Below are 52942 nucleotides of genomic sequence, written 5' to 3'. Positions count from 1 at the left end.
GCGGCCGTCCCGAGTCGAAGGCCTGCGGCTGCCCGTCCTCGCCGAGCACGGCTTGGACCTATCTGGATGACAAAATCATGATCGGAGTCATCCAGATAGGCCAACGTCAATGCCAAAACGGGCCGCCGCACGCTGCGCCCCGGGTCGCGGCTCAGTACGTGTAGAAGCCCTTGCCGCTCTTGCGGCCCAGCTCACCCGCGGTGACCATGCGCTGGAGCAGCTCCGGCGGGAAGAACTTCGGGTCGGCGGTGTCGGTGTAGATGTTGCGCGCGGCGTGCGCCAGGATGTCCACCCCGGTCAGGTCGGTCGTGGCCAGCGGGCCCATCGCGTGCCCGAAGCCCAGCTTGCACGCCGTGTCCAGGTCCTCCGGGCTGACCACGCCGGACTCGACGAGCTTGACCGCCTCGACGACCAGCGCCGCGATCAGGCGGGTGGTCACGAACCCCGCGATGTCGCGGTTGACCACGATGCAGGTCTTGCCGATGCCCTCGGCGAACGACCGCGCGGTGGCCAGCGTCTCGTCGCTGGTGCGGTGGCCGCGGACCAGCTCACACAGCTTCATCATCGGCACCGGCGAGAAGAAGTGGGTGCCCACGACCATCTCCGGCCGCTGCGTGGCGGCGGCGATCTGGGTGATCGGGATGGCCGAAGTGTTGGTGCCGAGCACCGCGTCCGGCTTGCAGATGCGGTCCAGCGCCCGGAACACCTCCTGCTTGATCTCGAGCTTCTCGAAGACCGCCTCGATCACGATGTCGGCCTCGGCGGCGGCCTCCAGGTCGGTGGTGGTGGTGATCCGGCCCAGGGCGTCCTGCGCGTCCTGCTCGCTGATGGTGCCCTTGACGGCGAACCGGCCCAGCGAGGTGCGGATGCCGTCCAGGCCGCGCGTGGTGGCCGCGTCGTCGAGGTCGCGCAGCGTCACCTGCCAGCCGGCCTGCGCCGCCACCTGGGCGATGCCGGCGCCCATGAGTCCCGCTCCGATGACCGCGAGCTTCCCTGCCATTGCCCTGCCTCCCGCTTGACCAGCACTACGGTGTCATATGTCCGGTGATGCGCCGCTCCGCGCGGCCCGCTCCGGCCGTCCCGGCCTTCGCTGCGTCCGGCCGTACGCCGAGCGGCCGCTCCCACGGCTCACGTGGCCGGCGCGCGGTGACGCGGCGGGCCGCAGTCGAGCCTAAACGATCGCTCAGGGCCCCGCGAACGGCCTCGCGGCGGCGGCTCGCGGGTGCAGACTTAGGTCATGCCTGCTAGTGCCTATCTCGCCGGCCCGATGGTCGCGATGCTCACCATTGCGGTCCTCGTCGTGGTGCTGCACCGCGGCCTGCAGCGCGACGTGGAGACACCGGCCCCGATCGCGCCGACCCCTGACGACTACGGCCTGCTGGCCAGCGCCGCCGTGGTCCGTACGCTCGCCGACGCCGCGCTGATCCGCGAGCACCTGCACAGCGCCGGCATCCGTGCCACGCTCGCCACCGCGCCCGACGGGCGCATCCGCGTCCTGGTCTTCACCGACGAGGTGAACCGCGCCCGCAGGGTCGTCGGGGAGACCCGCTAGGCCCCGGATGCCGTCAACGCCGCCGGCACCCGGCTGAAAGCTCGCGGCTCCGCCCTCAGGGCGGAGCCGCGATCGTCATCGGTACGGGTGGGTCCGGCGGCTCAGAAGCCGTACTCCGGGTCGGCGGGGGCCTCGGCGCGCTCGACCTCCACGCCCAGCGAGCGCAGGTCGGCGACGAAGTCCGGGTAGCCGCGGTCGATGTGGTGCACGGCGCGCACGGTGGTCACCCCGTCGCCGCACAGGCCCGCGATGACCAGGCCGGCCCCGGCCCGGATGTCGCTGGCGCTGACCTCGGCGCAGGACAGGCTGTCCCGGCCGCGCACCATGGCGTGGTGCCCCTCGATGCGGATGTCCGCCCCCAGCCGCTTGAGCTCCTCGGCGAACATGAACCGCCCGTCGAAGATGTTCTCGGTGATCAGCGACACGCCCTCGGCGACCGAGGCCATGCCGATCGCCATGGGCAGCAGGTCGGTGGCGAAGCCCGGGAAGGGCAGCGTGCGTACGTCGACCGCGTTCGGCCGGTCGGCCATGCGGACGCGGAACCAGTCCGGGCCGTAGTCGACCGAGCCGCCCGCCTGCTGGATCTTGTCCAGGGCTATCTCCAGGCAGCGCGGGTCGATGCCGCGCACGGTGACGTCGCCGCGGGTCATCGCGGACCCGAAGGCCCAGGTGCCGGCCACGATGCGGTCGCCGATGGTGGCGTGCCGGACCGGCCGGAGCGCCTCGACGCCCTGCACGGTCAGCTCGGAGGTGCCGGCCCCGGAGATGCGGGCGCCCATCGCGGTCAGCATCTGGCAGATGTCGACGATCTCGGGCTCGCGGGCCACGTTGTCGATGACCGTGGTGCCGCGGGCCAGCACCGCCGCCATGAGCAGGTTCTCGGTGGCGCCGACGCTGGGGAAGTCCAGGCTGATCTTCGCGCCGTGCAGGCCCGACGGGGCCTCGGCGACCACGAAGCCGTGCTCGCCGGTGATGTCGGCGCCCATCTTGGCCAGGCCCGAGACGTGCATGTCCAGGCCGCGCGAGCCGATCGCGTCGCCGCCGGGATGGGCCACCCGCACCCGGCCACACCGCGCCAGCAGGGGCCCGAGCACGCAGATCGACGCCCGCAGGCGGCGCACCAGCTCGTAGTCGGCCTCGGGGTGCAGCGCGGCGGGCACGTTGATGCGCACCTCATCCGCCTCGAACGCGACATCGGCGCCCAGACGCCGCAGCACCTCCCCCATCAGCGCGATGTCGGTGATACGCGGCACGTTGGTGATCACGCTCTCGCCCTCGGCCAGCAACGCTGCCGCCATGAGCTTGAGCGCGCTGTTCTTCGCGCCGACCACGCCGACCTCGCCGGCCAGCCGTACGCCGCCCTTGACCCGGATCACATCCACGTCGGCCATCGTAGAAGGCGGACCTGCCGCCCGGACGCCGGACAGCACCACGCCTGCGCCATCCCCACCGCCGGCCACCATTAGGCTCGTCGACATGGCTGTTCACCTCACCCGCATCTACACCAGGACCGGCGACGCCGGCACCACCGCGCTCGGCAACGGCGAGCGGGTGGCCAAGACCGATCCGCGCATCACCGCGTACGCCGATGTGGACGAGTGCAACGCCGCGCTGGGTGTGGCGCTCGCCCTGGGCGACCTGGCCGGCGACGTGCGCGCCGTGCTCACGCTGATCCAGAACGATCTGTTCGACGTCGGCGCCGACCTGTGCAACCCGATCACCCCCGACCCGAAGTACCCACCGCTGCGTGTCACCGAGGACTACGTCACCCGCCTGGAGGGCTGGTGCGATGAGTTCAACGCGCGTCTGGCCAAACTGGATTCTTTTATCCTGCCGGGAGGGAGTCCGGGCGCGGCGCTGCTGCACGTAGCCCGTACCGTCGCCCGGCGGGCGGAGCGATCGGTGTTCGCGCTGCTGGCCGAGGATGCGGCACGCACCGGCCCGCTGAGCGCACAGTACCTCAACCGGCTCTCCGATCTGCTGTTTATCCTCGCCAGAGTCGCTAATTCGGATGGCGCCGCCGACGTGAAGTGGGTGCCCGGGGCCAACCGCTGAGCCGGGCGGCCCGCCGCGCCGCCGTCGGCGATGTCGACGCCGGCGGCGACGGCCGGGCCGGCGCGGAATCGGCGGATCCGGCGGATCCGGCGCGCGTGGGCGCACGCGCGCCTACCGTGTGTCCATGGCCGCTGCGATCGTCGCGGAAGGGCTGGTCAAGCGGTTCGGCTCGGTGACCGCGCTGGCCGGCCTGTCGCTGAGCGTGCCGGAGGGCGGCGCGCTGGGCCTGCTCGGCCCCGACCGGGCGGGCAAGACCACCGCGGTGCGCATCCTGGCCACCCTGCTGCGGCCCGACGCGGGCAGCTGCCTCATCCACGGGCTGGACGTGCTGAAGCAGCCCGCGCTGGTGCGCCGGGAGATCGGGCTGAGCAGCCGGCAGCCGGCCGTCGACGGGTTCCTCACCGGGTTCGAGAACCTGGAGCTGCTGGGCCGGCTGCACCGGCTCGGCCGCCGCCGGGCCCGGTCGCGCGCCGAGGAGCTGCTCGAACGCTTCCATCTCAGCGAGGCGGCGCACCGCCCGGCACGCACGTACCCGGCCGGGATGCGCCGCCGGCTCGACCTGGCCGGGGCGCTGGTGGCCACGCCGTCGGTGGTGTTCCTGGACGAGCCCACGGCGGGCCTCGACCAGCGCAGCCGGCTGGGCATCTGGGACGTGATCGGCGAGCGGGTCCGCGACGGCGCGACCCTGCTGCTGGCCACCCGGCACCTGGACGAGGCCGACGAGCTCGCCGACGAGATCGTCGTGCTCGACCGCGGCCACACCCTGGCCCGGGGCACGCCCGAGCAGCTCACCCGGCACATCGGCGGCGAGCGCCTGCAGGTGGTGCTGGGCAACCGGGCCGAGACCCAGGTCGCCGAGGACATCCTGAACCGGGTCTGCGGCGGCCAGGCGGTGGTCGAGCTGGAGCAGCACCTGGTCCAGGCCCCCGTGACGTCCGGCGCGCAGGCCCTGGTGGAGCTGGTGCGCAGGCTCGACGCGGCCGGCATCGAACCGGTCGACATCGGCATCCACCGCGCCAGCCTCGACGACGTGTTCCGCAAGCTCACCGGCCAGTCGGTCACCCCCACCCTGGCCGAGGAGGAGGCGCACCGATGAGCGGGCGCGGCGTGGGCGGGGAGCGGCCGTGACCGCGGGCGCCGTGACCGGCCTGCGGGACGCGGGCGAGCTGGCCCGGCGCAGCCTGCTGCGGGCCCGGCGGGCGCCGCGCACGCTGGTCCTGGCGGCGCTGCTGCCGCTGCTGCTGCTCCTGGTGTTCGGGTACGTGCTGGGCGGGTCGGTCACCGTGCCGGGCGGCGGCTATCCCACGTTCCTGGTGCCGGGCGTGCTGGTGCAGGCAGTGGCGCTGGTCGCCGGGCTGGGCGCGGCGAGCGTGGCGGGCGACGTGCGGCGCGGCATGGTCGACCGGTTCCGCGGGCTGCCCGTCACCTCCGCCGCGGTGCTGTTCGGCGCCACCGCGGCCGACCTGGTCCGGATCGCGGTGACGGTCGCGGTGGCCGCCGCCGCGGGCGTGGTCGCCGGCTGGCGGGTGCACACCGGTGCGGCCGCGGCCGCCGCCGGCTTCGGCCTGCTCCTGCTGTTCGGGTACGCCGTGACCTGGGCGGCGCTGCTGACCGGCCTGTACGCGCGCTCGCCGGGCGCGGCCCGCCGGACGGTGTACGCGTGCCTGGTGCCGCTGACCTTCGTGTCCGGCGCGCTCGCCCCGACCGGCACGATGCCGCCGTGGCTGCGCCCGCTCGCGGAGGCCAACCCGGTGACCGCCGTGGTCACGGCGCTGCGCACGCTCTGGGGCGACCCGACCGCGGGCACCGTGCTGCCGGCGTACCCCCTGGCCCTGCTCTGGCCCCTGGCCGTGCTCCTGGTGACGATCCCCCTCGCCCGCCGCCGCTACCGCCGCACCGCTCCCTAGCTCACCCGACTTGCCTGGCAGGTGGGCGTATGACGGCGCGGCTTCCGCCCACCTGCCAGGCAAAACGGACGATCAAGGCTCAGGTGGAGTACGGGGCCGCGGCTTCGAGCCAGGACAGGAAGCCGGTGACGGTGTGCAGCGGCATCGCGATCTCGACCTCGGCGCGGGAGTCGGCGCAGTGCAGCACGACCCACTCGGCGGGCACCAGCACCGCCTCGTCCGTGGTGGGCGCTCGCCTGCTGACCACGCGCAGGTCGCGGCGGTCGAGCTTGCGGCGCGGGCGCGGCGAGAGGCTGAACATCCGGTACCACCGCAGCTCGTCGCCGCGGAACTGGGCGAAGCCGGGCGCCCAGCCACGGCCGCCGGCCGTCTGGCGCAGCCGGAGGTAGAGCTCCACGGTGCCGTGCCCGCGCGCGAACAGCTCGCGGCGCACGAACAGGCCCGCCAGCAGGGCGAGCAGGACGACGAGGCCGATGGCGATTGCTTCGAGCAGCGGCCTCATCGTCGTGGCTGGCGCTGGTCGCTCAGTGGCGGGCGGCCGGAGCGACCGGGCTGGCGGTCTCCGCCAGCACCGTCACGCCCTCGGTCGTGACGGAGAGGAAGCCACCGGACACCTCGTAGGCGACCTCCTCGCCGCCCGGGAGGATGATCCGTACGCCACCCGGGTTCGCGAGCTGGCCGAGCAGCGGCGCGTGGCTGGGCAGCACGCCCAGCTCGCCCTCGGTGGTGCGGGCGATGACCATCTCGGCCTGCCCGGACCAGACCTTCTCCTCGACGGCGACGAGCTCGACCTGGAGCAGCTTGGCCACGATGTCTCCTCGGATGCGGAAGATTTGTGCAGCGAGTCTAACCGCCGGTGATCGGCGGCACCCACCAGGACCGGGTCAGTGTGATCTGCGGGCCACTTTAGTTGTTGATCAACTGGGGATGGAAGGCGAGGTAGTTCTCGACCGAGCCCGCGGCCACCGCGCCCAGGAACTGCTTGGCGTCCAGGTCGAGCTGCTCACCGAGGTACTGGTACTTCATCTTGGGCTTGGACTTCTTCTTCTTGTCGCTCTTCTTGTCGTCGTCGCCGTCGTCGTCACCACCGTCGTCGCCGTCGTCCCCGCCGCCGCCGTCGTCACCGTCGTCGTCCTTGCCCTTGTCGACGACGTAGTGGCCCACCCCGCCGCCGGTCAGCTTGACCATGGCGACGCGGCTGGGCCGGATGTCCTGCAGCGCGAACGCCCAGTCGATCACCGTGTGCCCGCGCCCGCTGAAGGTCAGCGACTCACCCGCCGCCCGCAGCACCTGGTCCATCCGCAGCGGGTCGCGCAGCACGTCACCGCTGAACGCCCTGGAGATCATCGCCCGGACCAACTGCTGCTGGTGGCGCTGGCGGGCGTAGTCCCCGCCGCTCACGTAGCGCTGGCGGGCGTAGTCCAGCGCCTGCCAGCCCTTGAAGTGGCGCAGGCCGGGCTCGTACACCATCTGCTCGCCGACGTACGAGTCGCCGACGCGGTCGCGGGGGTCGCCGTCCGGCTCCAGGTGGATCGAGGCGACCCGCTCGTCGACCTCCATGTCGATGCCGCCCAGCGCGTCGATGACGTCCTTGAAGCCGCTGAAGTCGATGATCGCCCCGGCGTCGAACCGGGCGATGCCGGTGTACTGGCTCACCGTCGCGGCCAGCAGCTCGAAGCCCTGGGCGTGGTTGGCCCGGCGGTCGCCCGGCACCATCGAGCCGAAGTACATCGCGTGCGCGAGCTTGTCCTGCGGGTTGCCGGCGTAGCCCGCCTTCGGGAACGGGGGGATCGCCACCAGCAGGTCACGGGGCAGCGAGAACAGGTAGCCGCGGTCCAGGCCCGCGGGGATGTGCATGACCAGCACCGAGTCCGCGCGCGGGATCCAGAACGGGTCGCCGCGCCGCGGGTCGATGCCGGCCAGCAGCACGTTCAGCGGCCCCTTGATGTCCTCCGGCCGCGGCGGGAGCGCCCCACCGGACCCGTCGCCGAACAGGTCCTCCTTGTGGATGGCGCTCTCGTAGCGGGCCAGCACCCGGTCCACCGTGACCAGCGAGGCGCCGCTCAGCAGCATCAGCGCCGTGCCCGTCAGCACGCTCCACCGCGCCCAGCGCGCCGCCGTCCGCCACCGTTTCGCCACCATGAAGTGCACAACGAGGCAGATGCGGCATTAGCTCCTGGCATCGCCACCCGGGGGACACGGCAGCGGCCCCTCCCGCCGGGGCGGAAGGGGCCGCGGTGATGCCGAACCTGACCTACTTGGTCAGCTCGCGGTAGTTCTTCTCGAGGTCGTCGAGGCCACCGCACATGAAGAAGGCCTGCTCCGGGACGTGGTCGTACTCGCCCTGGGAGATCTTCTTGAACGCCTCCACGGTCTCCTTCACCGGCACGGTCGAACCCTCGACACCGGTGAACTGCTTGGCCGCGTAGGTGTTCTGCGACAGGAACCGCTCGATCCGGCGGGCCCGCGCCACGGTGATCTTGTCTTCCTCGGAGAGCTCGTCCATACCGAGGATGGCGATGATGTCCTGCAGGTCGTTGTACTTCTGCAGGATCCGCTTCACCTCGGAGGCGACGGCGTAGTGCTCCGCACCGACGTACTCCGGCGCCAGGATTCGCGAGGACGAGGCCAGCGGGTCCACGGCGGGGTAGATGCCCTTGTCGGACACCTTGCGCTCGAGGTTCGTGGTCGCGTCCAGGTGGGCGAAGGTGGTCGCCGGCGCCGGGTCGGTGTAGTCGTCCGCGGGCACGTAGATGGCCTGCAGCGAGGTGATGGCCTGGCCACGCACCGAGGTGATGCGCTCCTGGAGCTCACCCATCTCGTCGGCGAGGGTCGGCTGGTAACCCACGGCGCTCGGCATACGGCCGAGCAGGGTGGACACCTCGGAACCGGCCTGCGTGAAGCGGAAGATGTTGTCGATGAAGAGCAGCACCTCCTGCTTCTGCACGTCGCGGAAGTACTCGGCCATGGTCAGCGCGGACAGCGCGACCCGCAGACGGGTGCCCGGGGGCTCGTCCATCTGGCCGAAGACCAGCGCGGTGTCGCCGAGCACGTTGGCCTCGGCCATCTCGTTGATGAGGTCGTTGCCCTCACGGGTGCGCTCACCGACGCCCGCGAAGACGGACGTACCACCGAAGTTACGGGCAACGCGGATGATCATCTCCTGGATGAGCACCGTCTTGCCCACGCCCGCGCCGCCGAACAGACCGATCTTGCCACCCTTGACGTACGGGGCCAGCAGGTCGATCACCTTGACGCCGGTCTCCAGCATCTCGGTCTTCGGCTCCAGCTCGGCGAACGCCGGAGGCTTGCGGTGGATCGGCCAGCGCTCGCTGACCTCGAGCTTCTGCCCCGGCTCCAGGTTGAGGCAGTCACCGAGGACGTTGAACACCTTGCCCTTGGTCTCGTTGCCGACCGGGACGCTGATCGGGTCGCCGGTGTCACGGACCTCGGCACCACGGACCATGCCGTCGGTGGGCTGCATCGAGATGGCCCGGACCACGTTGTCGCCGAGGTGGTTGGCGACCTCGAGGGTCAGGGTCCGCTCGCCCTCGCTCAGGGTCACGTCGACCTTGAGCGCGTTGAACAGAGCGGGCATCGCGTCGCGCGGGAACTCGACGTCGACGACCGGGCCGATGACCCGGACGACTCGACCGACGCCCGCCTTGGTGTCAGTAGCAGTGGTCATCATTCACTCCCCGCCGCCGCCAGCGCGTCCACGCCGCCGACGATCTCACTGATTTCCTGGGTGATCGCGGCCTGGCGGGCAGAGTTCATCTCCCGCGTCAGCGACTTGATCATGGTTTCCGCATTGTCGGTCGCGCTCTTCATCGCCCGCCGACGGGAGGCCGACTCGCTGGCCGCCGAGTCCAGCAACGCCGCGTAGATCCGCGTGTTGATGTACTTCGGCAGCAGCGCGTCCAGCAGCTCCTCGGCGTTGGGCTCGAAGTCGTACGCCGGCAGCAGCTCGCCCTTGTTGCCCGCACGCTCTTCGACCTGCATCGGCGCGAAGATCTTCGTGGAGGCGTTCTGGGTCATGAGCGACTTGAACTCGGTGTAGACGATGTGCAGCTCGTCCACGCCCAGCACGCCGTCGACGCCCGCGTGGTCCACGCTGTCGTCCGCCCCGTGCACGAACGCCTGGATCAGCGTCTCGCCGACCCGGCGCGCGTCCTCGAAGCGCGGCTGCTCGGAGAAGCCGCTCCAGCTCCCGGCGAGCTCGCGCCCGCGGAAGGTGTAGTAGCTGACCCCCTTGCGGCCGATCACGTACAGCGCGACCTGCTTGCCCTGGGCCTTCAGCCGCGCGATCAGCTGCTCGGCGAGCCGGATCGCGTTGGCGTTGTAACCGCCGCACAGGCCGCGGTCGCTCGTGATGAGCAGCACGCCGGCCCGGTGCTCCGGGTCCCGCGGCACCAGCAGCGGGTGCTGGGCGTTGGTGTTCGACGCCAGCGCGGTGAGCACGCCGGTGATCGCGTTGGCGTACGGCAGCGACGCGTCGACGCGAGCCTGAGCCTTGGCGATACGGCTGGTCGCGACCAGCTCCATGGCCTTGGTGATCTTCTTCGTCGAGCGGGTCGCCTTGATCCGCCGACGGAGAACTCGTACCGAACCGGCCATGACTACTTCTTCTCGTCCACGATGCGGGTGACGGTCTCGGTGACCTCATCGCCCTCAAGCGCGGTCGGCTCGGCCTCGTTGATCACCACGTTGTCCTCGGCGGGCAGGAAGCCCTTCTTGAACTCCGCGATCACCGAGTCGAGACGCGCCACGACGTCGTCGCCCCAGGTGCCGCCCGCGATGGTCTTCAGCACGTCGCTGTGCGAGGCCCGCAGGTGCTGCAGGAACTCGCCCTCGAACCGGCGGATGTCCTTGACCGGGATGTCGTCGAGCTTGCCCTCGGTGCCGGCCCAGACGGAGACGACCTGCTCCTCGACCGGGTACGGCGAGTAGTTCTGCTGCTTGAGCAGCTCGACCAGGCGGGAGCCCTTCTCCAGCTGGGCGCGCGAGGCGCGGTCCAGGTCCGAGGCGAAGGCGGCGAACGCCTCCAGCTCACGGAACTGGGCCAGGTCCAGCCGCAGGCGGCCGGCGACCTTGCGCATCGGCTTGCCCTGCGCCGAGCCACCGACCCGGGAGACCGAGGTGCCGACGTTGATCGCCGGACGCACGCCCGAGTTGAACAGGTTCTCCTCGAGGAAGATCTGCCCGTCGGTGATGGAGATGACGTTGGTCGGGATGAACGCCGAGATGTCGCCGGCCTTCGTCTCGATGATCGGCAGACCGGTCATCGAGCCCGCGCCCAGCTCGTCCGACAGCTTCGCGCAGCGCTCCAGCAGGCGGGAGTGCAGGTAGAAGACGTCACCCGGGTACGCCTCACGGCCCGGCGGGCGGCGCAGCAGCAGCGACACGGCACGGTACGCCTCGGCCTGCTTGCTCAGGTCGTCGAAGACGATCAGAACGTGCTTGCCGGCGTACATCCAGTGCTGGCCGATGGCCGAACCGGCGTACGGCGCCAGGTACTTGAAGCCGGCCGGGTCCGACGCGGGCGACGCGACGATGGTGGTGTACTCCATCGCGCCCGCCGCCTCCAGCGTGCCCTTGACGGACGCGATGGTGGACGCCTTCTGGCCGATGGCGACGTAGATGCAGCGGACCTGCTTCTTCGGGTCGCCGGACTTCCAGTTGTCACGCTGGTTGATGATCGCGTCCAGCGCCACCGACGTCTTGCCGGTCTTGCGGTCGCCGATGATCAGCTGGCGCTGGCCGCGGCCGATCGGGGTCATCGCGTCGATGGCCTTGATGCCGGTCTCGAGCGACTCGTGCACCGACTTGCGGACCATCACGTTCGGAGCCTGCAGCTCCAGCTCGCGGAAGCCCTCGTTGTCGATCTCACCCAGACCGTCGATCGGCGCACCCAGCGGGTTCACCACGCGGCCCAGGAACTTGTCGCCCACCGGCACGGAGAGCACGCGGCCGGTGCGCTTGACCGGCTGCCCCTCCTCGATGCCCTCGAAGGCACCCAGGACGACGACACCGATCTCGCGGACGTCGAGGTTCAGCGCGACACCCAGGGTGCCGTCGGCGAACTCCAGCAGCTCGTTGGCCATGGTGGAGGGGAGACCCTCGACCTTGGCAATACCGTCACCGGCCTCGGTGACGATGCCGACCTCCTCGCGGGAGATCTCGGGCGCGTACGAGGAGACGAAACGCTCAAGCGCTCCACGGATCTCCTCGGACGAGATGGTCAGCTCGGCCATCCTCAGCTTCCTATCGGTGTCGTGACTGTCAAGTCAGGTTCGGTGTGGATCAGGCGCTCACTTGCCGGCGAGCGCGTTGCGGACTGCGGCCAGCCGCCGTGCGATGGTGCCGTCGTAGAGGTCGCTGCCGACCTTCACGCTCAGCCCACCCAGCACCGCGGGGTCGACGGTTACCTTCACCGAGACCTGACGGCCGTATACGGCGGACAGCGACGACGCCAGGCGCGCCTCCTCCGCCTCGGTCAGCGACTGCGCGACCGTGACGTACGCGACCTGCGCCTCGCGGCGCTCGGCGGCCAGCTCCACCAGTCGGGTGAGGCCGTTGCCGAAGGACCGGCCGCCGAAGCCGCGCACGGCCAGCTCGGCCAGGCTCACGGTCACCGGCTTGGCCTTGCCCTGCAGCAGACCGCGCACCAGCTCGGCCCGCTTCGCCACGGGGACGGTGAAGTCGCCGATGGTGTTGGTCAGGGCCGGGTCGCCGGCGACGATCTGCCCGAAGCGGAACAGCTCGTCCTCGACCTCGGTGAGGTCGCCGGCCTGCTCGGCCGAGGCCAGCAGCGCGTCGGCGCCCAGCCGCTCGGCGGCGTCCAGCAGCTCCGACGCGGCCGACCAGCGGCCCGAAGCCAGCACCTTGACCAGCTCGAGCGTACCCTCGCTGATCTTGCCGGCCAGCAGCGTGCCGACGAGCCCGGCCCGCTGCTCACCGGGACGGGACGGGTCCGACAGCGCGCGGCGCAGCCGCGGCTCGCGGCCCAGCAGCTCCGCGAAGGCCAGCAGCTCCTCCGCGGTGACCGCCGTGGCGGCGGCACCCGCGGTCCGGGCGGAAGCCTCCAGCGCCGCCCGGGCCGCGGTGTACGACTCTCGGCTTGCCGCCTGCATCAACGTGCTCCGGCGGTCTCGAGCTCGGCCAGCGCCCGCTCGACGGTGCCACGGCGACGGGCCTCGTCCTCCAGCGACTCGCCGACGATCTTGCCGGCCAGGCTGACCGCCAGCGCGCCCATCTCGCCGCGCAGCTCGCGGACGATGCTCGCCCGCTCGCCGGCCAGCTGCTCGCGACCGGCCGCGATGATGCGGTCGGACTCCTCGCGGGCCTTGGCCAGCACGTCGGCACGGATGCCCTCGGCGTCGGCGCGGGCCTCGTCACGGATGCGCGCGGCCTCCGTCCGGGCCTCGGCCAGCTGCGCCTTGTACTGCGACAGCAGAGCGGCGGCCTCGGCCTGGGCCTTCTCCGCCTTCACGAGACCACCCTCGATGGCCTCGACGCGCTGCTGGAACATGCTCTCCATACGCGGGAACACGAACTTCGTCAGCACGAACAGCAGGACACCGAAGGCGATGAGGCCGACGATCACCTCAGCCAGCGGCACACCGAGCACGTTGTAGGCGTGCCCCTCCTGTGCGATGTTCATTGGTCACTCCCCTTCGGCGGTGACCGGCCCTGTGGGACCGGTCACCGGATCAGCCAGCGGTTGGAAGCGGCCTCAGGCACCCGCGGGCTGCAGGGCGAAGGCGAGCACCAGGCCCAGCAGAGCGAGCGCCTCGACGACGGCGAAGCCCATGAACATGTAGGTCCGGGTCAGGCCGGCGCTCTCGGGCTGGCGGGCGGTCGCCTGGATGTAGGCGGCGAAGACCAGACCCACGCCGATACCCGGGCCGAGGGCGGCGATGCCGTAGCCGATGACGTTAAGGCTGCCGGTCATGTTGGATTCCTCCTGAGTTCGACGCGTGCCAGTCACGCGCACGTTTTTGGTTACAGGTACGAGCGATCTTCAGTTGTTGATCGGTGAGTCGAGAGGTGTCGCGCCGGGCGGCGCGGGTCAACCGGTGCTGTCTCAGTGCTCTTCGGAGATCGAGCTCTGGAAGTAGGTCGCCGACAGCAGCGTGAAGACGTAGGCCTGCAGGCTCAGGATGAACAGCTCGAACAGGGTCATCACGATGGCGAACGCCCAGCTGCCCAGCGCGGCGGGCTTGAGCAGCAGCGGGCCCGAGTTCCACAGGGCCACGCCGCCGAGGGTGAACACCAGCAGGATCATGTGGCCCGCGAACATGTTCGCGAAGAGACGGACCGACAGCGTGATCGGGCGCAGGATCAGGTTCGAGATGAACTCGATCGGCACCAGGATCGGGTGCACCCACCACGGCACGCCCGGCTGCACGGTGGAGTGCTTGAGGTAGCCCAGGAAGCCGTGCTTCTTCACGCCGAGGCCGATGTAGAGCAGCCAGGTCAGCACCGCGAGCACCGCGGGGAACGCCAGGTGCGAGTTCGGGGAGATCTGCGCGAACGGCACGATGCTCCACAGGTTCGTCACGAAGACGAAGACGAAGATCGTGGCCAGGTAGGGGGCGAAGCGCACGCCCTGCGGCCCGATGATGTCGGTGGCGATGTTGTTACGGACCACGCCGTACACCGACTCGGCCAGCCACTGCTTCTTGTTCGGCACGAGGGTGGGGTTGCGGTACGTGACCAGGAAGAAAATGATCACGATGGCGACGGCCAGCCAGACCAGCAGGGTCAGCTTGGTGAAGGCGGGGCCCCAGGTGGTGCCGTCGAGGGACGGGATCAGGCTCTTGTAGTCGAAGCTCTCCACGCCGGGAGGGAACTCCGAGGCAAGGAAACCCGGCTGCGTAATCAACCTGTCATCCTCCGTCGATGGGGCACGGTCACCCGTCCAGTCGCTTAATGATCAGATAGACCCCGGCGGCCCCGCCGCCGATCAACCCGATCAACAGCCCGACGTTCGGAAGTCCCAGCCACTTATCGATGAGCCACCCGGCCCCTCCCCAGACGATCATGCCGCTGAGGAGATAACCGAGAGCCGCCCAACCCGCATCGGCGCCCTGCTGTTGAGGGCGCTTAGGAGGCTGGTCATCGGCCATGACGCGGCGAACAATATCAGCCACCCCTTGCAGCGGGCGACGCACCCCCCGTACGCGAGCGATGTTCATCACCTGGTCGGCGGTGCGTCTTCTTCCGTAAGGGTGAGATCGATGTTGATTTAACCGCGCCGAACCGCTGTGATGGAGCAGTCACCCTTCGTTCTCCCCCACGGCGGTGCGACCATGCGCAAGGCCACGATACCGGTAATTTTCGTGCTGCTCACAGCGATGAGCGCTGGTTGTGAGCCGCGCGGCAACGACGACGGGGAATCGTCCAAGCCAGTGCACTGCACGGTCATCGTCGATGGACCGAAGGCCGACGACAAGCGGGTCAACTTTGCCGGCCGCGTCCGCTATCGATGCTCGACCCCCGGCGCCGAGAAGCTCACCCTCAAGATCCGGCTGGAGCGCCAGGACGGCGAGAAGTGGCGCAGCGTGGCCACCGTCACACACACCCTCAAGGGCAGGCAGACCTACGCCGCCGAGCTCAAGTACCAGTCCAAGAACGTGACCCTCAAGTGCCGCACCGGCACCTTCCGCACCGTCGTCGACTGGTCCCGCACCTCCCGCAAGGACACCGAGGGCGACAACCTCATCTCCGGCTCCGTCAAAGACCCCTGCCGCCCACCCCTGTTCGGCTGACCCCGCCCTGGAGGCGTTGATCATGAACTTACGGGCGTGCTCGGCGGCGTGTCACCACCCTGCGGCCGTGATCACGGGTGCGTCGGGAGCGGGGGGCTACTTCTGCTCGGGGTCGTCGATGTAGGGGATGCGGGCGTGCCAGAGCCACCAGGCGTGGCCCACGGTCCAGGCGATGGCGGCGATGCCGATGCCGATCGCCATGGGCTTGAGGCCCGCCCACCCGGTCTGCGCGATCACCGCGAGCACCAGGAACAGCACGGTGAACTTGACGCCGTACATCAGCAGCCCGACGCTGAGCACCATCTTCGGGTTGATCGAGTCCGCCCAGGCGATGACCAGGCTGGACAGCAGGTAGCTCACCACCACCAGGCCCACGCCGGCCAGCACGCCCAGCGCCGCGGCCGGGCTGACCGTGAAGTACGCCACCAGCGGCGCCACCACGGCCACCACCGCGGAAACCCCCAGCATGAACGGCACGAACGTCAGCCGCTTAGCAAGCATCACGCCGTCTTTCTTCGATGATCACGGTGCCAGGGTAGCGACACGCCGTCGAACACGCCCTCGAGTTCATGATCAACCACGCGGGGTGGGGGTGGGGGTCAGCGTGGGAGGAGGGCTGTGGTGAGGGGGATCACGGTGGCTTGGATCTCGTCGCCGATGCGGGCGAAGACCTGGTCGCCGCGGCCCCAGGGGTCGTCGAGGTCGTCCTTGGGTTCGGCGGGGTCGCCGTTGCGGGCGGCGGCGACGGCGGCGACCAGGGCGACGCCGCGCTCGTACACCGCGTCCGGCGTGCGGTCGGCGGGGGGCAGCGCGGCCAGGTCGATCGTCGGCAGCAGGCGGCCGAACTCGCCGAGCACGAAGGTGCGCTCGGCGGCGTCGGGGCGCAGCGCGGTGACGTAGTCGTACTGGTCGGCGGTGGCGGTGAGGATCAGGTCGGCCGCCTCGATGTGCTCGGCGCGCAGCTTGCGGGCGGCGAACTCGTCCGGCGAGCCGCCGCGCGAGCGCACCTGGCGGGCCGCGGGCGGGTTCATCTCCTCGCCCTCGTGCCAGCCGCCGGTGCCCGCCGAGTGCGACAGCACCAGGTCGGCACCGGCCGGGCCGGCCTGCTCGGTGACGGCCAGGGCGAGCAGGCGCTCGGCCATCGGCGAGCGGCAGATGTTGCCCATGCACACGTGCAGGACCGTGAACGGGGCCATCACGCCTCCTCCGGAGCCGTGGTGTCGGGGGCGACCTCGCGCAGCTGGTCGAGGCTGATCGCACCGGCCCGCAGCACGCGCGGGCGCTCGCCGGTCACGTCCACGATCGTCGACGGCACCGGGCTGGGGCACTCCCCCGCCTCCAGGTACACGCTGACCTTGTAGCTGAGCTGGTCGCGGGCCTGCTCGGCGGTGAGCGCCGCGGGCTGGCCGGTGAGGTTGGCCGAGGAGACCGCCATCGGGCCGGTCTTGCGCAGCACCTCCAGCGCGACCGGGTGCAGCGGCATGCGTACGGCGACCGTGCCGCCCGTCTCGCCCAGGTCCCACTGCAGGCTCGGCGCCTGCTCGACGACGATGGTCAGCGCGCCCGGCCAGAAGGCCTCGACCAGGTCGCGGGCCACCGACGGCAGCCGCATGACGAGCCCGTCGAGGGTGTGCCGGGAGCCGACGAGCACCGGCGGCGGCATGTGCCGACCCCGGCCCTTCGCGCTGAGCAGGTTCGTCACCGCCCACGGCTTGAAGGCGTCGGCACCGATGCCGTACACCGTGTCGGTCGGCAGGACCACCAGGTCACCGCTGGAAACGGCGTCGATCGCGGCCTGGATTCCCCGGTCGCGTTCGACCACGTTGCGGCAGTCGTAGAGCCTCACGGTGAGCCAGTCTGTCATGCGCTGTTCGCATTCGGCACGCACGGCTCCCTCCCTGGGACGCGAGCGCGTCGAGGGGGTTACGAAGGCGCCCTTCCGTGCCACACGGCGGTGGTGAAGCGGGGGCGGCCCGCCAGGTCGCGGTGGGTGGCGACGTCGGTCCAGCCGTCGGCCAGCAGGGCGGACATGGCTTCGGTATGCGTGTCGTCGTGCTCGACGCCGAGGCGGCCGCCGTCACGCAGCACCTCGGCGGCGCGCCGGATGAGGTCGGGGATGAGGTCGAGACCCTCGTCACCGGCGAAGACGGCTTCGGCGGGATCGTGCGCAACCTCGGGCGACACGGCCGCTGCGAGCGGGACATAGGGCGGGTTGCTCAGGACCAGGTCGACGGGGGCGGGCAGGGCGACGGACCGGACGTCGCCGGGCAGCACCGACACCCGCGTGCCGGTGATGTTGCGGCGCAGCCAGGGCAGGGCGTCCTCGCTGCGCTCGACGGCGTGCACGCGCGCGTCGGGGCGGGCGTCGGCTATCGCGATCGCCAGCGCGCCGGAGCCGCTGCACAGGTCGAGCACCACCGGGTCGGCCGTGCCGCGCAGCGCCTCGATCCCCCACCGGGCCAGCAGCTCGGTCTCCGGGCGCGGGATGAACACGCCGGGGCCGACCAGCAGCTCGCGGTCGAGGAACGGCGCGGTGCCGGTCAGGTGCTGCAACGGGATCCGCTCGCCGCGCCGCCGCACCAGGTCGGCGAGCTGCCCGGCCTGCGCGTCGGTGACCGTGTCGATCAGCAGCAGGCGGCCGCGGGCCGTGCCGAGCACGTGTGCCGCGAGCAGCTCCGCCTCCACGCGCGGCGCGTCCAGCCCGGCGGCGGCGAGGTCGGCGGCGGCCTGCCGGAGCTGGGCGGAGAGCAGAGGCATCCGCCCACCGTAACCGCCTGCCGGCCGGCCACGGCCCCCGGTCCGCGCCACGCCGCGCGTCCCGGGCGATCTTCGCGGCGGCGGCGGGCGGCCGGGAATCCGGTTGACCCCCGGCGGGGGCGCTGGTTGGGTCGGCGGCATGTCATTGGTGGAGGCCCGAGGGCTGACGAAGATCTTCCGTCGGCCGCAGAAGGATCCGGGTCTACGGGGCGCCCTGAAACATCTGTACCAGCGAAGATTCAAGGACTTCCGGGCGGTCGACGGCATCGACCTGTCCATCGAGGCCGGCGAGTCGGTCGCCTACGTGGGACCCAACGGCGCCGGCAAGTCGACGACGATCAAGTTGCTCACCGGCATCCTGGTGCCGACGGCGGGCACGGTCCGGGTGGCCGGGCTCAACCCGCACGCCGACCGGGTCGCCAACGCGCGCAACATCGGCGTGCTGTTCGGCCAGCGTACGCAGCTGTGGTGGGATCTGCCGGTGCGCGAGTCGCTGGCCCTGCTGCGCGACATGTACGACCTCAGCCCCGCGTTCTACCAGCAGCGCCTGGAACGCCTGGACGCCGTGCTGGACCTGTCCGACCTGCTGCCGGTGGTCGCCCGCAAGCTGTCGCTGGGCCAGCGCATGCGGGCCGACATGGCGGCGGCCCTGCTGCACCAGCCGAAGATCGTCTACCTGGACGAGCCGACCATCGGCCTCGACATCGCGGTCAAGGACCGGGTGCGCGAGTTCCTGCGCGAGATGCGCGCCGACGGCACCACGCTCATGCTGACCACGCACGACCTCGGCGACATCGAGGACGTCTGCGAGCGGATCGTCATCATCGACGAGGGCCGCAAGATCTTCGACGGCCCGCTGGCCGAGATGAAGGACCGCTTCGCCCGGGTGCGCCGGATGCACCTGCAACTGGCCGAGGCGGTCCCACTGGAGAAGCTCGCCGAGCGGCTGCCCGAGGTCGAGGTCACCGCCGGGGACGGCGCGAGCGAGGTGACCATCACGTTCGACCGGTTCACGCACACCGCCGGGCAGGTCATCGCCGCGGTGCTGGACGTGGTCGAGGTCGGCGAGCTGCACCTGGACGAGCCGGCGATCGAGGACGTGGTGCGCAAGGTGTACGCCGGGGAGCTGCTGCGATGAAGCCGTATCTCGGGCTGCTGCGGATGTCGACGCGCCGGATCCTGGCGTACCGGATGAGCTCGGTGATCCTGTGGCTCGGCGGGGCGACGTTCCTCGCGGGCTCGCTCGCGGTGTGGCACGCGCTGCTGTCCGACGGCGCGATCGGCGGCTACGACTGGGACCAGATGAAGGCGTACCTGCTGGTGGGCTGGGCGACCGGCGCGCTGGGCTCGGCGTACGGCGACTGGTGGATGGCCAACCGCATCCTCGACGGGCACGTCGCCACCGACCTGACCAAGCCGCTGGACTACCAGTGGGCCCGGTTCAGCGAGCACATGGGCGGGCTGGTCACGGAGTTCACGGCGATCGGGGTGGCCACCCTCGCGGTGATCTCGCTCACCGGCGGGCTGGCCGTGCCCGGACCGGGCCAGGCGCTGCTGTTCGTGGTGAGCTTCCTGCTGGTGGCGCCGCTGAAGTTCGCCATCGCGTACATCACCACGATGGCCTGCTTCTGGACGCAGAACTTCATGGGCCTGTCCTGGGCCAAGGACGCGATCGTGACCCTGTTCTCCGGCGCGCTGATCCCGCTGGCGCTGCTGCCCGCGTGGCTGGCCGGGCCGGCCGCGGTGCTGCCGTTCGCCAGCATCACCGCCACCCCCGCCGCGATCTTCCTGGAGCAGGCCACCGGCTGGGCGGCGCTGCGGCTGCTGGCCGTGCAGGCGGCCTGGGTGCTGGCGCTGTGGTGGGGCGCCCGGCTCATCTGGCGGCGCGCGCTGCGCGCCCTGACCGTCCACGGAGGCTGACGTGCGCCGGGTATTGCGGATCTACCGGCGCAGCCTGGGCGCGCACCTGCGCGCGGTGCTGGAGTACGAGGCCGACTTCTGGATCATGGTCGTGGCCGGGGTGCTGTTCCAGGTGCTCAACCTGATCTTCCTGAGCGCCGTGTTCGCGCACGTGCCCGCGCTCAACGGCTGGTCCTACCCGGAGGCGGTGCTGCTGGCCGGGACGTACGGCTTCGTCAACGGCCTCGGCCCGCTGTTCTTCGAGGGCACCTGGCGGCTGGCCGGGAAGATCAACCATGGCGAGCTGGACTACCCCCTGGTGCGCCCGGTCAACGTGCCGGTCCAGGTCATCAGCGGCGGCATCGGCATGCACGGCCTGGGCGACATCATCGCCGGCGGCGCGATGATCGGCTGGGGCCTGGCCAACGCCGGCATCGAGTGGACCCCCGCCAAGGTCGCGGGCGGCCTGGTGCTGCTGCTCAGCTCGGCCGCGATCCTGCTCTCGCTGATCGTGATCGGCAACGCGGCCTCGTTCTGGATCAGCGGCCCGCACCCGTTCTTCGCGATGACCCTGATCCGCACCGGCGACATGGCCAAGTACCCGATCACCATCTACGGCGTCGCCGTGCGCGCGGCGTTCACGGTGCTGGTCCCGTACGCCTTCATCAGCTTCTTCCCCGCGTCCTGGGTCCTCGACAAGGAGGCCTCCTGGCTCGGCCTGCTCACCCCGCTCGTCGCGGTCTACTCCGTCTGGCTCGCCCGCACCGTCTTCCGCGCCGGTCTACGCCGCTACGACTCCGCCGGCCACTGAAGATCGCGTCGATCTTGCGCGAACTGTGGGTGCGACACACCCCAACCGGGCAGATCCCCAACAGTTCGCGCAAGATCGACGAGGCAGGCGGGCGGCGGCGGGCGGCTCAGCGCACCGCGGTGAGGGCGCGCTCGGCGAGGTCCACGGCCAGGGCGCGCAGGTCGCCGCCGCGCAGGTTCTTGTCGGAGACGCCGAGGTTGACGATCAGCAGATCCTGGTCGACGGCGACCATGAGCTTCGCGCCGCGCTCGTACCACTTGGCACGCAGGCCCGCGATCCGCGTCTGCTCGCCGCTGTTGGTGAAGTCCAGGTTGCCGGCCGCACCGGTCTGGTACTGCACATGGATCGCGGGCGTGGCGTCGTTGCCGCCGAGGTGGTAGGCGCAGCTGATGATGCCCGGTCCGGGTTCGGCCCGGTGGAACGGGATGTCCACCCCCGCCGCGTCGGCGACCGCACCGGCGGACAGCAGCGCACACAGATCGGGCAGGACGGCGGACGGGGAGGCCGCCGGGGTGCCCGCCTCGGTGGCGGACGCGGCGGGCGGGTTCGCCGCCGGACCGCCGCCGGCCGGCCCGCACGCCGCCAGGGCGAGCGAGCCGAGCAGGGCGAGCACCGCGAGCGGGCGGGACGGGCGCAGAGCGTGGGTCATGCGTACATGACAGGAGACGATCTCCGCCGCGGCAACGCTGAGTCGATCACCAGACATCAGCGCTGCCGGATCGGCCGCGGCCGGTCCTACTGACGGCTGAGCTCCGTGTCACCGGCCAGGCGGGCGGCGCGGTCGGCGGCGGTGAGGGCTTCGAGCACCCCGTCCATGTCGCCCGCGACGGCGAGGTCGAGGTTGTACGCCGTGTAGCCGATGCGGTGGTCGGTGATGCGGTTCTGGGGGTAGTTGTAGGTGCGGATGCGCTCGCTGCGGTCGACCGTGCGGATCTGGGCCTTGCGGGCGTCGGCGGCGGCGGCCATGGCCTGCTCCTCGGCGAGCTGGGCCAGCTTGGCGCGCAGCATGCGCATCGCCTTGTCCTTGTTCTGCAGCTGGGAGCGCTCGTTCTGGCAGGTCACGACGGTGCCGGTGGGGATGTGCGTGATGCGCACAGCCGAGTCGGTGGTGTTGACGGACTGGCCGCCCGCGCCCTGCGAGCGGTAGACGTCGATGCGCAGGTCGCTCTGGTCGATCTCGATCTCGGTCTCCTCGGCCTCGGGCATGACCAGCACGCCCGCGGCGGAGGTGTGGATGCGGCCCTGCGACTCGGTGGCAGGCACGCGCTGCACCCGGTGCACGCCGCCCTCCCACTTCAGCCGCGACCAGACGCCGTTGCCGCCGTCGGGCACGCCGCGGGTCTTGATGGCGACCGAGACGTCCTTGACCCCGCCCAGGTCCGACTCCTGCGAGTCGAGCACCTCGGTGACCCAGCCGCGCCGCTCGGCGTAGCGCAGGTACATCCGCAGCAGGTCGCCCGCGAACAGCGCCGACTCCTCGCCGCCCTCGCCGGACTTGATCTCGAGGATCACGTCCTTGGCGTCGTTGGGGTCGCGCGGCGCGAGCAGCTCGGCGAGCTTCTCCTCCAGGTCGGGCAGCCGCTGCTCCAGGCTGACCGCCTCGGTGGCGAAGTCCGGGTCGATCGCGGCCAGCTCGCGCGCCGCCTCCAGGTCCGCGCGGGCGGAGTCCAGCTCGGCGGCGGTCTTGTGGATCGGGGTGAGCGCGGCGAAGCGCCGCCCCACCCTGCGGGCCTCCGCCTGGTCGGCGTGGATCGCCGGGTCGGCCAGCCGCGCCTCGAGTTCCGCGTACTCGGCCAGCAGGGCGGTGAGTCGCTCGTTGCTCATGTCCGAATCCTCACTCGACAGCGGTACGACCTGCAACAGCACAACGCCCGCCCCGTCGATGACGGAGCGGGCGCGGGCACGACTGCTACTTGGCGTCCTTCTTCTGGACCTTGGCGTACTTGGCCTGGAACTTGGCCACCCGGCCGGCCGTGTCCAGCACACGCTGCTTGCCCGTGTAGAACGGGTGGCACGCGCTGCAGGTCTCGGCGTGGATCTGACCGCCCTTGGCGGTGCTGCGGGTGGTGAAGGTGTTGCCGCAGGAGCAGGTGACGGTGGTCACGTCGTACTGCGGGTGGATACCGGACTTCATAGCCGCGGTCCTTTCGTTTCGTGGTGGGCGCTGGGTCGCTGTCATCACTGCCGGACGCCCGTCCGGACAGCTCGGGCGTGAACCAGTCCCGGTGGCCGACTGACCAGTATGCCATCCACCCCGATCGCGCCTCGCAGCGCCTAACTCGGCTGCGCTTCGCGAGGAAGTCTCGTAGCGTCACCGGCCATGTCCCCCATCGCAACAACGACCCTCGCCGCCATGTTCCCGCCCGGGGCGCTGGACCGTGCCGTGGCCGATGGGCTGGTCCGGGCGCAGGTCCACCCTTCACTGCCGCTGACCATCTGGAACTACACCGAGAAGTGCACCTACGCGAACACGTGGGACGTGGTGACACTCGCGTGCCGTGGGCTCATCACTGATGCGTCCGGCACGGTGCTGGCGCGTCCGCTGGTCAAGTTCTTCAACCACGGGCAGCCGGGCGCGGCGGAGATCGGCCTCGACGAGCCGGTGGTGGTGACGGACAAGGCCGACGGCTCGCTGGGCATCGTGTACCCGACCCCGGACGGCCCCGCGGTGGCCACCCGCGGCTCGTTCGCCTCCGACCAGGCGCGTCACGCGACGGCGCTGCTGCGCGAGCGGTACGCGGGCTGGACGCCCCCGGCCGGGCTCACCGTGCTCGTGGAGATCATCTACCCGGGCAACCGGATCGTGGTCGACTACCGCGGCATGAACGACCTGATGCTGCTGGGTGCCGTCGAGATCGCCACCGGCCGGTCGCACCCGCCGAGCGCGGTGCCGGACTGGCCGGGCCCGGTGGTGGAGACGTTCGCCTACCCGACATTCCGCGACGCGCTGGCCGCGCCGGCGCGGGCGGGCCGGGAGGGCCTGGTCGTGCACGCGCTGGGCAGCGACAGCCGGGTGAAGCTCAAGTACGCCGAGTACGTCCACCTGCACCGCATCGTCACCGGGCTGTCCGCGCGGGCCGTGTGGGCGGCGCTGGGCGAGGGCGCGACGGTCGCCGAGATCGCCGAGCCGCTGCCCGACGAGTTCCACCCGTGGGTCACCGACCTGGCGACCCGGCTCACCACCGCCCTGGCGGAGCTGGAGAAGCGGGTCGCGGCGGCGCACGACCAGATCCTGGCCGGGCTGCCCGAGGGCTGGTCGCGCAAGGACTACGCGATGGTCGCCGGGCGGCACGAGCTGCGCGGATACCTGTTCGCGCATCTCGACGGCAAGCCGTACCGGCGGCAGCTGTGGGAGGCCGTCAAGCCCGACGGCGACGAGACGCCGCACGGCCGTACCTTCGACGACGAGTAGCACCAGCGACAAGGAGACGCGATGCCCACCCTCACCATCACCCGGGGCCTGCCCGGCTCGGGCAAGACCACGTGGGCGAAGGCGCAGCCGGGCGTCCGGGTCAACCGCGACGACCTGCGCCGCATGCTGCACGGCGGCAACCTCGGTGAGGGCTGGGCGGAGCGGCAGGTCACCGTCGCCCAGCGGGCGCAGGTCGAGGCCCTGCTCAAGGCCGGGGCCGACGTGATCTGCGACGACACCAACCTGCGCGCCAAGGTGGTCCGCGAGCTGGCCGACCTGGCCGTCGACTGCGGCGCGCGGGTGACCCTGCGCGACTTCACCGACGTGCCGCTACAGGTGTGCCTGGAGCGCGACGCGGCCCGGCCGGAGGCCGAGCGGGTCGGCTCCGAGGTGATCCTGCGCATGCACGAGCGCTTCCTGGCCGGGCGCCGGGAGCCGATCGTGCTGCCCTCCCCCGGCCCGCGCCTGGTCTACACCCCGCCCGCGGACAAGCCCCGCGCGGTGCTGGTCGACCTGGACGGCACGGTCGCGCTGATGGGCGGGCGCAGTCCGTACGACCACACCCGCGTGCACCTGGACCTGCCGCACCAGCCGGTGATCGACGCGGTCCGCGCGCTGCACGCGGCGGGCCACACGGTGATCTACTGCTCCGGCCGGGTCGAGGCGGCCCGCGCTGGCACGCAGGCGTGGCTGGACCGCTTCGTCGGCGTGCCGTACGCGGCGCTGCACATGCGGGCCGACGGCGACCAGCGCAAGGACTCCGTGGTCAAGCGGGAGATCTTCGAGAAGGAGATCCGGGAGAACTGGTACGTCGTGTGCGTGCTCGACGACCGCAACCAGGTCGTGCGCATGTGGCGCGAGCTCGGCCTGACCGTGTTCCAGGTGGCCGAGGGCGACTTCTGACGGGTCCGCCGGCGGGTGCTCGACGCCGGCGGGCCCGCTCCCTACGATGGATTGACAGCCGGCAGTACGAGAGGGCGGTCATGACCAGGCCCACCCATCGGATCACCCATGACGGGCCCGCCGTCGTGCTGCCCACCGCCGTGACGGTCACCCCTGACGAGTACGACGCCCTGCCCCCGGATGCCCGGATCGAGCTCGTGGACGGAGTGCTGCACGTCATGACGCCCCCCACCACGCGACATCAGATCGTCATGATGCGGCTCGTGCAGCAGCTGCTCCGCCGCTGCCCGGAGCACCTGCTCGCGCTGCACGAGCAGGAGATCCGGCTGGCCGACGACCACCGGCGCAACCCGGACGTGCTGGTGGTGCGCCGCGCCGCGGTGAACCTGGACTGGTTCAGCTTCGCGCCCAAGGACGTGCTGCTGGCGGTGGAGGTGGTCAGCCCCGGCACGCAGACCGCCGACCGCAAGCACAAGCCCGCCGAGTACGCCGACGCCGGGATCCCGTTCTACTGGCGCATCGAGCCGCTGCCGGACTTCACCGTGCACACGTACCAGCTCGACGAGACCGACGTGTACGAGTCCACCGGCGTCTACTCCGCCGGCGACGTCATCACCGTCCCCCGCCTCGACTGGGCCGCCCTCACCGTCACCGACCTCATCCCTTGACCGAGACACGGGACGGGCCCGCACCCGGTGGGGTGCGGGCCCGTCCGGTGGGGTCGTCAGCCGACCGTGATGGTGGCGGTGGCCGTGACGGCGTTGACGGTGACGGTGAGGGTGGCCGTGCCCTGTCGTAGGGCGGTGACCTGGCCGGTGGCCGGGTCGTAGGACGCCACCGCGTTACGCGGGGCCGTGCGGGCCGGGCCGAGGTGGACCGTGCCCGCCCAGTCCGCCGAGACGGGGTACGCCACCGGGACCTGCCGCCCCGCCTGGGTGACCACGGCGGACACCGGGCCGGACGCGCCCACCGCGAGCGATGCCGGCGCGGTCAGCGCCAGCTCGTCGACGTGCGGGCGGATCTCGGCGTGGAACCAGTCGCTCACCCCGGCCTGCGGGAACAGGCGCGGCAGCAGCCACTCCAGCGGCCCGACCGGGTCGACGCCGATCATGGTCCAGCCGGTGAAGCCGCCCTCGGCGGGCGAGGTGGACGGCGCCTTGCCGGAGTTCCCGTTGATCAGGTACGGCACCCCGTCGACCCGGCTGGCCGCGAACGTGCCGACGTGGCTGTTGACCATCGCGGCGCCCTTGCCGGAGCTCCACTGGAAGTCGGCCAGCCACCGCTCGACGGTCGCCACCTCCTTCGCCTCGGCCAGCTCGCTGGCCTGCACCGGCGTGGGGTCGCGCGGCGGGTGGTGGAAGAAGACCGCGACCGAGCCGAGCGCCGGGTCGTCGGCCGCCTCGTCCAGCGCCTTGCGCAGCATGAGCACCTGGTCGAACCCGCCGCCGCGCAGCGTGCCCTTCGACGAGTCGAGCATGACCAGCCGGGTGCCCTTGTGGTCGACGACCCGGTGGGTGTCGCCGAACACGGCCCGGAAGTTGTCCAGGTTGCCCGGCCCCATGATCTCGTGGTTGCCGGGGACATAGTAGTACGGCAGCGCGCCGCCCAGCTCCTCGTCGAGGATCTGCTTGGCCAGCGCGATGTCGGCCGGGGCGGCCTCGTCCACGAAGTCGCCGTTGATCACCAGGAAGTCCGGCGCGGCGGCCTTGATCTCGCGCAGCGTGCGCCGGGCGTTGCGGACCAGGTCGCTGTCGGGGTTGCGGGCCACGAACTGGGCGTCGGACATGACCGCGAAGCGCCACTTCTCGTCGCCCGCGGCCCCGTCGCGGATCACGAAATCGCGCTGGTACGCCGGGTCGGCGGGCACCTCGATCTCGGCCGGCAGCTTCACCGCGAGGTCGTCGATGACGATCGCGTTGGTGTAGGACGCCTCCGGCTTGATCTCCGCCGGGTAGAACCAGCGGAACTTCAGCGGGTGCTGCAGCCCGGCCGGCACCGGGAACTCGATCTTCTGCCAGCCGCTCGCCGTCAGGTACGGGCCGCTGAACGCGGGCACGAGCGCCCCCGTGGCGTCGTACACCTGCAGCCGGGCCCACTCCCCTCGCCCGGCCTCGGGGTTGACCCACATGCTCACCGCGAGCGGCTGCCCGGGCAGCTCGATCAGGGCGGGCGGGGTGGCGTACGAGGTCCGCGTGCCGGTGGACTGCGTGAAGTCGTACGACATGCGCAGGCCCAGCCCGTCGCGGCCCGGCACCGCGGCGACCGCGCAGGTGGCCCGCGCGGTGGTGCACTTCCACGCGGCGGCGTCGTCGAAGTTCGCGACGACCACCTCGCGCGCGCCGACGGTGACGCCGACCCGCGTGGTGAACCCGTCCACGGTCAGCTCGACGACGGTGCCGCCGTCGGCCTTGCCGGTGACCGTGAAGCCGCCCGCGCCGTCGGGCGCGATGTCGACGATGGCGCGGTCGTAGGACAGCGACACCTCGTCGGCCTCGATGGGCGCGCTCAGCGCGTCCCGGTCGAAGCCCAGCACGCCGAAGCTCCCGGTGTTGCCCACCCCGGCCAGGGAGAGCCGCTCGGCAGTGGCGTCGATCCTGGTCAGCGGGTTGAGCACGGTGAGCCCGAGCTTGCCCGTGGCGCTGCCGCGGAAGGCGGTGACGGTCGCGTTCCCCGGGGCCAGCGCCTTGAAGGCACCGCCCTCGACCTTGCCGATCGGCGGGAAGACCAGCCACGACGGGGTGCCCGCGGCGGGGCCGTAGGTCTCGTCGTGCCCGGCGGCGGTCAGCTTGCGCGCGTGCCCGGGGAAGACCCGGTCGGGCCGCCCGCCGCGCACGTCGTTGAGGGTGGGCGCGGCCATCGGCGAGGTCGCCGTCTCCACCCAGAACCCGCGCAGCGAGCCGCTGCCGACCGGCGACAGCACCGCCAGGCCGTTGGGGGTGGGGCGCTCGGTGCCGTCCGAGGGCGAGTTCTCGATCTGCGGCGCGACCGAGCCCGGCTCGCGGGCCAGCATCGTCGACGAGCCGCCGCCGTCGAGGTTGAGCGCGTCGTGCGCGCCCAGGCGCTGCATCATCACGGCCAGGTCGCGCAGCGTCAGCCCGTGGCTGTCGGCCTGCCGCCCGTCGACCGTGAGCAGGTACATCTTCGTGCCGGTGGCGTCGAAGCCGACCGCGCTGCGCGGGTTGTCCGCGTCGACCGCGGCCTCCGGGGAGACCTGGCCGTCGCGGACCAGCCAGACGTTGCCGCCGATGGCGGTGTCCAGCTCACCGCCGTCGGAGCTGCGCGGCCGGTAGCTGACCTGGACCCGGGTGCCCGGCGTGAGGGCCGCGAGCGCGTCGGCGCCCGCCTCCCGGCCGAGCAGCACCTGGGTGCCCTCGGCGATCGGGCCGCTGCCGGGCGTCGCCGACACGGACTCGACCACGCCGTCGCGCAGCACCACCTCCGTGGCCCGGCTCGCGCCGGTCACCGGGCGGCTGCGGCCGAACGTGCCCCACAGGCCGGTGTAGACGCCGACCGCGTTCGCGCCCAGGACGTGGGTGTTGAACCCGGCGAGCGCGATCGGGGCGGCGCCGTCGGGGGTGGCGGTGCCCTCGAAGTACACCTCGACCAGCCGGCCGACGTCGCCGGCGGTGAACCCGACGGCCTTGTGGTGCCCGGTGATCGGGGCCTGGATCAGCTCGCCGTCGCGGATGCCGACGCCCTGCGCGGCGCCGGAGTTGTTGATGTCGAAGAAGTCGCCGTTGATCCCGCCCACGATGCGGCGGTCGTCGCGCGCGGCGACCTGCTGGGACAGCGGCTGGGTGGCGGCCACCGCGCCGGGGAACACGTAGTCCACCGTGGCGCTGCCGGACAGGTCCACGGTGAGCGCGTCCGCGCGCAGGAAGCCGCGTGCGTCGTACCGGTCGAACGAGGTGAGGGTGACGCCCGGCGCGACCGGCCGGGTGCTGGTGGGGGTGTCGACGTAGTCGGCGCCGGTGACCACGTCGCCGTAGGGGTCGGCGACGCCGCCCGGCGGGACGGCCGCTGCGGGCTGCGACAGCCCGCCGGCGGCGATGGTGGTCAGGGCGGTGAGGGCGAGCAGCAGGGGACGTATCCGCCTTCGCGAGGGCACGGTTCCTCCCGGGAATGAGGGGTGGCTGCCGTGTAGTGCAGCCCGGCCCGGAGGAGGTCGCACGGCAGCGCGAATGCCTGAAGGAAAACTTCAGACGAACAATAGTTCCCGAAAGGTAGTTGCACATCCCCTGATGCGCGATCGATCCCGGACAGACGGAAGGGCCGGCACCTCGCGGTGCCGGCCCTTGCCGTTTCTCGCTACGTCACTCCCCCGGAGTGGTCTTCGCGATCTGCATCAGGAACTCGATGTTGGTCCGGGTCTGCTTGAGCTTGTCGAGCAGCAGGTCCAGGGCCGCCTGCGAGTCCAGCGAGTGCAGGACCTTGCGGAGCTTGTGCACGATGACCAGCTCCTCCGGCGCCAGCAGGATCTCTTCCTTGCGGGTGCCGGACGGGTCGATGTCGATGGCCGGGAAGATGCGCTTGTCGGCGATCTTCCGGTCGAGCTTGAGCTCGGCGTTGCCCGTGCCCTTGAACTCCTCGAAGATGACCGTGTCCATCATGGAGCCCGTCTCCACCAGCGCCGTGGCGATGATGGTGAGCGAGCCGCCGTTCTCGATGTTGCGGGCCGCGCCGAGGAAGCGCTTGGGCGGGTAGAGCGCGGTCGAGTCGATACCACCGGACAGGATGCGGCCGGAGGCCGGCGCGGCCAGGTTGTACGCCCGGCCCAGACGCGTGATCGAGTCCAGCAGCACCACCACGTCGTGACCCAGCTCGACCAGGCGCTTGGCCCGCTCGATCGCCAGCTCGGCGACGGTGGTGTGGTCCTGCGGCGGCCGGTCGAACGTCGAGGCGATGACCTCGCCCTTGACCGAGCGCTGCATGTCGGTGACCTCTTCAGGCCGCTCGTCGACCAGCACGACCATCAGGTGGCACTCGGGGTTGTTCGTGGTGATCGCGTTCGCCAGCGCCTGCAGGACCATGGTCTTGCCGGCCTTGGGCGGGGACACGATCAGCGCACGCTGGCCCTTGCCGATCGGCATGACCAGGTCGATGACCCGGGTGGTGAGGATGTGCGGCTCCGACTCCAGCCGCAGGCGCTCCTGCGGGTAGAGCGGAGTGAGCTTGTAGAACTCGGCGCGGCGGCGGGCCTCCTCGGGCTCCATGCCGTTGACCGTGTCCAGCCGCACGAGCGGGTTGTACTTGTCCCGCCGCTGCTCGCCGTCGCGGGCCGCCTTCACGGCACCCGTGATCGCGTCACCGCGGCGCAGGCCGTACTTCTTCACCTGCGACATCGACACGTAGACGTCGTTCGGGCCCGACAGGTAGCCGGTCGTGCGCACGAACGCGTAGTTGTCGAGCACGTCGACGATGCCGGCGACCGGCACGAGCACGTCGTCCTCGGACACCTGCGGCTCGGCGCCGCCGCCACCGCCGGTCGTCTCACCGCGCTCACGGCCGCGTCGGCGGTCGCGGAACCGGCTGCGCCGGCCACGGCGGCCGTCGCCGTCCTCGTCGCCGTCGAAGCGCTCGCCACCGCGGTCGCCGCGGTCGGTGTTGCGCTCGCCCCGCTCGGCGCTGCGCTCACCCCGCTCGGCCCGGTCGCCGCGCTCGGCACGGTCCCCACGCTCGGCACGGTCGCCGCGCTCGGCCCGGTCTCCCCGGTCGCCGCGCTCCCCGCGCTCGGCGTTGCGCTCGCCGCGCTCCGCCCGCTCGCCACGCTCGGCCCGGTCTCCCCGGTCGCCGCGCTCAGCGCGCTCACGCCGGGACTCGCGACGGTTCTCGTCACGTCCACGGCCCTCGGCGGGTGCCTCCGCCTCGCCACGCGGTTCCGGAGCGTTGCGGCGGCTACGACGCTCGCCGCGCGGCTCACCGGCCTCAGCGGCCGCGGGCTGCTCACCCGCGGACTCGCGGACCTCGGCCCGCACCTCCTCGCGAGCGGGCGCGGCGGCCGCGGCGACATCAGCGCGGGGGCGCGGAGCGCCGCCGCCCTGGCTGGCCGTGATCGCGGCGATCAGCTCGCCTTTACGCATACGCGCGGTGCCGGTGATTCCCAGGCCTGCTGCCATGGTCTGCAGCTCCGGAAGCAGCTTCGCGGAGAGACCGCTGCCGGCGGAGCGGCGGCGCCGGCCGGTGGAGGCGTCGTCAGCGACGTGGGAGACATCCGACGTCACGTCGGTGGTGTCGCTCAATGGATTCCTTCCCTCGATTGGCCGGGGCAGCCCGGGTCTTGGTACGACAGTTGGCGGCCGGGCGGCCTCGGAACCCGTCGGTGCTCGTCGCGAGCCCTACGGGGGTCTTGGCGCAGTCTCGACGGCGTTCCGCAGCCGTCCATTGACGACTTCGCGGACACGCCTGGAGCGTGCGATCAGTCTGCGGCAGCAGGCATAGGACTGGGGGTGGACGGCCGTCTGGCAAACGGTATCCGTCTGAACCGAGCTCCGGTTGCGCCGCCCCGCAAGATCGGGCGCTTCGCGGCTGTGCTGCCTAGAGCGTAATCAACGACTGAGACCAGCGGCAACACCGGGCTACTCGGCGTGTCTGAACTGCTGCAAAAGAGAGGTGAAACGCCCCGGTTTCTATCCAGGGATCCTACCCGCCGAGACACGGGCTCCACCAGCGAACACCGGCAGAGTGTGTGCCAACCAACTCCCACCCAGGTCGAAACCGGATGGCAAGGGTGAAAGCGCCAGCACGCTCGGCCCGGCGCCGCTCACCACGGCGGCGACACCGGCCTCTCGCAGACGTGCAACGAGCTCGGCCGTCTGCGGCATTCCCGCGGCACGGTAGCCCTGGTGGAGGCGGTCCTCGGTGGCCTCGAAGAGCAGGCCGGGCGCCGCGGTCAGCGCGTGCACCAGCAGCGCCGACCGGCCCGCGTTGAACGCGGCGTCCGGGTGCGGCACGGTCGCCGGCAGCGCCGCACGGGCCTGCTCGGTCAGCCCGCGTACGGCCGGGACCAGGACGGTCGGGCGGATCTCCGGCGCCACCGGCAGCGACACGGCCCGCGCGCCCCCGGGCTCGGTCCAGGCGATGGTGAACCCGCCGAGCAGGCACGGCGCGATGTTGTCCGGGTGGCCCTCCAGCCGCCCCGCGATGCGGACCTCGTCCGCCCTGGTCAGCCGGCCCCCGGCGAGCGCGTTGGCGAGGGTCACCCCGGCCGTGATGGCGGCGCTGGAGGAGCCCAGGCCGCGCGCCTGGGGGATGCGGTTGCGGCAGTGCAGCGCCAGCCCGGCCGGCTGGACGCCCAGCTCGGCGAAGGTGTCGCGCATGGCCCGCACGATCAGGTGCGTCTCGTCCTGCGGCAGCTCGCCCGCGCCCTCACCGGTCACCTCGACGCTGGTCTTGCCGTCCTCGGTCACCCAGGCGGTGACCTCGTCGCAGAGGTCCAGCGCCAGACCCAGGGCGTCGAACCCGGGCCCGAGGTTGGCGCTGGTCGCGGGCGCGAGGACGGTGTACGCCCCGGCCGAGAAGGAGATCGTCACGCGGTCATCGTAGGCGTGCGCGGGTTGCCGCCCCTCGATACGGTGTCCGGGTTGCCCATCCCTCGGGAGATTTCGTGGAACTGGAAACGTTCGACGTGAGCATGCTCGGCTACCTGGTGCCCCAGCTGGTCGGCGCGGTGCCGTTCCTGATCGGCCTGATCCTCGCGCTGGCCATGCGCGCCAGGATCGGGCCCCTCGCCGCCGGCCTCACCCTCGCGGCCTGCGCGCTCGGACTCCTCGGCGTCATCATCAACGCCTGGTGGGGGCTGTGGGGCATCCGGGCGGCCGTCGAAGGCGGCTCGCCGCAGACCACGATCGTCGTGGTGAACCTGGTCCTCGGCCTGATCCACCTCGCCTGGCTCAGCCTGCTGGTGGGCGCGGTGTTCGCCGGTCGCCGCCAGCTGCCGGTCGTGCGCACCGCCGTCCCCGCGCCGGACTCGCCGCTCTGATTCTCCCCGCGCCGGACGCGCCGCCCCGACCGTCCGGATCGGATCCGGGCGCTCCGCCGGATCCGGCCCGACGCGACCTTCCGCCGGCTCCGGCCCGGCCATGGTCGGTCTGGCCGTGGTCGGTCCGGTCGTGGTCGGTCCGGTCGGGGTCAGTCCGGCGCCGGCTCCTCGTCCGGCTCCGTCGGGCCGTCGCCCGCCGGTGACCTGCCGCCGGCGGGGCGGTCGACCTGCCGCCCCGCCGACCTCAGCGCGGCCCGCAGGGCGTACTCGATCTGCGCGTTGACGCTGCGCAGGTCGTCGGCGGCCCAGCGGGCCACCGCGTCGTACACCGCGGGATCGAGCCGCAGCAGCAGTTTCTTGCGTTCAGGCACCGGACGGTCCTCAGTAGAGGGTGCCCGCGTTGACGACGGGCTGGGCGTTGCGGTCGCCGCAGAGCACCACCAGCAGGTTGGACACCATCTGCGCCTTGCGCTCCTCGTCCAGCTCGACCACACCCTGCTCGCTCAGCTGGTCCAGCGCGCTGGAGACCATGCCGACCGCGCCCTCCACGATCGTCGACCGCGCCGCGACGATGGCCTGCGCCTGCTGGCGCGCGAGCATCGCCTGCGCGATCTCCGCAGCATAGGCGAGATGGGTGATCCGCGACTCGACCACCTCGACGCCGGCGAGGATGACCCGCTCGCGCAGCTCGGCGGTGAGCTCGTCGCTGACCGCGGCGCTGTCGCGCAGGCTGGTGCGGCCGCTGCCGTGCGCCTCGTACGGGTAGCTGGTGGCCAGGTGCCGCACCGCCGTCTCGGCCTGCACCTCGACGAAGTGGCTGAAGTCGTCGACGGCGAACTTCGCCGCGTACGTGTCGACGACCCGCCACACGACCACGGCGGCGATCTCGACCGGGTTGCCGTCGGCGTCGGAGACCTTGAGCCGGTTGGACTCGAAGTTGCGCACCCGCTTGGAGATCTTGCTCTTCTCGGTCAGCGGCCAGGTCCAGTGGAAGCCCGGCTCGCCGATCGTGCCGACGTACTTGCCGAAGAACTGGATGACCCGCGCGTCGTTGGGGCTGATCACGATGAAACCGGTGGCGATCAGCACCAGCAGCAGCGTGCCGACGGCTACGGCGACGGCGATGACGCCGTCGGTGCCCGGCTTGTCGGCGTTCGCCGCGATGAACGCGATCATGGCCACCGCCACGAGCAGCGCGACCAGCACCATGATGAACCCGGAGACCCGGAACGCCCGCCTCTGCATGGCGCCTCCCCTACTATCGAAGTGATATCACCAAGCTAGCAGGACGTGTCAAGGCCTCTTTCCCGCCGTGCACGAAGCCCCGTCAGCGCTGCCGACCAGCGCGAACGGGGCTTCGGTCAGTGGAGCGTCAGTCGGCGAGGGCGGCGGCCGTGGCGGGCTGCGGGGCCGTGGCCGGGATGCGCCGGGTGACCAGGAACCAGCCCACGGCGTAGGTGAGCGTGGTGAAGCCGCAGCAGGCCACCAGCACGCGCCAGTCCACCGAGTCCACGAACGCGCCGACGACCAGCTGGGAGACCGTCACCGCGAGCATCGCGATCATCGTGTCCGTGGCGTTGACCCGGCCGCGCAGCTCGTCGGGCACCTGCTGGGCGATGGCGAAGTTGGACATCACCCAGTTGCCGCCGCCGGCCGCGTGCGCGATGAAGACACCCGCCAGCACCAGCGGGAACCAGCCCGCCCCGGCGACGCCGAGGTACACCAGCCCGTAGGTCGACATGGACACCGCCAGCGCCGGGAACAGCCAGTGCGGCCGGGCCAGCGCCGCCCGGAACAGGAACGGGCCGACCAGGCTGCCCAGGCCGCGTACGGCGAACATCAGGCCCAGCCCGCGCGCGCCCACCCCGAACGTCGCCGCGATGAACGGGAACGTCGCCAGCAGGCCGTTGCCGGTGCCCACCGCCGACTTGACGGTGACCAGCGCCAGCAGCCGCGGCTCGCGGCGCAGGTAGCCCATCGCCTCGCGGATCGCCGCGAACGCCGGCCGCGACACCGCCGGGATCGGCTCCTGCGTCGGCCGCTTGATCCGCGACGTGAGCACCGCCGCGGTGGCCAGGCTGACCGCGACCAGGCCGAAGCAGGCGTACGGCGAGAGCCACTCGGTGAGCAGCCCGCCCACCGACGACGCGACCACGGTCATGGTGCCCCAGGCGGTGCCGTTGACGGCCATCGCCGGGCCCATGTCGGCCGGGTCCACCAGGTTCGGCACCGCCGCGTTGGCGGCCGGGGTGTAGAACGCCTTCGCCGTGGCCAGCGCGCCCAGCGCCACCAGCGCGATCGGACCGGCGGCCGGGCCGCGCACCAGGAACAGGCCGCCGACCGCGACCAGCGCCGACAGGTTCGAGATGATCAGGATGTGCTTGCGGTCGAAGCGGTCCGCGATCGTGCCCGCGTACGGCAGCAGCAGCGCGACCGTGCCGGTCTCCACCGCCAGCGCCAGCCCGCCCCAGAGCCCCTGCCCCGTCTCCCGGTTGAGCAGCACCAGCAGCGGCACCATCACGAACCAGTCGGCGCCGAAGACGATGACCTCGGCAAGGAACAGCCGCCGGAAATCGGCGCTGCGCGTAAGGACCCTGAGCACGTAGGCACCGTACACCGGAGAGCGTTCTCCAGGGACGCACCCCACACTGTGATCTGCACCCCGCCGCCCGCCCGCCGCCCGCCGCCCGCCCTGGCGCAACTCTTGAAGACTTGCGGCCGCGACGAGGTCTGGAGCCCGCAAGTCTTTGAGAGTTGCGACAGGTGCAGCGCCTTCGGCGCTGCGGGGTGGGTCAGGCCAGGCCGAGCTCGCGGGCGGCGGCCAGCGGGTCGTTGCCGATGGTGGTCGGGGCGGGCGCGGTGGAGATGGCCCACTCCGGGTCCTTGAGGCCGTGGCCCGTCACCGTGCACACCACGCGGGAGCCGCGCGGCACCTTGCCGGCCGCCGCGGCCTGCAGCAGGCCCGCCACGCTCGCCGCCGAGCCGAGCTCGACGAAGACGCCGACCTCGCGGGCGAGCAGCCGGTACGCCGAGAGGATCTCGCGGTCGGTGACGGCGTCGATGAGGCCGCCGGAGGCGTCGCGCGCGTCCAGCGCCTTGGTCCACGACGCCGGGTTGCCGATGCGGATCGCGGTCGCGATCGTCGACGGGTTCGGCACCACCGCGCCGTTGACGATCGGGGCGGAGCCCGCGGCCTGGAAGCCGTACATCTTCGGGGTCTTCGTGGCGTTGCCCGCCGCGAGATCCTCCTGGTAGCCCATCCAGTACGCGCTGATGTTGCCGGCGTTGCCGACGGGCAGGCAGTGGATGTCCGGCGCGTCGCCGAGCGCCTCGACGATCTCGAACGCGGCCGTCTTCTGCCCGTGCAGCCGGTCGATGTTCACCGAGTTGACCAGCGCCACCGGGTAGTCCTGCGCGAGCTTGCCCGCCGTCGCCAGGCAGTCGTCGAAGTTGCCGCTGACCTGGAGCAGCTTCGCGCCGTGCACGAGCGCCTGGGCCAGCTTGCCGAGCGCGATCTTGCCCTGCGGCACGAGGACGGCGCAGGTGATCCCGGCCCGGGCGGCGTACGCCGCGGCGCTGGCCGAGGTGTTGCCGGTCGAGGCGCAGATGATCGCCTTCGCGCCGTGCTCGACGGCGGTGGACACGGCGACGGTCATGCCGCGGTCCTTGAAGGAGCCGGTCGGGTTGGCGCCCTCGACCTTCAGGTAGACGTCACAGCCGGTGCGGTCGGACAGGACCGGGGCCGGGACCAGCGGGGTGTTGCCCTCGTGCAGCGTGATCACGGGCGTCTTCGCGGTCACCGGCAGGCGGTCCCGGTACTGCTCGATCAATCCACGCCACATGCTGGCCTCCTTACCGAGTGTCATCGAGTACCTTGCCGTCTCAACGCCGGTCCCACCACTCGGGTTCCATCCTCCGGGACGTCACCCCCACCACCCCCTCGGGGTCCCCCCGGCACCGTCCCGGAAATCGATCACGGTGCCAGGGCAGCGACACGCCGTCGAACACGCCCATAAGTTCATGATCGACGAGGTGGACCCGGGGTGGGGGGTTAGAACTCGACGCGGAGGACGCTGGCTACGGCTCGGACGAAGTCGAGGGTGCGGAGTTCGGCGACGGTGGCGGCGAGGGCGCTGTCGGGGGCGGAGTGGGTGACGATGACGAGGATGGCCTCGTCGCCGCGGCCGGACTGGTTGACCGTGGCGATGGAGACGTCGTGGCGGGCGAAGACGCCGGCGACGGAGGCCAGCACGCCGGCGCGGTCGGCCACGTCGAGGGAGACGTGGTAGCGGGTGCGCACCTCGCCCATCGGGTGGACGGTGAGGTCGGCGTACGCGGACTCGCTGGCGGCGCGGACCCCGGCCAGGCGGTTGCGGCCGACGGCGACCAGGTCGCCGAGCACGGCGGACGCGGTGGGGGCGCCGCCCGCGCCGCGGCCGTAGAACATGAGCTGCCCGGCGGCCTCGGCCTCGACGAAGACGGCGTTGAAGGCCTCGCCGACGCCCGCGAGCGGGTGGGTGCGCGGGATCATCGCGGGGTGGACGCGGACGCTGACGCCGCCGTCGGCGGTGCGGCCCGCGATGCACAGCAGCTTGATGGTGCAGCCCATCGCCTTCGCGCTGGCCACGTCGGCCGCGCTGACCTCGGTGATGCCCTCGCGGTAGACGTCCTCGGCCCGGACGCGGGTGTGGAAGGCCAGGCTGGCCAGGATCGCGGCCTTCGCGGCGGCGTCGAAACCCTCGACGTCGGCGGTCGGGTCGGCCTCGGCGTAGCCGAGCGCGGTCGCCTCCTCCAGCGCCTCGGAGAACCCGGCGCCGGTGGCGTCCATGGCGGACAGGATGAAGTTCGTGGTGCCGTTCACGATGCCGGTGACCTGGGTGATCCGGTCTCCGTGCAGCGACTCGCGCAGCGGGCGCAGCAGCGGGATGGCCCCGGCGACCGAGGCCTCGTAGTACAGGTCCGCGCCGCCCTCGGCGGCGGCGTCGTGCAGGCTGCCGCCGTCCTCGGCGAGCAGCGCCTTGTTGCCGGTGATCACGCTCTTGCCGGAGCGCAGCGCCTCGACGAGCCAGGTGCGGGCGGGTTCGATCCCGCCCACCACCTCGATGACGACGTCCACGTCGTCGCGCTTGACCAGGCCGAGCGCGTCCGTGGTGAACAGCTCCGGGTCGATCGGCAGGTCGCCGCGGTCGCGGCCGGCCCGGCGTACGGCGACACCGACCAGCTCGACGGGCGCGCCGATGCGCGCCGTGAGGTCGTCGGCCTGCTCGTGCAGCAGCCGGACGACCTCCGAGCCGACGGCGCCGCATCCGAGCAGCGCCACCTTGACCGAGTCAGCCACATCGTCTCCCGTAACGCTCACCTGTCAGGACCGCGGCCGGTGCCGTGTCCTACCCGACGTCCAACGCGAGGAGATCGTCTTCGGTCTCCCTGCGCACGATCACCCGCGCCTGCCCGTCGCGCACGGCCACCACCGGCGGGCGCGGCACGTGGTTGTAGTTGCTGGCCATGCTCCGGCAGTAGGCGCCGGTTCCCGGCACCGCGATAAGATCTCCGGGCCGGACGTCGGCAGGCAGGAATTCATCCTTCACCACCACGTCCCCGGCTTCACAATGTTTTCCCACCACGCGGGCAAGAATCGGCTCGGCCTGCGACGCGCGCGACGCCAGCGTCGCCGAGTACGACGCGTCGTACAGCGCGGTGCGGATGTTGTCGCTCATCCCGCCGTCCACGCTGACGTACGTGCGCAGGCCGTCGAGCTGCTTGACCGTGCCGACCTCGTACAGCGTGAAGGTGGACGGGCCGACGATGGCGCGGCCGGGCTCGATGGACAGGTGCGGCTGGGCGATGCCCAGGGCGCGGCACTCGTCGTCCACGATCTTGAACATCCGCTTGGCCAGGTCGCCGGCGGGCGACGGGGTGTCCTGGCTGGTGTACGCGATGCCGAAGCCGCCGCCGAGGTCCAGCTCCGGCAGCTCCGCGCCCAGCTCGGTGCGGATGCGGTCGTGCAGCGACATGATCCGGCGGGCGCTCACCTCGAAGCCCGAGGTGTCGAAGATCTGCGAGCCGATGTGCGAGTGCAGGCCGCGCAGCTCCAGCGCGTCGTCGGCCAGGATGCGCCGGGCCGCCTCGAACGCCGTGCCGCCCGCCAGCGAGAAGCCGAACTTCTGGTCCTCGTGCGCGGTCGCGATGAACTCGTGCGTGTGCGCCTCCACGCCGACCGTCACCCGGATCATGACGCGCGGGCGCACGCCGTGCTCGCGGGCGACGGCGGTCAGCCGCTCGATCTCGTCGAACGAGTCGACCACGATCCGGCCCACGCCCGCCTGCACCGCGCGGGTCAGTTCGCGTACCGACTTGTTGTTGCCGTGCAGCGCGAGCCGCGCCGGGTCCATGCCCCCGGCCAGCGCGGTGGTCAGCTCGCCGCCGCTGCACACGTCGAGGTGCATGCCCTCCTCGACCAGGATGCGCACCACCGCCCGGCACAGGAACGCCTTGCCCGCGTAGTACACGTGCGCGCCGGAGAACGCCTGCTGGAAGTCGCGGCAGCGGGCCCGGAAGTCCTCCTCGTCGAGCAGGAACGCCGGGGTGCCGAACTCCGCCGCCAGCGAGGCCACGTCGCGGCCGCCGACGTGCAGCAGACCCGCCTCGTCCTTGGCGGCGGTCCGCGGCCACAGCGCGGTCATCAGCTCGTTGACATCAGCGGGGGTACGCAGCCAGGCCGGCCCCGTCCTGCCGATCTCACCGTGCAGGGCACCTGCTTCATGGGCACGCAAGTGTCGTCACATCCGTTCGGGGGCGGTCACGCCGAGCAGGCCGAGGCCGTTGGCGATGACGGTGCGGGTCGCGTCGTTGAGCCAGAGCCGGGCGACATTGCCGGGCTCGATCGGGGCGTCGCCGTGCGGCAGCACGCGGCAAGCGGGCTCGTCGTAGAAGCGGTGGAAGTCTCCGGCCAGATCCTCCAGGTAGCGGGCCACCCGGTGCGGCTCGCGCAGCTCCGCCGCGCTCTTGACCACAGCGGGATAGTCGCCGAGCGCCTTGAGCAGCTCCAGCTCCTTCGGGTGCGCCAGCAGCGCCGAGTCGAACGCGGCCGCGTCCCGAGTCAGCCCCAGCTCGGCCGCGTTACGCGAGACGCTGGCCGTGCGGGCCGCGACGTACTGCACGTAGTAGACCGGATTGTCGCGGGTGGCCCTGGTCCACAGATCCACATCGATGTCGATCGGCGAGTCGATGCTGTAGCGGGCCAGCGCGTACCGGGAGGCGTCCACGCCGATCGCCTCGACCAGGTCCTCCATGGTGACGACGGTGCCCGCGCGCTTGCTCATGCGCACCGGCTGGCCGTCGCGGACCAGGTTCACCAGCTGGCCGATGAGGATCTCCAGGTTGGCGTCCGGGTCGTCGCCGAAGCAGGCCGACATGGCCTTCATGCGGCCCACGTAACCGTGGTGGTCGGCGCCCAGCATCAGGATGACCTTGTCCGCGCCCCGGTCCCGCTTGTCGAGGTAGTAGGCGCAGTCGGCGGCGAAGTACGTCCAGGCGCCGTCGCTCTTGCGCAGCACCCGGTCCTTGTCGTCACCGAAGTCGGTGGTGCGCAGCCAGGTCGCGCCGTCGGCGTCGTAGACGTGGCCCTGCGCCCGCAGCCGCTCCAGGGCCAGGTCCAGCTCGCCCTTGTCGTGCAGGTCCTTCTCGTTGAAGTACACGTCGAAGCTGGTGCCGAACTCGGCCAGCGAGGACTTGATCTGCGCGAACATCAGCTCCACGCCCTCGGCCCGGAACGTCTCCAGGTCGTCGGCGTCAGGTTGCTTGGCCCGCACCGCCTCGGCGATCTCCGCGATGTACGCGCCGCCGTACCCGTCCTCCGGCGTCGCCTGCCCGCGCGCGGCGGCCAGCAGCGAGTTGGCGAACCGGTCGATCTGCGCCCCGGCGTCGTTGAAGTAGTACTCCGTGGTGACCTGCGCGCCGGCCGCCTTGAGCAGCCGCGCCAGCGCGTCGCCGACCGCGGCCCAGCGCACCCCGCCCAGGTGGATCGGGCCGGTCGGGTTCGCCGAGACGAACTCCAGGTTCAGCCGCTGGCCGGCCAGCGCCGTGCCGTGCCCGTACCCGCTGCCCTGGGTCACCACCAGGCGGGCCAGCTCGCCGGCGGCAGCCGCGTCCACCCGGATGTTCAGGAAGCCCGGCCCGGCGATCTCCACCGCGGCGATGCCTGAGACTTTGCTGAGTTCTTCGGCGAGCGCCGCGGCCAGCTCGCGCGGGTTGGCGCCGACCTTCTTGGCGACCTGAAGCGCGAGGTTGGTGGCGTAATCGCCGTGCTCCGGGTTGCGCGGGCGCTCCACCGTCGCCGCCGCCGGCAGGGCCGACAGATCGAGCTGCCGGGTCGTGAAAACGGCTTTCGCGGCGGTCAGGACGGCATCGGCGAGATTCGCGGGAGTCACCCGGCAATGCTAACCGGGTAGACTTCGGCCCTCAGCGTCCCACCACATGGCGGGCGCGCCCACCCCTCGATGTGACGGACACCACGATGAGCATCAGCACGCAGGGCGGCGAGCAGCACCGCCCCAATGTTGTGAAGGTCGGCGGCAAGCCCGCGGCCGGCGCCAAGCCCAACACCGGTGGCGGCAAGACTCCGCCGAAGGGTGGCAAGGGCGGCGGCCCCAAGAAGCCGATCACGCCAGTCAAGGTCAACCAGGGTCGCAACTGGGGCCCCATCGCCATGTTCACCGCGGTCGGCCTGCTGGCCGCAGGCATCATCGGCTGGGGCGTCTGGGCCGCCTTCCGACCCGGCGGCGCCGGCTACGGCTGGGAGGGCCGCGCCGAGGGCATCAGCGGCATCACCCACTTCACCCAGGACTTCGGTCGCGAGCACACCTACGACCAGGTGAAGTACGAGCAGAGCCCGCCGGTGGGCGGCAACCACAGCTACGCGTGGCAGACCTGCATGGGCAACGTCTACGACGCGCAGATCCCGAACGAGCACGCCATGCACAGCCTGGAGCACGGCGCCGTCTGGATCACGTACCGTCCCGACCTGCCCGCCGACCAGGTGGCCAAGCTCGCCGCCAAGGTCACCGGCGTCGAGAAGATGATGATGAGCCCGTACCCGGGCCTGGACAAGCCGATCTCGCTGCAGGCCTGGGGCTACCAGCTGAAGGTCGACAACGCCGACGACGCCCGCATCGGCGACTTCATCGGCGCGCTGCGCGTGAACGCGAGCCTCGAGGGCCCCACCGCGCTGTGCTCGGGCGGCAACACCGCCACCGGTGAGAAGCCGCTGACCGAGCAGCAGGTCGCGGCGCTCAACAACGGCGGGATGCAGGGCTGACGGGAGCACCATGACCGACACGAGGAACAGCCCTCGCGGCTTCACGATCGTCAGCGCGCGAGGGCTGGCCCTCGTGACGGCCGTCGCCCTGCTGGTCGGGTTGTCGCTCGGCTTCGGGCTGAGCCGGGTCCTCGGATCCGGCTCCCCCGCCGACGACTCCGCCGAGGCCGGCTTCGCCCGGGACATGACCGCGCACCACGCCCAGGCCGTCGCCATGGGCATGATCGCGACCAAGAAGGGCTATTCGCACGAGGTCCGCACCATGGGCGAGGACATCGCCATGACCCAGCAGGGCCAGATCGGCATCATGAGCCAGTGGCTGCGCGACTGGGGACTCAACAACAACGGCTCCGGCAGGCCGATGGCCTGGATGCCCGATGGCGACCAGGTGCTGACCAACGGCAACCTGATGCCCGGCATGGCCACCCAGGCCGAGATGGACGCGCTGCAGAACGCCACCGGCAAGGAGGTCGACCGCCTCTTCCTGGAGATGATGATCAAACATCACCTGGGCGGGGTGCACATGGTCGACGCGGTGCTGGAGCAGTCGGAAGACCCGGACGTGACCTGGCTCGCCAAGAGCATGAAGGCCGGCCAGCAGGCCGAGATCTCCGACATGCAGCGGCTGCAGGAGACCCTGGCCAAACGCTGAGAACGCCATGAGGAAGGGCCCCGCCGGATCACCGGCGGGGCCCTTCTCTCGTCCATCCGTACCCGGATCAGGCCTCGGTCGGCAGATCCCGGCGACGGCGCACCATGAACAGCGTCACCGCGCCACCGCCCACCAGCAGCAGACCCGCCAGCACGATGCCGGTCACGGCCGTGCCGGTCACCGGCAGGCCCGGCTCCGACGGCGACGGGGTGACGCCCGGCGTTCCCGACGGGTCCGGCGTGCCCGACGGCTGCGGGGTGCCGCTCGGCGACGCGCTCGTGGACGCACTCGCCGAAGCCGAGGCGCTGGGCGAGGCCGAAGCGCTCGGCGAGGCGCTCGGCGACGGCGTCGACGAGGTGCCGGCACAGGTGTGGCTCAGGTTGAACTCGCCGCCCTGCGTCGCGCCCTCCACGTCCGCGGTCGCCGCGGTCAGCGTCCAGCCCGCGTCGGTGAACAGGTAGACGTGCTTGTCCGCGCTGCCGGCGTTGTCGATGTAGCCCGACCAGCCCGCGCCGGTCGACGGCGTACCCGAGTTCTTGCTCGTCACCACGGCGGTCGTGCCGTTGCTGAAGGTCGCGCTCAGCGAGGTGAAGTCGTCGCCGGCGGCGTTCGGCAGCACGAAGTGCCAGCCGTCCTTGCCGGCGGGCAGCGCGGCGAACGGGCCGGTGCACTCCTTCGTCGAGAAGCCCGCGGCCGTGGTCGGCACGTGCGAGTCGTTGATGTCGATGACGGTCCCGGCCCAGGCCGCGGTGGCCGTGCCGAGCGAGAGAAGGCCGGCGGCAGCAGCAACCGCGAGGCGGGAAGTCCAGCGCTGGCGCATGGTTCCTCCGAGGGAGTGGGATTACGGAACGCCACATCCTCGCCCGCCGCGGTCCCGCCTCGGATCGGATTAACCGGCTGGTAGCTGATGGTGCGACGCGACATGTCATCGCCCGAACGGCCGAGCCGTATACCGATTCGGTGTCGGCCAGGGGACCTGATACTCTTTGTCGGTCGCTGAGCCCCCGTAGCTCAGGGGATAGAGCACCGCCCTCCGGAGGCGGGGGCGCAGGTTCGAATCCTGCCGGGGGCACCACTGATCGCCAGACAAAGAAGCCGCTGACCTGCCAAAAGCAGATCAGCGGCTTCAAACGTCCGTACGGCCGTGCACGGCCGGAAGCGGATGCCGCGTCGATGGACTGCTCAGGGCACGAAAAAACCCGGCTCCACGAGGGAGGCCGGGTGAGTTATGAGTCAAGGCTACCCGCGGCGCGTACCCCGGTCAATGGCGGGCGTCACCAGCCCGCGGGTTTGGTGTAGGCCCCGACCTGGTCCGGGAGCTGGGCCCGCTCGAACTCCCCCGGCCGGAGCTGGTGCCACCAGTGGCCGCCGACGCCGTCGTCCGGCTGGCCGGACAGCGCCCCGGCGAGCCAGCCCGGGGACGGGTTGATCAGGCCGACCGGCACGATGGTGCGGGCGTGCTGGATCGGGAACCGCAGGTCGCTGTCGTTGGAGATGACCACGGCGGCGTCGACCGCGCCGCTGAGCACGTCGACGAGCAGGTGGGAGGCGACGTTGACGTCGGAGCCCTTCTCCTCGCGGTGCGAGTACGACACCATGAAGATCCCCTTGGGGACCGGCTGCTTGGCGGCGTCCTGGATCATGATGGGCCAGGTCGGGTGGACGAGCTGCGGCTTCTTGGAGCGTCCGGCGGGTACGGCGAGCGGGGCGTACTTCACGCGGTTGACGTAGTAGCCGTATTCGATGACGTCGACGCTGCCGTGGGCCTCCAGCGCCTTGAGGTAGATCTGCTGGTCGACGTAGCCGGACTGGTTGGTGGCCTGGTCGATGACGGCGGTGCAGTAGACCACGCGGTCGATCCGGGCGCCGGGCCAGTCGGTGCGCCGGGCGACGACGGCCCGGGCCAGGGCGCGTACGTCCAGCCAGCGCCAGCCCGCCGTGCCGCGGCCGAAGAAGGACCGGCCGCCGTAGTAGAGGTTGAACGCGTCGATGTAGACACCCAGGCGCACACCGGCAAGCTACCAGCGCCGGGCTACCCCTGCGGCCGCCGCGGGCACGGGCCGCCACCCGGCCTCGCGGCGCCCCGCCAGGTCTCGCGGCGGCGCGAAGATCAATGTTTCCGGTCAAGAAGTGTGTTCTGACTACGTCTTCTGACACGGAATAGCGATCTTCACCAACCCCAGGGCGCCAGCGCGTTAAGAAGGGCACCTTCTACAACGCATAGCGTTAAGAAGGTGCCCTTCCTTTCCTCCAGGCCCGCTAGCGGGTGAGGGGGAGGCGGTGGATGCCGCCGCGGAGGGTGCCGGCGAAGAGCCAGCGGCCGTCGGGGCTCACCGCGAGGGTGGTGACGTCCAGGTTCTGCAGGCCGGTGGAGATGTTGTGCCAGGTCCGGCCGCCGTCGGTGCTGCGGAGCACGCCGCGGCCGCCCTTGGCGAGGCCGTACGCGGAGTGCGCGGTGGTCGCGGCGAACAGGGTGTCGCCCTTGGCCGCGAAGTCGGACACCAGCAGATCCAGCGGGCCGGTGTCGGCGGTGCGGAAGGTCCGGCCGCCGTCGGTGCTGGTGCGGATGGTGTCGCCGCCGAGGACGAGCCGCCCGCCGTCGAGGCGGATCGCGGTGACCAGGCCGTCGGCGACCTTGGTGAGGTTCACTCCGCCGTCGTCGGAGCGGTAGAGGCCGGTGCGGGTGCCGAGCCAGATCCGGTTCGCGTTCGCCGGGTCGCCGGCCAGCGCATTGATCCGCTCGGGCAGGAAGATGTTCTTCCAGGTCCGGCCGTTGTCGCGGGTGACGGTCAGGCCCTGGCCGGTCAGCCGCTCGAAGCCGGCGTAGACGTGGCCCGGAGCCGCGGGGTGGATCATGAGGGCGGTCGGCTTCTCCGAGGCGTTGCCGAGCTCGGTCCAGGTGTGCCCGCCGTCGTCGCTGCGGGCGAGCATGAACTGGTCGCCCCAGGCGGCCCGGCGGATCTTCCAGAGCACCCGCTGGTCGGCCGGGGAGACGGCGACGTGCTCGGCCCCCTCGCCGATCCAGCCCTCGCCGCGTGCGGCGCCCCACTCCGGGCCGGAGGCGGGCGACGCGGTGCGGTAGAGGCCGTTCTCGGTGCCGGCGATCAGGTCGCCGCCGCTGACCACGAGGTCGTACACGGTGGTGCCCTGCACGCCGAGGCGGCGGAACCCGCCTTCGACCGCGTCGTAGACGCCGGCCGTGGTGGTCGTCGCGGCGGTGCCGTCGGACCAGCGGTCGTAGTCGTAGACGTACGCGTCGTGCGACGGCAGCGCGGTCGCCGTCCAGTCGCGACCGTGGTCGCGGCCGACCAGGCCCTCGCCGGACAGGGTGGCGACGTACAGCTCGCCGCCGGTGGCGCGCATCGTGTTCAGCCCGAAGTCGCGCTGGTAGAGCGTGGACCAGGTCTTGCCGCCGTCGTGCGAGCCGACCACGCCCTCGCCCCAGACCACGGTCGCGACCACGCCCTCGTCGGCGGCCAGGGCCGCGACGAACCTTCCGGCGCCGTCGTACACCTGGACCGCCGCGCCGGGCGTGCCCGACACGACGCCGGACAGCTTCCACACGCCGTCGTAGGTGCCGAGGTAGAGGTCGTCGCCGCCGATCGCGGCGTGCACGATCTCGCCCGGCAGGCCGGACTGCTGCGGCGTCCAGGTGTCGCCACCGTCGACGCTGGTCAGCAGGGTGCCGCTGACGATCGCCACCAGTGCCCGGCTCTGCGCGTCGGCGAGCAGCCCGGTCACCCAGCCCTCGGGGGTGGGCAGCGTCTGCCAGGTGCGGCCGCGGTCGGTGGTGCGCAGGATCTTCCCGCCGGTCAGCGGGTCGTTCACGGCGTACCACCAGCGGGCGGGGTTCTTCGTGTCGACGACGACGGTGCCGAGGCCCGACGCGCCGCCGACCGGGAGGCGGTTGAGCTGGCTCCAGCTCGCGCCACGGTCGGTGGTGAGCCAGAGGCCGGCCTTGTAGTCGGTGGTCATGACGCCCTGCGCGCCGTCGGCCGGGGTGAGCGTGAGCTGGCCGCCCGCGCCGTTCGGGCCGACCGGCTGCCAGCGGCTGCCGCGCACGTCCTCGGGGGTGACCTCGAAGCCGGCCGCGCCGATCAGCCGCTGCCCGGAGGCGGCGGTGCCGCGCACGCTGACGCCGTACGCGCCGGGGTGCGCGCCGGTGAGGTCGGCGGTGTACACGTTGTCGTAGCGGTGCGTCGCGGTCACCGTGTAAGGCCTGCCGCGCGGCGGGTCGACGGTGACGACAGGCGCGGCCCCGAGCGCGGTCGGCGAGCCGATCCACACGGTGCTGGTGCCGTCGCTCGGGTCGGGCGTGGCCGCCACGATCAGCGGGCGCACGACCAGCAGGTACGGCACCCGGGCGACGCGGCCCGCGCCGGCGTCGGCGGTGACGGCGCCGGTGATCTCGGTGTCGCCCGCGGGCCGCTTGGCCTGCAGCGTGACGGTGACCTTCGCGGTCCGGCCGGCGGGCACGGTGACCCGGTCGGGCTTGACGCGCACCGCGCCCGAGTCGGCGCGCAGGCGCACGGTCAGCGCGCGGGTGCCGGAGTTGCGCAGGGTCACGGTGGCCTTGCCGCCCACGGTCGGGCCGGACAGGTCGGCGAGCCCGAACGACAGCGACGCGGGCTCCGCGGTGAGCGCGGCACGGGCGGCCGCGGCCACGTCGAGCCGGCCCGAGCCGTACGCGGTCGGCGTGCCGCCCACCGGCTTGGCCGTGCCGACCAGCGTGGACAGCACCGCGGCGGGCGCCTGGCCCGGGTGGAGCTGGCGCAGCAGCGCCGCCGCGCCCGCCACGTGCGGGGCCGCCATCGAGGTGCCGGACATCAGGTACTGCCCCGGCCCGAACAGCGCGGTCGGCACCGTCGAGCGGATGCCCACGCCGGGCGCCACCAGCTCCGGCTTGAGGCCGAAGCGCAGCGACGGGCCGCGCGAGGAGAACGAGGCGATCCGGTCGGTGACGTCCTCGCCCTGGACCGTCACGTCGATCGGCCCGGCGGCCAGCCGCCCGGTCAGCTCCTCGTACTGCGTGTCGTCCATGCCGAGCACGACGAGCTTGTCCATCCGGTAGAGATCGCCCGAGGCCTGCGTGCCGGCCAGGCCCTTGAGCAGGCCCTTCGCGGTGGTCGAGGGCGCGGCGGGCACGGAGCCGTCGGCGCCGAACACCACCGGGCCGCCGGAGTTGCTCTGGCCCGAGACGACCGCGACCGCGCCGCGCTTCTCCAGCTCGACGGCCAGGTCGAGCTCCCACTGGGTCAGGTAGTCCAGCGACGGGGCGGCGAAGCCGTTGATCCGCACGACCTTGCCGCGCAGGTCGCCCGCCGCGTCCAGCTCCTCGGCGCTGCCGAACCCGGCGTCGACCAGGCGGCCGGTGACCGGCTCGGCGGCCGGGTTGGCCGACAGGTGGCCGCGGTAGGTCTGCAGGCGCGTGCCGTCGACGTGCAGGGTGGGCAGCACCAGGTTGCTGGTGGACGCGCCCACGGCGATGACGCCGTCGGCGGCGGCCGGGGTGCCGACCGTGTCCCGGCCGGGGCCGCTGTTGCCGGCCGAGGCCACCACCACGACGCCCGCCTCGGTGGCGGCGGTCGCGGCCAGGCCCAGCGGGTCGAGGCCGTCGCCGTAGCCGCCCAGGCTCATGTTGATCACGTCGGCCCGGTGCGGGTTGGCCGGGTCGGCCGCCGCCTCCAGGCCCGCGATGATGTCCGACGTGTAGCCCTCGCCCCACTCGTTCATCACCTTGTACGCCAGCAGGTTCGCCTCCGGCGCGACGCCGGTGATCCCGCCCGGCGCGGCGGCGCGGCCCGCGATGATGCCCGCGACGTGGGTGCCGTGGCCGTTGTCGTCCATCGGGTCGGCGTCGCCGTTGGCGAAGTCGTACCCGCCGACGACCTTGAACCCCTCGCCCAGGCCGCCGCCCAGGTCGGGGTGGGTGTAGTCGATGCCGCTGTCCAGCACCGCGACGGTCACCCCGGTGCCCCTGGCGGGGGCGCCCGCACCGGCGGTGCCCTGCCACACCTGCGGCGCGCCGACCAGCGGCACGCTCACGTCGGTGTGTGCCCGCACCGGCTGGTCGGGCACGACCGCGAGCACACCCGGCAGCGCGGACAGCCGCGCCACGTCGTCGGCGGGCACCGTGGCCGCGACCGCGTTCACGAGCAGGCCGAGCGGGCGCTCGCGGGTCAGCCGGACGCCCTGGCGGCGGGCCGCGTCGAGCAGCTCGCGCTGGCGGCCCTGCACCGCCTTGCGCGCGTCGGTCACCCGGGCCGCGTCGGCGCCGCGCGCGTCGCGCAGCGAACCGCCCGGTGCGGCGGCCACGGCCGGGTCGCCGGCCAGCAGCACGATCACGCGCCGCTGCGCCGGGGTGGGCGCCGCGACGCCCGGTGGGGACCATGCCGAGACCAGCCCGGCGGCGAGCACGACCGAGAGTCCGGTCGCGATGGAGCGAGGGGGGAATTTCATGACTGTTGGGTCTACGGGTCACGACCCGTACGGTGCAATGTCATCAGCTGGCCCGTTGCTGCCGGTGGCACGTTTGGGCCAAGATCAGTCAATGACCTCCGAGCTCACCCCCGCCGGTGTCGACCCCTTCGACGAGGCGGTCTACCGCGCCGTGCTCGTCCGCCGCACCGCCTCCCCCGCCGACCTGACCGAGGAGCTGGGCTGCTCGGTGGAGCGCGTCGCCCGCGCCCTGGACCGGCTGCGTGACCACGGGCTGGTCGGCCGCCTGGCGGGCCGCAGCCGCCGGTACGCCGCGATCGAGCCGCAGGCGGCCGTGTCCGCGCTGGTCCGCAGCCGCGCCGCCGAGCTGGACCGGGTGCAGGCCGCCGCCGGGCAGCTCGCGCTGCTGTTCGCCGCGGCACATTCGGGCCACGGCGAGGAGATCGAGATCGTCACCGGCAGCGAGGCGCTGGGCCGCTGGTTCGTGCAGATCCAGCAGGAGGCGCGCGAGGAGGTGAGCACGCTCGACCGGCCGCCGTACGCGCTGACCACCTCGAACCCGATCGAGCAGGCGAACATCGCCCGCGGCGTGCGCTACCGGGCCGTGTACGCCCCCGAGGCGCTGGAGTGGCCGGGGGTCTTCGACGACATCCGCGAGCTGATCGGCCACGGCGAGCAGGCGCGGGTGCTGCCCGGCCTGCGCATCAAGCTCGCCATCGTGGACCGGCGCATCGCGCTGATGCCGCTGTCGCTGGACCTGACCGACGTGCGGGCCGCCGTGATCCGGCCGTCGACGCTGCTCGACGGCCTGATCGACTACTGGGAGCTGTGCTGGCGCACCGCCGTGCCGCTGCAGGCGCCCGCCGAGGACCCGGTCTCCGAGGAGGACCGTGCCCTGCTGACGCTGCTGGTCAGCGGGCTCAAGGACGAGGCGATCGCGCGCCAGCTCGACTGGTCGGTGCGCACCATGCGCCGCCGCATCAGCCGCCTCTACGAGCTGCTCGGCGCCGCCAACCGCTTCCAGGCGGGCGCGATCGCGGCCCGCCGCGGCTGGATCTGACCCCTCGCACGGTCCAGGCTCCGTTCCCGTCGCCGGTGCGGCGGGAACGGAGCCTGGCTCACGCGGGCGTCAGGCCAGCAGCTTCTTGATCGCGGCGTCGATCGAGCCGCTGTCCGGCGACGCGTAGGACTTCAGCGTCTCGCGGTTGTAGGTGAGGAAGCTCGGGCACCGGTTGGCCGGCGCGTTGATGGTGCCGCCGTCGCCGATCTTCTCGCCGGTCTTCGCGGCGTGGAAGGTGAGGGTGTACCGCGACGACAGGTAGTCGACCGTCAGCTTCTTGCCGTCGGACGCCTTGATCTCGCACTTCTGCCCGGGCGCCTCGCTGCCCGGCACGAAGGCGAGGCAGCCGACGACGCTCACCGAGGCGTACTCGGTCGACCTGGCGTAGTACGGGGCGGTCGAGCTGACGGACTTGTAGCTCCAGTTCGTCAGGCGGGTCGGGCTGTTGGCGAAGACGTACGCCTTGGCGCTGCCGCCGGCGGTGTAGTCGGCCGCGTTGAGGATCGCGCCGCCCGCGCACACGTCGGCGAAGTCGCTGGACGAGTCCGCGGTGATCGCGTTGTTGTTGCCCGGCGGCGGGGCCGCCGCGGAGGTCGCCGGCGCCGAGGTGCGGCCGGGCGTCGTCGGCGTGACCGGGTCGTCGTCGTCCTGGTTCAGCAACAGCACCAGGCCGACGCCGCACAGGATCAGCAGCAGCACCAGGAGCCCGGCGACGAGCCCGATGATGAGGCCCTTGTTGGACTTGGCCGGAGGCTGCTGCCCGCCGGGCGCGTACGGCGGCGGCGCCCCGTACGGCTGCTGGCCCTGCACGCCGTACGGCTGCTGGCCGGGCGTGCCGTAGGGCGGCGGGCTGCCCGGCGGGACCGAGACGGGCTGCTGGGCGTAGGGGTCGCTCGGCGCCCGGTACGGGTCGGGCTGGCCGGGAGGCGGGGCGTAGGGGTCGCTCACGCGTGTTTCCATTCACCTGATCTGACGTTTTCAAACCGACGTCTCAGGACCGTAGGCGGCCCTCGCCACTGACCAGGGCTTTGCGGACACCGTTTCCCAACCACCGGACCCGGCGACGCAGGCGGCCGGAGCCGGGGCGCGGGCCGGGCGGCTCCGGCCGCCGACGCGCCCGCAGCGCGCCGGGCGGCGTGAACGTCCAGTTCACCGGCGTCATGGATACATCGGACTTTCCGCATCGGACGGCAGATCCGGGCCGGATGTCACGATCCGGGCGGCATACGGCACGGCGGCCGACGGCTATGACGAAGATCACTTTCCGCCGGGCGCTGCGGGCAGTGGTGACGATCACGCCTCCGGCGCGACCACACCCACGCCGAGCTGCTGCAGCAGCTGGAACAGCTCGTTGACGCTCCACACGTCGGCGATCCGGCCGTCGGCGTCGAAGGTCAGGAACGTCGCGCCCGCGTACGACACGGCCGTGCCGGTCGGCGGCACCGGGCCGAACGGGCCCTCCTGGGTGCCGGTGGCGTGCCAGCGCAGCGCCGCCCTCGACCCGTCGGCGACCACGTCCAGCAGCTCGTAACGCAGGTCGGGGAAGGACGCCCGGCGGTCGCGGTGCCAGGCCAGGACGCCCTCCGGGCCGTGCGCGCCGAAGCCGGGGCAACCGGCGGCGACCAGGTCGTATGCCGAGTCCTCGCGCTCGCCGTTCCAGACGTCGGCGACGAACCTGCGGGCCGTGTCCGCGTGGTCAGACATGGCCCGCAGCGTACCGGCTCAGGGGCGCGGGTTGTTCCGCACGAACTCGGCGATGTACTCGTCCAGGGCGACCTTCGGCTCCCAGCCCAGCGCCCGCACCTTGCTGTTGTCGGCCCGGCCGCGGACGCGCTCGCCACGCTTGGCCGGGATCATGACGTACTCGGTGCCGAACATCTTCGCGACCTCGGTCAGCTCCCACTCCTTGCCGCAGCCCAGCAGGTAGCCGTCGCCCTTGCCGCCCTCGGCGGAGGCGAGGATGCCCGAGATGATGTCGGAGATGTGGGTGAAGTCGCGGGTCTGCGTGCCCGGGGAGACCACGGTCAGCGGCTCGCCGGCCAGGTACTGCCGCTCGAAGATGCCGATCACGGTGGCGTAGGTGCCCGCGCTGATCTGGCCCGGCCCGTACGCGTTGTAGAAGTACGTGATGACGTAGTCGAGGCCGTACCACTCGCCGTAGTTCTTGATCAGCTCGACGTTCTTGGCCTTGGTCCACGCGTACGGGTTGAGGTGCTCGTCGCGCCCCTCGTTGCCGAACTTCGAGCTCGACGCGGAGTAGACCAGCCGCGCGCCGTGCTGGGCGCAGAACCGGACGACCTCCTTGGTGCCGTGGGTGTTGTACTCCCACGTCCGGTCGAACTCGTCGAAGGACTGCACGATGCGCGCGTACTCGCCCAGGTGGAAGACCATCTTCGGGGAGTCGAGCCCGTGCTCCGCCCAGATCTTGA

The 52942-nt window shown here is 71.8% G+C and carries 51 protein-coding genes and 1 tRNA gene (1 of these 52 running past the window's edge); 16 read left to right on the top strand and 36 right to left on the bottom strand.

Features of this window, described 5'->3' with window-relative positions:
- Positions 1-151: 151 nt before the first annotated feature.
- Entirely contained in the window at positions 152-1000 is an 849-nt protein-coding gene (locus tag AB0J67_RS04175) for a 3-hydroxyacyl-CoA dehydrogenase family protein (RefSeq protein ID WP_363476053.1), read from the bottom strand.
- A gap of 237 nt (positions 1001-1237) precedes the next feature.
- Here AB0J67_RS04175 and AB0J67_RS04170 point away from each other — a divergent pair, with 237 nt between their 5' ends.
- Positions 1238-1552, top strand: coding sequence for a hypothetical protein (locus AB0J67_RS04170; RefSeq protein ID WP_363476051.1), 315 nt, complete (start codon positions 1238-1240; stop codon positions 1550-1552).
- Positions 1553-1653: 101 nt separating this feature from the next.
- Here AB0J67_RS04170 and murA read toward each other — a convergent pair whose 3' ends face one another.
- Positions 1654-2943 carry a UDP-N-acetylglucosamine 1-carboxyvinyltransferase gene (murA, locus tag AB0J67_RS04165; RefSeq protein WP_363476049.1) on the bottom strand — a complete coding sequence of 430 codons (1290 nt, stop codon included), beginning with the start codon at positions 2941-2943 and terminating at the stop codon, positions 1654-1656.
- Positions 2944-3028: 85 nt separating this feature from the next.
- Between murA and AB0J67_RS04160 the strand changes: the two genes are divergently transcribed.
- The 3 genes from AB0J67_RS04160 (at position 3029) to AB0J67_RS04150 (ending at position 5514) form a co-directional block, all read left to right on the top strand.
- Complete coding sequence (locus tag AB0J67_RS04160; protein ID WP_363476047.1) at positions 3029-3607, top strand: cob(I)yrinic acid a,c-diamide adenosyltransferase; 579 nt, start codon at positions 3029-3031, stop codon at positions 3605-3607.
- A gap of 124 nt (positions 3608-3731) precedes the next feature.
- A complete protein-coding gene (locus AB0J67_RS04155) occupies positions 3732-4703 on the top strand; it encodes an ATP-binding cassette domain-containing protein (protein WP_363476045.1) in 972 nt (323 codons plus the stop codon).
- 28 nt (positions 4704-4731) lie between these two features.
- Positions 4732-5514 carry an ABC transporter permease gene (locus tag AB0J67_RS04150; RefSeq protein WP_363476043.1) on the top strand — a complete coding sequence of 261 codons (783 nt, stop codon included), beginning with the start codon at positions 4732-4734 and terminating at the stop codon, positions 5512-5514.
- Positions 5515-5593: 79 nt separating this feature from the next.
- Here the strand turns inward: AB0J67_RS04150 and AB0J67_RS04145 are convergent, their stop codons facing one another.
- From AB0J67_RS04145 to AB0J67_RS04095, 11 genes are all read right to left on the bottom strand, one after another.
- The gene (locus AB0J67_RS04145) at positions 5594-6016 is read right to left on the bottom strand and encodes a DUF2550 domain-containing protein (protein ID WP_363476041.1); all 423 of its coding nucleotides are present in this window, start codon (positions 6014-6016) and stop codon (positions 5594-5596) included.
- A 22-nt stretch (positions 6017-6038) separates the two neighbouring features.
- Positions 6039-6323, bottom strand: a complete 285-nt coding sequence (locus AB0J67_RS04140) for a F0F1 ATP synthase subunit epsilon (RefSeq protein ID WP_363476040.1) — start codon at positions 6321-6323, stop codon at positions 6039-6041.
- Positions 6324-6420: 97 nt separating this feature from the next.
- Positions 6421-7656, bottom strand: coding sequence for an LCP family protein (locus AB0J67_RS04135; RefSeq protein WP_363476038.1), 1236 nt, complete (start codon positions 7654-7656; stop codon positions 6421-6423).
- A 112-nt stretch (positions 7657-7768) separates the two neighbouring features.
- A complete protein-coding gene (gene atpD, locus AB0J67_RS04130) occupies positions 7769-9205 on the bottom strand; it encodes a F0F1 ATP synthase subunit beta (protein WP_363476036.1) in 1437 nt (478 codons plus the stop codon).
- A complete protein-coding gene (locus tag AB0J67_RS04125; RefSeq protein ID WP_363476034.1) occupies positions 9202-10131 on the bottom strand; it encodes a F0F1 ATP synthase subunit gamma in 930 nt (309 codons plus the stop codon). The genes atpD and AB0J67_RS04125 overlap by 4 nt, the downstream gene beginning before the upstream one ends.
- Positions 10132-10133: 2 nt before the next feature.
- Positions 10134-11768 (bottom strand): F0F1 ATP synthase subunit alpha, encoded by a 1635-nt coding sequence (gene atpA / locus AB0J67_RS04120; protein WP_363476032.1) that lies wholly within the window; start codon positions 11766-11768, stop codon positions 10134-10136.
- Positions 11769-11825: 57 nt separating this feature from the next.
- Entirely contained in the window at positions 11826-12647 is an 822-nt protein-coding gene (locus tag AB0J67_RS04115) for a F0F1 ATP synthase subunit delta (protein WP_363476030.1), read from the bottom strand.
- Positions 12647-13177 (bottom strand): F0F1 ATP synthase subunit B, encoded by a 531-nt coding sequence (locus AB0J67_RS04110; RefSeq protein ID WP_363476028.1) that lies wholly within the window; start codon positions 13175-13177, stop codon positions 12647-12649. Before AB0J67_RS04110 ends, AB0J67_RS04115 begins: the two co-directional genes overlap by 1 nt.
- A 72-nt stretch (positions 13178-13249) precedes the next feature.
- Complete coding sequence (gene atpE, locus AB0J67_RS04105) at positions 13250-13468, bottom strand: ATP synthase F0 subunit C (protein ID WP_363476026.1); 219 nt, start codon at positions 13466-13468, stop codon at positions 13250-13252.
- A gap of 132 nt (positions 13469-13600) precedes the next feature.
- Positions 13601-14356 (bottom strand): F0F1 ATP synthase subunit A, encoded by a 756-nt coding sequence (gene atpB / locus AB0J67_RS04100; protein WP_363476024.1) that lies wholly within the window; start codon positions 14354-14356, stop codon positions 13601-13603.
- A gap of 73 nt (positions 14357-14429) precedes the next feature.
- Positions 14430-14645, bottom strand: a complete 216-nt coding sequence (locus tag AB0J67_RS04095; RefSeq protein ID WP_363476022.1) for a hypothetical protein — start codon at positions 14643-14645, stop codon at positions 14430-14432.
- A 183-nt stretch (positions 14646-14828) separates the two neighbouring features.
- Between AB0J67_RS04095 and AB0J67_RS04090 the strand changes: the two genes are divergently transcribed.
- Positions 14829-15287 (top strand): hypothetical protein, encoded by a 459-nt coding sequence (locus AB0J67_RS04090; protein WP_363476020.1) that lies wholly within the window; start codon positions 14829-14831, stop codon positions 15285-15287.
- Positions 15288-15383: 96 nt separating this feature from the next.
- Here the strand turns inward: AB0J67_RS04090 and AB0J67_RS04085 are convergent, their stop codons facing one another.
- From AB0J67_RS04085 to prmC, 4 genes are all read right to left on the bottom strand, one after another.
- Positions 15384-15791, bottom strand: a complete 408-nt coding sequence (locus AB0J67_RS04085) for a hypothetical protein (protein WP_363476018.1) — start codon at positions 15789-15791, stop codon at positions 15384-15386.
- 95 nt (positions 15792-15886) lie between these two features.
- On the bottom strand, positions 15887-16483 hold the full coding sequence (locus tag AB0J67_RS04080; protein WP_363476016.1) for a phosphotyrosine protein phosphatase: 597 nt from the start codon (positions 16481-16483) through the stop codon (positions 15887-15889).
- Entirely contained in the window at positions 16483-17151 is a 669-nt protein-coding gene (locus AB0J67_RS04075) for an L-threonylcarbamoyladenylate synthase (RefSeq protein WP_363476014.1), read from the bottom strand. The genes AB0J67_RS04080 and AB0J67_RS04075 overlap by 1 nt, the downstream gene beginning before the upstream one ends.
- A 59-nt stretch (positions 17152-17210) precedes the next feature.
- Positions 17211-18044 carry a peptide chain release factor N(5)-glutamine methyltransferase gene (gene prmC, locus AB0J67_RS04070; RefSeq protein ID WP_363476012.1) on the bottom strand — a complete coding sequence of 278 codons (834 nt, stop codon included), beginning with the start codon at positions 18042-18044 and terminating at the stop codon, positions 17211-17213.
- A 139-nt stretch (positions 18045-18183) separates the two neighbouring features.
- Here prmC and AB0J67_RS04065 point away from each other — a divergent pair, with 139 nt between their 5' ends.
- The 3 genes from AB0J67_RS04065 to AB0J67_RS04055 are packed head-to-tail and all read left to right on the top strand — an operon-like array spanning position 18184 to position 20754.
- On the top strand, positions 18184-19182 hold the full coding sequence (locus AB0J67_RS04065) for an ATP-binding cassette domain-containing protein (protein ID WP_363476010.1): 999 nt from the start codon (positions 18184-18186) through the stop codon (positions 19180-19182).
- Positions 19179-19964, top strand: coding sequence for an ABC-2 family transporter protein (locus AB0J67_RS04060; RefSeq protein WP_363476008.1), 786 nt, complete (start codon positions 19179-19181; stop codon positions 19962-19964). The genes AB0J67_RS04065 and AB0J67_RS04060 overlap by 4 nt, the downstream gene beginning before the upstream one ends.
- Position 19965: 1 nt before the next feature.
- A complete protein-coding gene (locus tag AB0J67_RS04055; protein WP_363476007.1) occupies positions 19966-20754 on the top strand; it encodes an ABC-2 family transporter protein in 789 nt (262 codons plus the stop codon).
- 106 nt (positions 20755-20860) lie between these two features.
- Here AB0J67_RS04055 and AB0J67_RS04050 read toward each other — a convergent pair whose 3' ends face one another.
- The 3 genes from AB0J67_RS04050 to rpmE all read right to left on the bottom strand — a co-directional run bounded on the left by AB0J67_RS04050 (position 20861) and on the right by rpmE (position 22888).
- Positions 20861-21403 (bottom strand): DUF3558 family protein, encoded by a 543-nt coding sequence (locus AB0J67_RS04050; protein ID WP_363476005.1) that lies wholly within the window; start codon positions 21401-21403, stop codon positions 20861-20863.
- A gap of 86 nt (positions 21404-21489) precedes the next feature.
- Positions 21490-22578 carry a peptide chain release factor 1 gene (gene prfA, locus AB0J67_RS04045; RefSeq protein WP_363476003.1) on the bottom strand — a complete coding sequence of 363 codons (1089 nt, stop codon included), beginning with the start codon at positions 22576-22578 and terminating at the stop codon, positions 21490-21492.
- A gap of 85 nt (positions 22579-22663) precedes the next feature.
- Positions 22664-22888 (bottom strand): 50S ribosomal protein L31, encoded by a 225-nt coding sequence (rpmE, locus tag AB0J67_RS04040; protein ID WP_203742699.1) that lies wholly within the window; start codon positions 22886-22888, stop codon positions 22664-22666.
- 186 nt (positions 22889-23074) lie between these two features.
- On the opposite strand from rpmE, the gene AB0J67_RS04035 reads away from it, so the two are divergent.
- From AB0J67_RS04035 to AB0J67_RS04025, 3 genes are all read left to right on the top strand, one after another.
- Positions 23075-24166, top strand: coding sequence for an RNA ligase (locus AB0J67_RS04035; protein ID WP_363476000.1), 1092 nt, complete (start codon positions 23075-23077; stop codon positions 24164-24166).
- A 21-nt stretch (positions 24167-24187) separates the two neighbouring features.
- On the top strand, positions 24188-25069 hold the full coding sequence (locus AB0J67_RS04030; protein ID WP_363475998.1) for an AAA family ATPase: 882 nt from the start codon (positions 24188-24190) through the stop codon (positions 25067-25069).
- 80 nt (positions 25070-25149) lie between these two features.
- The gene (locus AB0J67_RS04025; protein WP_363475996.1) at positions 25150-25737 is read left to right on the top strand and encodes a Uma2 family endonuclease; all 588 of its coding nucleotides are present in this window, start codon (positions 25150-25152) and stop codon (positions 25735-25737) included.
- 56 nt (positions 25738-25793) lie between these two features.
- Here AB0J67_RS04025 and AB0J67_RS04020 read toward each other — a convergent pair whose 3' ends face one another.
- From AB0J67_RS04020 to thrB, 3 genes are all read right to left on the bottom strand, one after another.
- Positions 25794-29177: a phosphodiester glycosidase family protein gene (locus tag AB0J67_RS04020; protein ID WP_363475994.1), complete on the bottom strand. Its 3384-nt coding sequence runs from the start codon at positions 29175-29177 to the stop codon at positions 25794-25796.
- A 205-nt stretch (positions 29178-29382) separates the two neighbouring features.
- Positions 29383-31308, bottom strand: a complete 1926-nt coding sequence (gene rho, locus AB0J67_RS04015) for a transcription termination factor Rho (protein WP_363475992.1) — start codon at positions 31306-31308, stop codon at positions 29383-29385.
- 387 nt (positions 31309-31695) lie between these two features.
- Positions 31696-32598 (bottom strand): homoserine kinase, encoded by a 903-nt coding sequence (thrB, locus tag AB0J67_RS04010; RefSeq protein ID WP_363475990.1) that lies wholly within the window; start codon positions 32596-32598, stop codon positions 31696-31698.
- A gap of 74 nt (positions 32599-32672) precedes the next feature.
- On the opposite strand from thrB, the gene AB0J67_RS04005 reads away from it, so the two are divergent.
- Positions 32673-33047 (top strand): hypothetical protein, encoded by a 375-nt coding sequence (locus AB0J67_RS04005; protein WP_363475988.1) that lies wholly within the window; start codon positions 32673-32675, stop codon positions 33045-33047.
- Between the two features lie 149 nt (positions 33048-33196).
- On the opposite strand, the gene AB0J67_RS04000 is transcribed toward AB0J67_RS04005, so the two are convergent.
- The 7 genes from AB0J67_RS04000 to argS all read right to left on the bottom strand — a co-directional run bounded on the left by AB0J67_RS04000 (position 33197) and on the right by argS (position 41476).
- On the bottom strand, positions 33197-33418 hold the full coding sequence (locus tag AB0J67_RS04000; protein WP_363475986.1) for a hypothetical protein: 222 nt from the start codon (positions 33416-33418) through the stop codon (positions 33197-33199).
- A 10-nt stretch (positions 33419-33428) separates the two neighbouring features.
- Positions 33429-34292 carry an SPFH domain-containing protein gene (locus AB0J67_RS03995; protein ID WP_363475984.1) on the bottom strand — a complete coding sequence of 288 codons (864 nt, stop codon included), beginning with the start codon at positions 34290-34292 and terminating at the stop codon, positions 33429-33431.
- A 127-nt stretch (positions 34293-34419) separates the two neighbouring features.
- Complete coding sequence (locus AB0J67_RS03990; RefSeq protein WP_363475982.1) at positions 34420-35649, bottom strand: MFS transporter; 1230 nt, start codon at positions 35647-35649, stop codon at positions 34420-34422.
- A 190-nt stretch (positions 35650-35839) separates the two neighbouring features.
- A complete protein-coding gene (thrC, locus tag AB0J67_RS03985; protein WP_363475980.1) occupies positions 35840-36889 on the bottom strand; it encodes a threonine synthase in 1050 nt (349 codons plus the stop codon).
- Positions 36890-37098: 209 nt separating this feature from the next.
- Positions 37099-38385: a homoserine dehydrogenase gene (locus tag AB0J67_RS03980; protein ID WP_363475978.1), complete on the bottom strand. Its 1287-nt coding sequence runs from the start codon at positions 38383-38385 to the stop codon at positions 37099-37101.
- A 49-nt stretch (positions 38386-38434) separates the two neighbouring features.
- Entirely contained in the window at positions 38435-39820 is a 1386-nt protein-coding gene (lysA, locus tag AB0J67_RS03975) for a diaminopimelate decarboxylase (RefSeq protein ID WP_363475976.1), read from the bottom strand.
- A gap of 6 nt (positions 39821-39826) precedes the next feature.
- On the bottom strand, positions 39827-41476 hold the full coding sequence (gene argS, locus AB0J67_RS03970; RefSeq protein WP_363475974.1) for an arginine--tRNA ligase: 1650 nt from the start codon (positions 41474-41476) through the stop codon (positions 39827-39829).
- Positions 41477-41562: 86 nt separating this feature from the next.
- On the opposite strand from argS, the gene AB0J67_RS03965 reads away from it, so the two are divergent.
- Both AB0J67_RS03965 and AB0J67_RS03960 read left to right on the top strand, forming a co-directional pair.
- Complete coding sequence (locus tag AB0J67_RS03965) at positions 41563-42363, top strand: DUF3105 domain-containing protein (RefSeq protein ID WP_363475972.1); 801 nt, start codon at positions 41563-41565, stop codon at positions 42361-42363.
- Between the two features lie 10 nt (positions 42364-42373).
- Positions 42374-43015, top strand: a complete 642-nt coding sequence (locus AB0J67_RS03960) for a DUF305 domain-containing protein (protein WP_363475970.1) — start codon at positions 42374-42376, stop codon at positions 43013-43015.
- Between the two features lie 67 nt (positions 43016-43082).
- Here AB0J67_RS03960 and AB0J67_RS03955 read toward each other — a convergent pair whose 3' ends face one another.
- Positions 43083-43835 (bottom strand): LPXTG cell wall anchor domain-containing protein, encoded by a 753-nt coding sequence (locus AB0J67_RS03955; RefSeq protein WP_363475968.1) that lies wholly within the window; start codon positions 43833-43835, stop codon positions 43083-43085.
- 180 nt (positions 43836-44015) lie between these two features.
- On the opposite strand from AB0J67_RS03955, the gene AB0J67_RS03950 reads away from it, so the two are divergent.
- Positions 44016-44090: transfer RNA gene (locus tag AB0J67_RS03950), tRNA-Arg, on the top strand.
- A 199-nt stretch (positions 44091-44289) separates the two neighbouring features.
- On the opposite strand, the gene AB0J67_RS03945 is transcribed toward AB0J67_RS03950, so the two are convergent.
- Together AB0J67_RS03945 and AB0J67_RS03940 are read right to left on the bottom strand one after the other, a co-directional pair.
- Complete coding sequence (locus AB0J67_RS03945) at positions 44290-45024, bottom strand: hypothetical protein (protein WP_363475966.1); 735 nt, start codon at positions 45022-45024, stop codon at positions 44290-44292.
- A 250-nt stretch (positions 45025-45274) separates the two neighbouring features.
- Entirely contained in the window at positions 45275-49474 is a 4200-nt protein-coding gene (locus AB0J67_RS03940; protein ID WP_363475964.1) for a S8 family serine peptidase, read from the bottom strand.
- A 91-nt stretch (positions 49475-49565) separates the two neighbouring features.
- On the opposite strand from AB0J67_RS03940, the gene AB0J67_RS03935 reads away from it, so the two are divergent.
- A complete protein-coding gene (locus AB0J67_RS03935; protein ID WP_363475962.1) occupies positions 49566-50513 on the top strand; it encodes a helix-turn-helix domain-containing protein in 948 nt (315 codons plus the stop codon).
- Positions 50514-50582: 69 nt separating this feature from the next.
- Here AB0J67_RS03935 and AB0J67_RS03930 read toward each other — a convergent pair whose 3' ends face one another.
- The 3 genes from AB0J67_RS03930 to AB0J67_RS03920 all read right to left on the bottom strand — a co-directional run.
- Positions 50583-51461, bottom strand: a complete 879-nt coding sequence (locus AB0J67_RS03930; protein ID WP_363475961.1) for a hypothetical protein — start codon at positions 51459-51461, stop codon at positions 50583-50585.
- A gap of 345 nt (positions 51462-51806) precedes the next feature.
- Entirely contained in the window at positions 51807-52217 is a 411-nt protein-coding gene (locus AB0J67_RS03925; RefSeq protein WP_363475960.1) for an ester cyclase, read from the bottom strand.
- 18 nt (positions 52218-52235) lie between these two features.
- Positions 52236-52942, bottom strand: the 3' portion of a protein-coding gene (locus tag AB0J67_RS03920; protein WP_363475958.1) for an NAD-dependent epimerase/dehydratase family protein. 187 nt of this gene lie beyond the right edge of the window; the window shows 707 of its 894 coding nt (coding positions 188-894); the start codon falls outside the window, past its right edge — the gene reads right to left on this strand; it ends in the stop codon at positions 52236-52238.

The sequence above is a fragment of the Catellatospora sp. NPDC049609 genome, from assembly GCF_040675365.1.
Lineage (GTDB): Bacteria > Actinomycetota > Actinomycetes > Mycobacteriales > Micromonosporaceae > Catellatospora.
The sequence above is the reverse complement of the archived record's forward strand: the minus strand, read 5'-3'. Positions and strand labels throughout refer to the sequence as shown.

Coding starts and splice junctions, on each gene's coding strand:
- prmC (WP_363476012.1), bottom strand. CDS start 18,044: ATGCCTCTGCTCTCCGCCCAGCTCCGGCAGGCCGCCGCCGACCTCGCC.
- AB0J67_RS04030 (WP_363475998.1), top strand. CDS start 24,188: ATGCCCACCCTCACCATCACCCGGGGCCTGCCCGGCTCGGGCAAGACC.
- AB0J67_RS04145 (WP_363476041.1), bottom strand. CDS start 6,016: ATGAGGCCGCTGCTCGAAGCAATCGCCATCGGCCTCGTCGTCCTGCTC.
- AB0J67_RS04125 (WP_363476034.1), bottom strand. CDS start 10,131: ATGGCCGGTTCGGTACGAGTTCTCCGTCGGCGGATCAAGGCGACCCGC.
- AB0J67_RS03935 (WP_363475962.1), top strand. CDS start 49,566: ATGACCTCCGAGCTCACCCCCGCCGGTGTCGACCCCTTCGACGAGGCG.
- AB0J67_RS04095 (WP_363476022.1), bottom strand. CDS start 14,645: ATGGCCGATGACCAGCCTCCTAAGCGCCCTCAACAGCAGGGCGCCGAT.
- atpE (WP_363476026.1), bottom strand. CDS start 13,468: ATGACCGGCAGCCTTAACGTCATCGGCTACGGCATCGCCGCCCTCGGC.
- AB0J67_RS04155 (WP_363476045.1), top strand. CDS start 3,732: ATGGCCGCTGCGATCGTCGCGGAAGGGCTGGTCAAGCGGTTCGGCTCG.
- AB0J67_RS03955 (WP_363475968.1), bottom strand. CDS start 43,835: ATGCGCCAGCGCTGGACTTCCCGCCTCGCGGTTGCTGCTGCCGCCGGC.
- AB0J67_RS04050 (WP_363476005.1), bottom strand. CDS start 21,403: ATGACCCACGCTCTGCGCCCGTCCCGCCCGCTCGCGGTGCTCGCCCTG.
- atpD (WP_363476036.1), bottom strand. CDS start 9,205: ATGATGACCACTGCTACTGACACCAAGGCGGGCGTCGGTCGAGTCGTC.
- thrC (WP_363475980.1), bottom strand. CDS start 36,889: ATGTGGCGTGGATTGATCGAGCAGTACCGGGACCGCCTGCCGGTGACC.
- prfA (WP_363476003.1), bottom strand. CDS start 22,578: ATGAGCAACGAGCGACTCACCGCCCTGCTGGCCGAGTACGCGGAACTC.
- AB0J67_RS04175 (WP_363476053.1), bottom strand. CDS start 1,000: ATGGCAGGGAAGCTCGCGGTCATCGGAGCGGGACTCATGGGCGCCGGC.
- AB0J67_RS04080 (WP_363476016.1), bottom strand. CDS start 16,483: ATGGCCCCGTTCACGGTCCTGCACGTGTGCATGGGCAACATCTGCCGC.
- AB0J67_RS03960 (WP_363475970.1), top strand. CDS start 42,374: ATGACCGACACGAGGAACAGCCCTCGCGGCTTCACGATCGTCAGCGCG.
- AB0J67_RS04110 (WP_363476028.1), bottom strand. CDS start 13,177: ATGAACATCGCACAGGAGGGGCACGCCTACAACGTGCTCGGTGTGCCG.
- AB0J67_RS04135 (WP_363476038.1), bottom strand. CDS start 7,656: ATGGTGGCGAAACGGTGGCGGACGGCGGCGCGCTGGGCGCGGTGGAGC.
- AB0J67_RS03925 (WP_363475960.1), bottom strand. CDS start 52,217: ATGTCTGACCACGCGGACACGGCCCGCAGGTTCGTCGCCGACGTCTGG.
- AB0J67_RS03995 (WP_363475984.1), bottom strand. CDS start 34,292: ATGCAGAGGCGGGCGTTCCGGGTCTCCGGGTTCATCATGGTGCTGGTC.
- AB0J67_RS04090 (WP_363476020.1), top strand. CDS start 14,829: ATGCGCAAGGCCACGATACCGGTAATTTTCGTGCTGCTCACAGCGATG.
- murA (WP_363476049.1), bottom strand. CDS start 2,943: ATGGCCGACGTGGATGTGATCCGGGTCAAGGGCGGCGTACGGCTGGCC.
- AB0J67_RS04115 (WP_363476030.1), bottom strand. CDS start 12,647: ATGCAGGCGGCAAGCCGAGAGTCGTACACCGCGGCCCGGGCGGCGCTG.
- AB0J67_RS04035 (WP_363476000.1), top strand. CDS start 23,075: ATGTCCCCCATCGCAACAACGACCCTCGCCGCCATGTTCCCGCCCGGG.
- AB0J67_RS04075 (WP_363476014.1), bottom strand. CDS start 17,151: ATGACAGACTGGCTCACCGTGAGGCTCTACGACTGCCGCAACGTGGTC.
- AB0J67_RS04060 (WP_363476008.1), top strand. CDS start 19,179: ATGAAGCCGTATCTCGGGCTGCTGCGGATGTCGACGCGCCGGATCCTG.
- AB0J67_RS04170 (WP_363476051.1), top strand. CDS start 1,238: ATGCCTGCTAGTGCCTATCTCGCCGGCCCGATGGTCGCGATGCTCACC.
- AB0J67_RS03965 (WP_363475972.1), top strand. CDS start 41,563: ATGAGCATCAGCACGCAGGGCGGCGAGCAGCACCGCCCCAATGTTGTG.
- rpmE (WP_203742699.1), bottom strand. CDS start 22,888: ATGAAGTCCGGTATCCACCCGCAGTACGACGTGACCACCGTCACCTGC.
- AB0J67_RS04025 (WP_363475996.1), top strand. CDS start 25,150: ATGACCAGGCCCACCCATCGGATCACCCATGACGGGCCCGCCGTCGTG.
- AB0J67_RS04160 (WP_363476047.1), top strand. CDS start 3,029: ATGGCTGTTCACCTCACCCGCATCTACACCAGGACCGGCGACGCCGGC.
- AB0J67_RS04065 (WP_363476010.1), top strand. CDS start 18,184: ATGTCATTGGTGGAGGCCCGAGGGCTGACGAAGATCTTCCGTCGGCCG.
- atpA (WP_363476032.1), bottom strand. CDS start 11,768: ATGGCCGAGCTGACCATCTCGTCCGAGGAGATCCGTGGAGCGCTTGAG.
- AB0J67_RS03940 (WP_363475964.1), bottom strand. CDS start 49,474: ATGAAATTCCCCCCTCGCTCCATCGCGACCGGACTCTCGGTCGTGCTC.